At 66.4% G+C, this 54,433-nt stretch carries 57 protein-coding genes and 1 pseudogene (2 of these 58 cut by a window edge); 38 read left to right on the top strand and 20 right to left on the bottom strand.

What is annotated here, in order from left to right:
- Both MMF98_RS16800 and MMF98_RS16805 read left to right on the top strand, forming a co-directional pair.
- Positions 1-113, top strand: partial view of a gluconokinase gene (locus tag MMF98_RS16800; protein WP_341481313.1) — the 3' portion only. It extends 439 nt beyond the left edge of the window; 113 of the gene's 552 nt are visible here — the last part of the coding sequence; its start codon lies beyond the left edge, outside the window; it ends in the stop codon at positions 111-113.
- A gap of 54 nt (positions 114-167) precedes the next feature.
- Entirely contained in the window at positions 168-1,157 is a 990-nt protein-coding gene (locus tag MMF98_RS16805; protein ID WP_243307841.1) for an MBL fold metallo-hydrolase, read from the top strand.
- A 45-nt stretch (positions 1,158-1,202) separates the two neighbouring features.
- Here MMF98_RS16805 and MMF98_RS16810 read toward each other — a convergent pair whose 3' ends face one another.
- Positions 1,203-2,099 (bottom strand): DUF6279 family lipoprotein, encoded by an 897-nt coding sequence (locus MMF98_RS16810; protein WP_243307842.1) that lies wholly within the window; start codon positions 2,097-2,099, stop codon positions 1,203-1,205.
- On the opposite strand from MMF98_RS16810, the gene glmU reads away from it, so the two are divergent.
- Positions 2,098-3,504: a bifunctional UDP-N-acetylglucosamine diphosphorylase/glucosamine-1-phosphate N-acetyltransferase GlmU gene (glmU, locus tag MMF98_RS16815; protein ID WP_243307843.1), complete on the top strand. Its 1,407-nt coding sequence runs from the start codon at positions 2,098-2,100 to the stop codon at positions 3,502-3,504. The two genes, MMF98_RS16810 and glmU, sit on opposite strands and share 2 nt — an antisense overlap.
- Before the next feature lie 95 nt (positions 3,505-3,599).
- Complete coding sequence (locus tag MMF98_RS16820; protein ID WP_243307844.1) at positions 3,600-4,592, top strand: metallophosphoesterase family protein; 993 nt, start codon at positions 3,600-3,602, stop codon at positions 4,590-4,592.
- Here the strand turns inward: MMF98_RS16820 and MMF98_RS16825 are convergent, their stop codons facing one another.
- Both MMF98_RS16825 and MMF98_RS16830 read right to left on the bottom strand, forming a co-directional pair.
- Positions 4,593-5,522, bottom strand: a complete 930-nt coding sequence (locus tag MMF98_RS16825; RefSeq protein WP_243307845.1) for a DMT family transporter — start codon at positions 5,520-5,522, stop codon at positions 4,593-4,595.
- A 47-nt stretch (positions 5,523-5,569) separates the two neighbouring features.
- A complete protein-coding gene (locus MMF98_RS16830) occupies positions 5,570-6,067 on the bottom strand; it encodes an Lrp/AsnC family transcriptional regulator (protein WP_243308658.1) in 498 nt (165 codons plus the stop codon).
- Positions 6,068-6,200: 133 nt separating this feature from the next.
- Between MMF98_RS16830 and glmS the strand changes: the two genes are divergently transcribed.
- Entirely contained in the window at positions 6,201-8,075 is a 1,875-nt protein-coding gene (glmS, locus tag MMF98_RS16835) for a glutamine--fructose-6-phosphate transaminase (isomerizing) (RefSeq protein WP_243307846.1), read from the top strand.
- Between the two features lie 79 nt (positions 8,076-8,154).
- Here glmS and hmgA read toward each other — a convergent pair whose 3' ends face one another.
- From hmgA to MMF98_RS16855, 4 genes are read right to left on the bottom strand one after another with little or no spacing between them, the layout of a single operon-like run.
- A complete protein-coding gene (gene hmgA / locus MMF98_RS16840; protein WP_243307848.1) occupies positions 8,155-9,462 on the bottom strand; it encodes a homogentisate 1,2-dioxygenase in 1,308 nt (435 codons plus the stop codon).
- A gap of 24 nt (positions 9,463-9,486) precedes the next feature.
- Positions 9,487-9,813: an NIPSNAP family protein gene (locus tag MMF98_RS16845; protein ID WP_243307850.1), complete on the bottom strand. Its 327-nt coding sequence runs from the start codon at positions 9,811-9,813 to the stop codon at positions 9,487-9,489.
- Entirely contained in the window at positions 9,803-11,161 is a 1,359-nt protein-coding gene (gene fahA / locus MMF98_RS16850) for a fumarylacetoacetase (RefSeq protein ID WP_243307852.1), read from the bottom strand. Before fahA ends, MMF98_RS16845 begins: the two co-directional genes overlap by 11 nt.
- Entirely contained in the window at positions 11,158-11,919 is a 762-nt protein-coding gene (locus tag MMF98_RS16855) for an SDR family NAD(P)-dependent oxidoreductase (protein WP_243307854.1), read from the bottom strand. Before MMF98_RS16855 ends, fahA begins: the two co-directional genes overlap by 4 nt.
- Positions 11,920-12,032: 113 nt before the next feature.
- On the opposite strand from MMF98_RS16855, the gene MMF98_RS16860 reads away from it, so the two are divergent.
- Positions 12,033-12,806 (top strand): IclR family transcriptional regulator, encoded by a 774-nt coding sequence (locus MMF98_RS16860; protein ID WP_243307857.1) that lies wholly within the window; start codon positions 12,033-12,035, stop codon positions 12,804-12,806.
- Positions 12,807-12,954: 148 nt separating this feature from the next.
- On the opposite strand, the gene MMF98_RS16865 is transcribed toward MMF98_RS16860, so the two are convergent.
- Complete coding sequence (locus MMF98_RS16865) at positions 12,955-13,776, bottom strand: AraC family transcriptional regulator (RefSeq protein ID WP_243307860.1); 822 nt, start codon at positions 13,774-13,776, stop codon at positions 12,955-12,957.
- 35 nt (positions 13,777-13,811) lie between these two features.
- On the opposite strand from MMF98_RS16865, the gene MMF98_RS16870 reads away from it, so the two are divergent.
- The 13 genes from MMF98_RS16870 to MMF98_RS16930 are packed head-to-tail and all read left to right on the top strand — an operon-like array spanning position 13,812 to position 27,210.
- Entirely contained in the window at positions 13,812-14,993 is a 1,182-nt protein-coding gene (locus tag MMF98_RS16870) for an alpha/beta hydrolase family protein (RefSeq protein WP_243307862.1), read from the top strand.
- Positions 14,986-15,702 carry an enoyl-CoA hydratase/isomerase family protein gene (locus MMF98_RS16875; RefSeq protein WP_243307863.1) on the top strand — a complete coding sequence of 239 codons (717 nt, stop codon included), beginning with the start codon at positions 14,986-14,988 and terminating at the stop codon, positions 15,700-15,702. The genes MMF98_RS16870 and MMF98_RS16875 overlap by 8 nt, the downstream gene beginning before the upstream one ends.
- A gap of 30 nt (positions 15,703-15,732) precedes the next feature.
- Entirely contained in the window at positions 15,733-16,701 is a 969-nt protein-coding gene (locus MMF98_RS16880; protein WP_243307866.1) for a tripartite tricarboxylate transporter substrate binding protein, read from the top strand.
- The gene (locus tag MMF98_RS16885) at positions 16,698-17,489 is read left to right on the top strand and encodes an alpha/beta fold hydrolase (protein WP_243307867.1); all 792 of its coding nucleotides are present in this window, start codon (positions 16,698-16,700) and stop codon (positions 17,487-17,489) included. Before MMF98_RS16880 ends, MMF98_RS16885 begins: the two co-directional genes overlap by 4 nt.
- A complete protein-coding gene (locus tag MMF98_RS16890) occupies positions 17,486-18,295 on the top strand; it encodes an IclR family transcriptional regulator (protein WP_243307868.1) in 810 nt (269 codons plus the stop codon). The genes MMF98_RS16885 and MMF98_RS16890 overlap by 4 nt, the downstream gene beginning before the upstream one ends.
- A gap of 39 nt (positions 18,296-18,334) precedes the next feature.
- Positions 18,335-19,852: a class I adenylate-forming enzyme family protein gene (locus tag MMF98_RS16895; RefSeq protein WP_243307869.1), complete on the top strand. Its 1,518-nt coding sequence runs from the start codon at positions 18,335-18,337 to the stop codon at positions 19,850-19,852.
- A 2-nt stretch (positions 19,853-19,854) separates the two neighbouring features.
- Complete coding sequence (locus tag MMF98_RS16900) at positions 19,855-21,399, top strand: UbiD family decarboxylase (protein WP_243307870.1); 1,545 nt, start codon at positions 19,855-19,857, stop codon at positions 21,397-21,399.
- Positions 21,383-22,246, top strand: coding sequence for an enoyl-CoA hydratase/isomerase family protein (locus MMF98_RS16905; RefSeq protein WP_243307871.1), 864 nt, complete (start codon positions 21,383-21,385; stop codon positions 22,244-22,246). Before MMF98_RS16900 ends, MMF98_RS16905 begins: the two co-directional genes overlap by 17 nt.
- A gap of 24 nt (positions 22,247-22,270) precedes the next feature.
- Entirely contained in the window at positions 22,271-23,386 is a 1,116-nt protein-coding gene (locus MMF98_RS16910; RefSeq protein ID WP_243307872.1) for an ABC transporter substrate-binding protein, read from the top strand.
- Positions 23,383-24,249: a branched-chain amino acid ABC transporter permease gene (locus MMF98_RS16915; protein WP_243307873.1), complete on the top strand. Its 867-nt coding sequence runs from the start codon at positions 23,383-23,385 to the stop codon at positions 24,247-24,249. Before MMF98_RS16910 ends, MMF98_RS16915 begins: the two co-directional genes overlap by 4 nt.
- Positions 24,246-25,967: a branched-chain amino acid ABC transporter ATP-binding protein/permease gene (locus tag MMF98_RS16920; protein WP_243307874.1), complete on the top strand. Its 1,722-nt coding sequence runs from the start codon at positions 24,246-24,248 to the stop codon at positions 25,965-25,967. The genes MMF98_RS16915 and MMF98_RS16920 overlap by 4 nt, the downstream gene beginning before the upstream one ends.
- Complete coding sequence (locus MMF98_RS16925) at positions 25,964-26,626, top strand: ABC transporter ATP-binding protein (protein ID WP_243307875.1); 663 nt, start codon at positions 25,964-25,966, stop codon at positions 26,624-26,626. Before MMF98_RS16920 ends, MMF98_RS16925 begins: the two co-directional genes overlap by 4 nt.
- Complete coding sequence (locus tag MMF98_RS16930) at positions 26,623-27,210, top strand: UbiX family flavin prenyltransferase (protein WP_243307877.1); 588 nt, start codon at positions 26,623-26,625, stop codon at positions 27,208-27,210. The genes MMF98_RS16925 and MMF98_RS16930 overlap by 4 nt, the downstream gene beginning before the upstream one ends.
- A gap of 8 nt (positions 27,211-27,218) precedes the next feature.
- Here the strand turns inward: MMF98_RS16930 and MMF98_RS16935 are convergent, their stop codons facing one another.
- Positions 27,219-28,310, bottom strand: a complete 1,092-nt coding sequence (locus tag MMF98_RS16935) for a BTAD domain-containing putative transcriptional regulator (RefSeq protein ID WP_243307879.1) — start codon at positions 28,308-28,310, stop codon at positions 27,219-27,221.
- A gap of 147 nt (positions 28,311-28,457) precedes the next feature.
- Between MMF98_RS16935 and MMF98_RS16940 the strand changes: the two genes are divergently transcribed.
- From MMF98_RS16940 to MMF98_RS16950, 3 genes are all read left to right on the top strand, one after another.
- Complete coding sequence (locus MMF98_RS16940; protein WP_243307881.1) at positions 28,458-29,594, top strand: ABC transporter substrate-binding protein; 1,137 nt, start codon at positions 28,458-28,460, stop codon at positions 29,592-29,594.
- Positions 29,595-29,921: 327 nt separating this feature from the next.
- On the top strand, positions 29,922-31,565 hold the full coding sequence (locus tag MMF98_RS16945) for a carboxylesterase/lipase family protein (RefSeq protein WP_243307883.1): 1,644 nt from the start codon (positions 29,922-29,924) through the stop codon (positions 31,563-31,565).
- Between the two features lie 53 nt (positions 31,566-31,618).
- Positions 31,619-32,386, top strand: coding sequence for a helix-turn-helix domain-containing protein (locus MMF98_RS16950; RefSeq protein ID WP_243307885.1), 768 nt, complete (start codon positions 31,619-31,621; stop codon positions 32,384-32,386).
- A gap of 21 nt (positions 32,387-32,407) precedes the next feature.
- On the opposite strand, the gene MMF98_RS16955 is transcribed toward MMF98_RS16950, so the two are convergent.
- Entirely contained in the window at positions 32,408-32,773 is a 366-nt protein-coding gene (locus MMF98_RS16955; protein ID WP_243307887.1) for a Rossmann-fold NAD(P)-binding domain-containing protein, read from the bottom strand.
- Between the two features lie 231 nt (positions 32,774-33,004).
- Here MMF98_RS16955 and MMF98_RS16960 point away from each other — a divergent pair, with 231 nt between their 5' ends.
- Together MMF98_RS16960 and MMF98_RS16965 are read left to right on the top strand one after the other, a co-directional pair.
- Positions 33,005-33,631: a glutathione S-transferase family protein gene (locus MMF98_RS16960; protein ID WP_243307889.1), complete on the top strand. Its 627-nt coding sequence runs from the start codon at positions 33,005-33,007 to the stop codon at positions 33,629-33,631.
- Positions 33,628-34,262 (top strand): annotated as a pseudogene (locus MMF98_RS16965) (type 1 periplasmic-binding domain-containing protein). Before MMF98_RS16960 ends, MMF98_RS16965 begins: the two are co-directional and overlap by 4 nt.
- 52 nt (positions 34,263-34,314) lie before the next feature.
- Here MMF98_RS16965 and MMF98_RS16970 read toward each other — a convergent pair.
- The 6 genes from MMF98_RS16970 to MMF98_RS16995 are packed head-to-tail and all read right to left on the bottom strand — an operon-like array spanning position 34,315 to position 40,383.
- A complete protein-coding gene (locus MMF98_RS16970; protein ID WP_243307891.1) occupies positions 34,315-35,805 on the bottom strand; it encodes an MBL fold metallo-hydrolase in 1,491 nt (496 codons plus the stop codon).
- Between the two features lie 44 nt (positions 35,806-35,849).
- A complete protein-coding gene (locus MMF98_RS16975) occupies positions 35,850-36,761 on the bottom strand; it encodes an alpha/beta hydrolase (RefSeq protein ID WP_243307892.1) in 912 nt (303 codons plus the stop codon).
- A 29-nt stretch (positions 36,762-36,790) separates the two neighbouring features.
- Positions 36,791-38,026: an MFS transporter gene (locus MMF98_RS16980; RefSeq protein WP_243307893.1), complete on the bottom strand. Its 1,236-nt coding sequence runs from the start codon at positions 38,024-38,026 to the stop codon at positions 36,791-36,793.
- A 25-nt stretch (positions 38,027-38,051) separates the two neighbouring features.
- The gene (locus tag MMF98_RS16985) at positions 38,052-38,645 is read right to left on the bottom strand and encodes a nitroreductase family protein (protein ID WP_243307894.1); all 594 of its coding nucleotides are present in this window, start codon (positions 38,643-38,645) and stop codon (positions 38,052-38,054) included.
- On the bottom strand, positions 38,642-39,115 hold the full coding sequence (locus MMF98_RS16990) for a hypothetical protein (RefSeq protein WP_243307895.1): 474 nt from the start codon (positions 39,113-39,115) through the stop codon (positions 38,642-38,644). The genes MMF98_RS16985 and MMF98_RS16990 overlap by 4 nt, the downstream gene beginning before the upstream one ends.
- Complete coding sequence (locus MMF98_RS16995; RefSeq protein ID WP_243307896.1) at positions 39,112-40,383, bottom strand: alpha/beta fold hydrolase; 1,272 nt, start codon at positions 40,381-40,383, stop codon at positions 39,112-39,114. Before MMF98_RS16995 ends, MMF98_RS16990 begins: the two co-directional genes overlap by 4 nt.
- 226 nt (positions 40,384-40,609) lie before the next feature.
- Here MMF98_RS16995 and MMF98_RS17000 point away from each other — a divergent pair, with 226 nt between their 5' ends.
- The 4 genes from MMF98_RS17000 (at position 40,610) to MMF98_RS17015 (ending at position 43,681) form a co-directional block, all read left to right on the top strand.
- Positions 40,610-41,740, top strand: a complete 1,131-nt coding sequence (locus MMF98_RS17000) for a porin (protein ID WP_243307897.1) — start codon at positions 40,610-40,612, stop codon at positions 41,738-41,740.
- A gap of 217 nt (positions 41,741-41,957) precedes the next feature.
- Positions 41,958-42,614 (top strand): FMN-dependent NADH-azoreductase, encoded by a 657-nt coding sequence (locus MMF98_RS17005; protein ID WP_243307898.1) that lies wholly within the window; start codon positions 41,958-41,960, stop codon positions 42,612-42,614.
- A gap of 4 nt (positions 42,615-42,618) precedes the next feature.
- Positions 42,619-43,260, top strand: coding sequence for a nuclear transport factor 2 family protein (locus MMF98_RS17010; protein ID WP_243307899.1), 642 nt, complete (start codon positions 42,619-42,621; stop codon positions 43,258-43,260).
- Positions 43,241-43,681 (top strand): GlcG/HbpS family heme-binding protein, encoded by a 441-nt coding sequence (locus MMF98_RS17015; protein ID WP_243307900.1) that lies wholly within the window; start codon positions 43,241-43,243, stop codon positions 43,679-43,681. The genes MMF98_RS17010 and MMF98_RS17015 overlap by 20 nt, the downstream gene beginning before the upstream one ends.
- Here the strand turns inward: MMF98_RS17015 and MMF98_RS17020 are convergent.
- A complete protein-coding gene (locus MMF98_RS17020) occupies positions 43,678-44,433 on the bottom strand; it encodes a TetR/AcrR family transcriptional regulator (RefSeq protein WP_243307901.1) in 756 nt (251 codons plus the stop codon). The two genes, MMF98_RS17015 and MMF98_RS17020, sit on opposite strands and share 4 nt — an antisense overlap.
- Positions 44,434-44,462: 29 nt before the next feature.
- Here MMF98_RS17020 and MMF98_RS17025 point away from each other — a divergent pair, with 29 nt between their 5' ends.
- From MMF98_RS17025 to queC, 10 genes are all read left to right on the top strand, one after another.
- A complete protein-coding gene (locus tag MMF98_RS17025) occupies positions 44,463-45,077 on the top strand; it encodes a cupin domain-containing protein (protein WP_243307902.1) in 615 nt (204 codons plus the stop codon).
- An 11-nt stretch (positions 45,078-45,088) separates the two neighbouring features.
- Positions 45,089-46,105 carry a Bug family tripartite tricarboxylate transporter substrate binding protein gene (locus MMF98_RS17030; protein WP_243307903.1) on the top strand — a complete coding sequence of 339 codons (1,017 nt, stop codon included), beginning with the start codon at positions 45,089-45,091 and terminating at the stop codon, positions 46,103-46,105.
- A 31-nt stretch (positions 46,106-46,136) separates the two neighbouring features.
- Positions 46,137-46,592, top strand: a complete 456-nt coding sequence (locus MMF98_RS17035; protein ID WP_243307905.1) for a nuclear transport factor 2 family protein — start codon at positions 46,137-46,139, stop codon at positions 46,590-46,592.
- Entirely contained in the window at positions 46,589-47,002 is a 414-nt protein-coding gene (locus MMF98_RS17040; RefSeq protein WP_243307907.1) for a nuclear transport factor 2 family protein, read from the top strand. The genes MMF98_RS17035 and MMF98_RS17040 overlap by 4 nt, the downstream gene beginning before the upstream one ends.
- A 220-nt stretch (positions 47,003-47,222) precedes the next feature.
- Positions 47,223-47,414, top strand: coding sequence for a 2OG-Fe(II) oxygenase (locus MMF98_RS17045; protein WP_279343735.1), 192 nt, complete (start codon positions 47,223-47,225; stop codon positions 47,412-47,414).
- A 10-nt stretch (positions 47,415-47,424) separates the two neighbouring features.
- Positions 47,425-48,072 carry a DNA oxidative demethylase AlkB gene (gene alkB, locus MMF98_RS17050; protein WP_243307909.1) on the top strand — a complete coding sequence of 216 codons (648 nt, stop codon included), beginning with the start codon at positions 47,425-47,427 and terminating at the stop codon, positions 48,070-48,072.
- 246 nt (positions 48,073-48,318) lie between these two features.
- Positions 48,319-49,557: an ABC transporter permease gene (locus tag MMF98_RS23815; protein ID WP_423837649.1), complete on the top strand. Its 1,239-nt coding sequence runs from the start codon at positions 48,319-48,321 to the stop codon at positions 49,555-49,557.
- Positions 49,554-50,234: a hypothetical protein gene (locus MMF98_RS17065; RefSeq protein WP_243307910.1), complete on the top strand. Its 681-nt coding sequence runs from the start codon at positions 49,554-49,556 to the stop codon at positions 50,232-50,234. The genes MMF98_RS23815 and MMF98_RS17065 overlap by 4 nt, the downstream gene beginning before the upstream one ends.
- 23 nt (positions 50,235-50,257) lie before the next feature.
- Positions 50,258-50,797 (top strand): hypothetical protein, encoded by a 540-nt coding sequence (locus MMF98_RS17070; protein WP_243307911.1) that lies wholly within the window; start codon positions 50,258-50,260, stop codon positions 50,795-50,797.
- Positions 50,798-50,864: 67 nt separating this feature from the next.
- A complete protein-coding gene (gene queC, locus MMF98_RS17075) occupies positions 50,865-51,581 on the top strand; it encodes a 7-cyano-7-deazaguanine synthase QueC (RefSeq protein WP_243307912.1) in 717 nt (238 codons plus the stop codon).
- 25 nt (positions 51,582-51,606) lie between these two features.
- Here the strand turns inward: queC and MMF98_RS17080 are convergent, their stop codons facing one another.
- The 3 genes from MMF98_RS17080 to gspF form a co-directional block, all read right to left on the bottom strand.
- The gene (locus tag MMF98_RS17080) at positions 51,607-53,403 is read right to left on the bottom strand and encodes an ABC transporter ATP-binding protein/permease (RefSeq protein WP_243307913.1); all 1,797 of its coding nucleotides are present in this window, start codon (positions 53,401-53,403) and stop codon (positions 51,607-51,609) included.
- A 100-nt stretch (positions 53,404-53,503) separates the two neighbouring features.
- Positions 53,504-54,400 (bottom strand): 5'-nucleotidase, encoded by an 897-nt coding sequence (locus tag MMF98_RS17085; RefSeq protein ID WP_243307914.1) that lies wholly within the window; start codon positions 54,398-54,400, stop codon positions 53,504-53,506.
- 3 nt (positions 54,401-54,403) lie between these two features.
- Positions 54,404-54,433, bottom strand: partial view of a type II secretion system inner membrane protein GspF gene (gene gspF, locus MMF98_RS17090; RefSeq protein ID WP_243307915.1) — the 3' portion only. 1,209 nt of this gene lie beyond the right edge of the window; the window shows 30 of its 1,239 coding nt (coding positions 1,210-1,239); its start codon lies beyond the right edge, outside the window; its stop codon occupies positions 54,404-54,406.

Genomic DNA, 54,433 nt, shown 5'->3' on the forward strand with positions numbered 1-54,433 from the left:
GCGTGCTGACCCTGGAGGCCACGGCCACCCCCGACGAGCTGGCGCGGCAGGCGGTGGCCTGGCTGGTTCCGGGATGGTTTGAAATTCAACAATGCGTAATTGATTACGATTAGGTAAAATTTGACCGAGCCGGATTCGGCCATGCCCATTGATCCACAGGAGACCCCATGTCCAAAGCATTCGCAAGCCAGGCCGACCTGGCCGACAAGAAAATCACCTTCGAGCAGCTCAGCGCCCATTGCTGGGCCTATACCGCCGAGGGCGACCCGAACTCCGGCGTGATCATCGGCGACAAGTTCATCATGGTCAGCGACGCCACTGCCACGCCCGACATGGCGCGCGACCTGATCGCCAGGATCCGCACGGTCAGCGACAAGCCCATCAAGTATGTGCTGCTGACCCACTACCACGCGGTGCGCGTGCTCGGCGCCAGCGCCTACGCGGCCGAAGGCGCCACCGAGGTGATCGCGAGCCAGGGCACCTACGAACTGATCGTCGAGCGCGGCGCCGAAGACATGCAAAGCGAGATGGAGCGCTTCCCGCGCCTGTTCCGCGGCGCCGAAGGCGTGCCGGGCCTGACCTGGCCGACCCTGGTGATCGGCGGCGGCGACGCCACGCGGGGCGAAGTGCCCGGCAAGCTGGTGGTGGACCTGGGCGGCGTCAAGGTGCAGATCTGGCAGCCCGGCTATGGCCACACGCGCGGCGACACCATCGCCTGGGTGGAAGAGGAAAAGGTGCTGTTCTCGGGTGACCTGGTCGAGTACGAGGCCGGCGTCTACACCGGCGACGCCCAGCTCGAGGAATGGCCCGCCACGCTCGAAGCCCTGCGCGCGCTCAAGGCCGAGGCCATCGTGCCCGGCCGCGGCGAGGCGATGAAGGGGGCCGACAGCGTCAACAAGGCGCTGGACTACACCAAGCGCTGGGTCGAGACCCTGTTCACGGCCGCCAAGGAAGCCGCGGCGCAGAACCTGGACCTCAAGGGCGCGATGGCGCACACCCGCAAGAGCATGGACCCGGTGTTCGGCCATGTGTTCATCTACGAGCACTGCCTGCCGTTCGACGTGAGCCGCGCCTACGACGAGGCCAAGGGCATCAAGAACCCGCGCATCTGGACGGCCGAGCGCGACAAGGAAATGTGGGCGGCGCTGCAGGTCTGAAGCCCGCGCTAGCGGCAGGCCGCGCCCGCGGCGGGGCCCGCCTGCTTATTTCTGCGTAGCCAGCTCGCGAAGGTCGCGCTCGTAGGCCTGCAGCCGGCGCACCGCCGTCTCGCGCTGGGCCGGCGTGGTGCTGTTGTGCGCCACCGCGAAGCTGCGGCAGCCTTCCTGCATCAGGGTCTGCTGGTAGCTGCGGTAGGCCGGGTTGGGCGAGTTCATGGCGCGCTCCAGGTAGCCGCGCATGGCCAGCCGTGCCTCTTCCGGCGTGGGCTTGCCCGCCTGCAGCTTGCGCAGGGTCTGCAGCAGGTCCTGCTGGCGGCGCAGCCGCTCGGCGTAGCTGACCTGGCCGTCGAAGCTGGACAGCGCCACCTGCTGGCGGATGACGTCGCGTTGCGCGTCGTCGAGCCGGCCGTAGATCATCTCGCTGCGTTCCAGTACCTGCTTGTAGCGTTTCTCCTGCTGCTCCTTGGGCGTGCTCCTGACCCAGTCCTTGCGGTAGGCCGTGTCGGTCTTCTCGTACTTGCGCTCCACCTGCTTCAACTGGTCGGGCGTCAGGCTGAGCGCCAGCGCGACCACGGCAGGCTCGGCCTGGTCCGCCAGCGTGTTGGCCTTGCCCTGGATCTGGGCCAGCACGGCGCACACCTGCTCGGGCGTCACGTCGGCGGCGGCCATCTGCTCCACTTTCTGCAGCAGGTCGGCGTAGCGGGGCAGCTCGGTGCTGCGGTGCCACTGGTGCAGCCGGGCCAGGTCCTGGCGCGCCCGCAGGGTCTGCGCCTCGTTGAAATCCACATAGCCGTCCAGCCACCAGTAGGTCAAGTCCGGCGCGTTGTTGTAGACCAGCTTGATGGCGCTGCAGGCCTGCAGCAGGGCGGCCAGCGCCAGCAGGCCGATAATCCGGCCAACCGTTCCTGCAATACCCGGAGGAAGGCGTAAAGGAGTAGTCATGACAGCAGTAGATGTGGTCATCATGGCCGCAGGCAAGGGCACGCGGATGAAGAGCCGTTTGCCCAAAGTGTTGCACCGTTTGGCCGGACGTGCACTGGTACAACATGTGATTGACACGGCCGCCGGCCTGATGGCGCGCCGCGTGGTGGTGGTGACCGGCCATGGCGCCGAACAGGTGGAGCGCGCGCTGGCCCGGCCGGCGGGCGCTTCGGGGCCGGACCTGCGCTTCGTGCGCCAGGAGCCGCAGCTGGGCACCGGCCATGCGGTGCAGCAGGCGGCGCCGGCCCTGCCCGATGAGGGTGTGACGCTGGTGCTGAACGGCGACGTGCCGCTGGTGCTGCCGCAAACCATGCAGGCGCTGATCGAGTGCTGCGGCGGTGAGCGCATCACCCTGTTGACCGTGGACACCGGCGCCGATGCTGGCGCCTACGGCCGCATCGTGCGCAGTGGCGGCGCCGAGGCGCCGGTGCAGGCCATCGTCGAGGCCAAGGATGCCACGCCCGAGCAGCGCGGCCTGACCGAGTGGTACAGCGGGGTGATGGCTGCGCCCACGCCGCTGCTGAAGAAATACCTGGCGCAGCTGACCGATGACAACGCGCAGCGGGAGTTCTACCTGACCGATGTGGTCAAGCATGCGGTGGCCGGCGGCACGCCGGTGGTGGCGCTCAGGATTACCGACGAAACGGAGGTGGCGGGCGTCAACAGCCCGCTGCAACTGGCCGAACTGGAGCGGGCCTATCAGCTGCGCCAGGCGCGCCGCCTGATGGAGCAGGGCGTGCGCATCGCCGACCCCGCGCGCTTCGATCTGCGTGGCGAGCTGGACTGCGCGCAGGATGTGGAGATTGACATCAACTGCGTGTTCGAGGGCCGGGTGCAGCTCGGTGAAGGCGTCAGGATCGGCGCCAATTGCGTGGTCGCCAACGCCAGCATCGCGGCCGGCGCGGTGATCCACCCCTTCACTCACATCGATGGCGAGAAGGCCGGCGTGCAGGTGGGCGAGGGCGCGCTGGTCGGCCCGTTCGCGCGGCTGCGCCCGGGGGCGCAGCTCGGCCCGCAGGTGCACATCGGCAATTTCGTCGAGGTCAAGAACTCCACGCTGGCGGCCGGCGCCAAGGCCAACCACCTGGCCTACCTCGGCGACGCCACCGTGGGCGAGCGCGTGAACTACGGCGCGGGCAGCATCACGGCCAACTACGACGGCGCCAACAAGCACCGCACCGTGATCGAGAGCGACGTGCATGTCGGCAGCAACTGCGTGCTGGTGGCACCGGTCACCCTCGGCGCCGGCGGCACCGTGGGCGGCGGCTCCACCATCACCAAGGACACGCCGCCGGGCGCCTTGAGCGTGGCCCGCGGCAAGCAGGTCAGCATCGCGGGCTGGCAGCGGCCGGTGAAGCGCAAGTAGGGAAAATGGGGGGGCATCCCCCCGAATCATGGGAGGCGCGCGCCGGCGTGCGGGTGTAGTCTGCCCCTTCCTGCATCGTGCAGCTGGAGGAGCCCATGCGCATTGCCTTTACATCCTGTGCCAGCGCCAGGCTGGTGGCGCGCCAGCCGGTCTGGGACCATATCCGGGCGGCGGCGCCCGATGTGCTGCTGCTGATGGGCGACAACATCTACAACGATGTGCCCGACACCGGCATTGCCGCGCTCGAGGCGATGTCCGAGCTCGAATTCGCCGAACACCTGATGCAGCGCTACTGCGAGCAGCTGAGCGTGCCGTCGTTCGCGCGCCTGGTGGCCCAGCCGGACATCGGCATCCACGCGATCTGGGACGACCATGATTTCCTCTGGAACGACCCCAACGGCGGCAACCGCATCCACAGCCCGCGTCATGCGGACAAGATCCGCATCTCCACCAGTCTGATGCGCCTGTTCCGCCGCGCGCTGACGCTGCACGACGTGAACGCCTTTCCCACCTCATCCAGCCATCCGGACGTGTGGCAGGACTGGCTGGACCCCGGTTTCGCCGGGCTGGGCGCGACCTCCATGCCGCTGGAGATCAGCAGCCGCGCCTGGCTGCACCTGACGGACGGGCGCAGCTTTCGGGATACGTCCACCCTGCTGGGCGCCGCGCAGCGCCAGGCCCTGGCGGCGCGCTTCGCGCAGGCGCCGGGCGCCCTGCACGTGATCGTGAGCGGCTCCACCTACGGCTCGCCGGACGGCTGGAAGGGCGCGCCCGCCGATGCCGACTGGCTGTTCCAGCAGATGGGCGGGCGCCACTGGCTGATGCTCAGTGGCGACGTGCACGCCAATGCCTTCAACCTGCACCGCCGTCTCGGGCCTGACGGGCCCTGCCTGGTGGAAGCCACCGCCTCGGGCGCCGCGCTGCGCGCCTATCTGAACAAGATCGTGCCGGGCAAGGAGTTGTGCAACTACGGCCTGCTGAACCTGGAGGACGCGCAGGCCGAGATCGGGCTGTTCTCGTTTGCTCAGGAGCAGGATGAGTCGCCGCACCGCTTCGCGCGGCTGCCCGAGGGCAGCCTGGCGCTCTGATCAGGGCTTGGCGCCGGTGCGCGCCAGCAGCACGATGCCGGCCACCACCAGCAGCGCGCCCAGCACCTGCGGCGCCCGCAGCGCCTGGTCCAGCAGCAGCCAGCCCAGCGCCAGCACGGCGATCGGCTCGATGTTGAGCGCCGAGGCGTTGCGCGCCATCTCCAGGCGCGGCATCAGCACGAACAGCACCGAGAACGCGCAGCCGTACAGCAGCGTCAGCAGCAGCAGGCCCAGCCAGCCCAGGCCGTCCGCGGGCCAGTGCAGGGCGCCCGGCAGCAGGCCGGCCTGGCCGGCGACCAGGCCGCCGAGGGCCGTGGCCAGGCAGACCAGCGCCATCGTGCACAGGCTACGCAGCGGCCCGGGCACGGCCGGCAGCCGGTGCTCGGTGATCCACAGCGCGACGGCGAACACCAGCGAGCCACCCAGCGCAAGGGCCACGCCCAGCGCCAGCGAGGGGCCGCCGGCATCGGCCGCCAGGCCCAGCCGCGCCGGCGCATCGAGCGCCAGGGCCAGGCCCAGCAGGATCAGCCCCATCAGCGCCGCCGCGCGCCGGCTCGGCGGGCGCCCGCCGAGCGCCCAGGACAGCAGGGCGTAGAGCACCGGGAAGGTGTTGAAGGCCAGCAGCGCCAGCGCCACCGGGATGCGCGCCACCGCCGAATACAGCAGCAGGCTCTGCAGCGCGATCAACAGGCCCAGCGCCAGCAGCCAGCGCCGGCTGCCCACCGGCGGGCGCAGCGGCAGGCGCAGCCACAGCACCACGCCCAGCAGCGCCACGGCGGTCAGGCCCGAGCGCATCAGGATGGCGGTGACGAGGCCGGTGCCGTGGTCGAAGGCGAGCCGGGCGGCGATGTGGTTGCTGCCGAAGCACACGCCGATCAGCAGCAGCGTGCCCAGCGCGAACGGGCGCGGAAACAGGGGGGAAGCGGTCATGCGTGGAGCGTACCGGAAAACCGGAGTGCTATTGAATCGATAGCGGCTTATGACTGCTGGACGCGGACTATCGGCAGTTTGGGCTCGAATTTGCTGCGTTTGACGCTGAAAAAGGCCTTGACGTTGCGCACGTTGGCATCGGCGCTGAACAGGCGCTGCGCCAGGGCGAGGTAGCCGGGCATGTCGGCGGCGTGCACGAGCAGCACGAAGTCGGGGCCGGGCGAGACGCGGTAGCACTGCTGCACGGCGTCGTCGGCCGCCACCCGCGCCTCGAAGGCGTCGAGCAGCTCGGCGGTCTGCCGCTCGAGCGTGATCTCCACCACCGCCGTGAGGCCGTGGCCCAGCACGGACGCCAGCCGCTCGGGGTTCAGCAGGGCTACTTGGCGCTCGATCAGCCCGAGGTCGCGCAGCCGCTTGACGCGCCGCAGGCAGGTCGGCGGCGAGACATGGCAGAGCTCGGCCAGTGCCTGGTTGCTCAGCGAGGCATCGCGCTGGAGCTGGTCGAGCAGGCGCAGGTCGATGGCGTCGAGCGATATTTGTTCCAAATTCATTTAATTTTTGGAATTTTATTAATACAAAAATCCAATGAGAAATAATATTCCAGAAAATCAATAAAAAAGAAAGCCTATGGCGTGGGTGTGCCACTACAGTCCCACCCACATTCTCAGGAGCAACACCATGTGCGGCATTGTCGGCGCAGTTTCCACGCGCAATATCGTTCCCATCCTCGTGCAGGGCCTGCAGCGGCTCGAATACCGCGGCTACGACTCCTGCGGGGTGGCCGTGCACGCCGCCGGCACCGATGCCGCGCACCCTGGCGGCCTGCAGCGCGCGCGCAGCACGGCGCGCGTGGCCGAGCTGATGGCCCAGGTGCAGGCCGACCGGCTTGAAGGCGCCACCGGCATCGCCCACACCCGCTGGGCCACGCACGGCGCGCCGGCGGTGCACAACGCGCATCCGCATTTCAGCCACGGCACGGGTGCAGAGGCCGCTTCGCGCGCCGGGCGCATCGCCCTGGTGCACAACGGCATCATCGAGAACCATGACCAGCTGCGCGCCGCGCTGCAGGCCAAGGGCTATGTCTTCGCGAGCCAGACCGACACCGAGGTCATCGCCCACCTGGTCGACAGCCTGTACGACGGCGACCTGTTCAGCGCCGTCCAGGCCGCGGTGGCGCAGCTGCACGGCGCCTATGCCCTGGCCGTGATCTGCAAGGACGAGCCGCACCGCGTGGTGGGCGCGCGCGCGGGCTCGCCGCTGATCCTGGGCGTGGGCCAGGAAGGCGGCGAGAACTTCCTGGCCAGCGACGCGATGGCGCTGGCCGGCGTGACCGACCAGATCGTCTACCTCGAGGAGGGCGACCTGGTGGACGTGCAGCTCGGCAGGCACTGGGTCGTGGACGCCTCGGGCCGGCCCGTGACGCGGCCCGTGAAAACCGTGCTGGCCCACAGCGGCGCCGCCGAGCTCGGGCCCTACCGCCACTACATGCAGAAAGAGATCTTCGAGCAGCCGCGCGCCATCGCCGACACGCTCGAAGGCGTGGAAGGCATCGTGCCCGAGCTGTTCGGCGACGGGGCGTACCGCGTGTTCCAGGAGATCGACCAGGTGCTGATCCTGGCCTGCGGCACCAGCTACTACAGCGGTTGCACCGCCAAGTACTGGCTCGAGGGCATCGCCCGGATCCCGACCCAGGTGGAGGTGGCCAGCGAGTACCGCTACCGCCAGTCGGTGCCGAACCCGCGCACCCTGGTCGTCACCATCTCGCAGTCGGGCGAGACGGCCGACACCCTGGCTGCGCTGCGCCATGCGCAGGGCCTGGGCATGACGCAGACGCTGACCATCTGCAACGTGGCCACCAGCGCCATGGTGCGCGAATGCAAGCTCGCCTACATCACGCGTGCGGGGGTGGAGATCGGTGTGGCATCCACCAAGGCCTTCACCACCCAGCTCGCGGGCCTGTTCCTGCTCACGCTGGCGCTGGCCCAAGCCAAGGGCCACCTGAGCGAGGCGGACGAGGCGCAGCACCTCAAGGCCATGCGCCACCTGCCGGCCGCCCTGCAGGCCGTGCTGGCGCTGGAGCCGCAGATCATCAGCTGGGCCGAGGATTTCACGAAGATGGAGAACGCGCTGTTCCTCGGCCGCGGCCTGCACTACCCGATCGCGCTCGAGGGCGCGCTCAAGCTCAAGGAGATCAGCTACATCCACGCCGAGGCCTACCCGGCGGGCGAGCTCAAGCACGGCCCGCTGGCGCTGGTGACGAGCGCCATGCCGGTAGTGACCGTGGCGCCCAACGACGCCCTGCTCGAAAAGCTCAAGAGCAACCTGCAGGAAGTGCGCGCGCGTTCAGGCGTGCTCTACGTGCTGGCCGATGCCGACACGCACATCGAGAACGGCGAAGGCATTCACGTGATCCGCATGCCCGAGCACTACGGCGCGCTCTCGCCGCTGCTGCACGTGGTGCCGCTGCAACTGCTGGCCTACCACACCGCCTGCGCGCGCGGCACCGACGTGGACAAGCCGCGCAACCTGGCCAAGAGCGTGACGGTGGAGTGAGCCGGCCGGCTGGCCGGCGGCCCGTCTGGAGCGGCGTCGGCATCTCCGCGCGATGCGCCCCTCGAAGGGGCACCCGCGGTCACCCGCGGAAGTGGGCCTTGAAGCCTGACCAGACTTCGTCGTAGTCGGGCTGGAGGTTGGCGGCGCCCAGTGCCTGCGGGGTCGGCTGGAAGACGTGGCGGCTTTCGAACATGAAGGCCAGCGTGTCTTCCAGTTTGTGGGGGCTCAGCGGGGCCGCGCTGGCCTTTTCGAAGGTCGCCGCGTCGGGGCCGTGCGGCAGCATGGAGTTGTGCAGGCTGACGCCACCCGGAACGAAGCCCTCGGCCTTTGCGTCGTACACGCCTTTCACCAAGCCCATGAGCTCACTCATGATGTTGCGGTGGAACCACGGCGGCCTGAAGGTGTCCTCCGCAACAAGCCAGCGCGGCGGGAAGATCACGAAGTCGCAGTTGGCCACGCCGGGCGTGTCGGTGGTCGATGTGAGCACGGTATTGATCGACGGGTCCGGGTGGTCGAACGAGACCGTGCCGATTGCCATGAAGTTGGCCAAATCGTATTTGTACGGCGTGAGGTTGCCATGCCATGCCACCACGTCGAGCGGCGAACCGGTCTGCTCGCCTTCCCAGAACACGCCCAGGTACTTGTTCACCAGCGTCACACGGTCGTCGCGCTGCTCGTAGGCGGCCACCGGGGCCAGGAAGTCGCGCGCGTTGGCCAGGCCGTTGGAGCCGATGGGCCCCAGTTCCGGCAGGCTGAACGGAGCGCCGTAGTTTTCACAGACATAGCCGCGGGCCTGGCCGTCGGGTAGTTCCACCCGGATGCGGATGCCGCGCGGAATCACGGCGATCTCGCCCGGCGCCAGCTGCAGCCGGCCCAGCTCGGTGTGGATCAGAAGCTGCCCCGACTGGGGCACGATGAGCAGTTCGCCATCGGCGTTGGCGAAGTAGCGGTTCTGCATCGGCCGGTTTGCGCAATAGATGTGGGCCGCCACGCCGTTCTGTGCCTCGGCCTGGCCATTGCCTGCCACGGTGAACATGCCTTGCACGAAGTCGGCCTCGGCCGGCATCGGCCAGGGGTTCCAGCGCAGCCGGTTGGAGGGGGTCTGCGCCGCGGAGAACGGCCCGGTCAGCCAGGTGGGATGCTGAGCGCGCGAGAATTTCCCGTGCGCGGCCGAGGGCCGGATGCGGTACATCCAGGTGCGCAGGTTGTGCTTGCGCGGCGCAGTGAAGGCCGAGCCGGACAGCAGTTCGGTGTAAAGGCCCAGCGGCGCGCGCTGCGGCGAGTTGCGCGCCACGGGTAGGGCGCCGGCTTTCGCCTCGCTCGAGAAGATGTTGCCGAAGCCGTTCTGGTAGTGCAGGTCGGCCGAGGGGCCCGAAGTATGTGCCATGCCTTGTTTCTCCGTGGGCGTCTTTCACGCTTCTTGCCAGACGGGCTGGAAAAAGCCGGTAGGTGTCAGGATTTTGCTCTCCTGCCGTTGCAGCAGAGGCAGCATCCTGGCGACGTAGCTCTGCCATTGGGGCTCGTGCAGCAAGGCGGCGCGGCGCTGCGCGCGTTCATTCAGGTCCTGGTAGGCCCACAGGTGGACGATCTGGTTGAGCTCGCCGAATTCCGTCGTGTAGTAGCCCACCATGCGGCCGAGAATGCGCTTCTGTATCGCCAGTCCTTCTGCTTCGTAGAGCTTGAGGTATTCGCGCCATTTTCCCGGGTGCGCGGTGTAGGTGCGCATTTCAACGAGCATGGGTTGGCTCCGAAGCCGAGGCCCCATGGGCGGGAAGGATCGCTGCCCGGCACTCGCCGAAACCGATGGAAACGAACCCCTCGCGCTCGCAGCGGCCACTGAGTGTCACCTCATCCCCATCCTCCAGGAAACTGCGCTGCTCGCCGGTGGCCTCGAGGTGCAGCGGCCGGCTGCCGCCTGCTGTCAATTCGAGCAGGGCGCCCTGCGCGCCTTCGGCTTCGCCGGAGACCGTGCCGGAGCCGAGCAGGTCGCCGGTGTCGAGCGCACAGCCATTGCTGGTGTGATGGGCCACCATCTGGCCGAAGGTCCAGTACAGGCCGGCGGACGTGGAGCGGCTGAGCCGCATCGCAGGCAGGCCAAGCTGGGCCATGCGCCGCGTGCAGAGGCTTGCTTCCAGCATCACATGAACGCCGCCGCTCTCCTGGTCGGTGCTGGAAAACAGATACGGCAAAGGCTGCGGGTCAGCGGCTTCCCTGTGCGCCGCCGGCACCCGAAAGGGAATCAGCGCGTCTGCGGTGACCACCCAGGGAGACACGGTGGTGGCGAAGCTCTTGGAGAGAAAGGGGCCGAGGGGCTGGTACTCCCAGGACTGGATGTCGCGAGCCGACCAGTCATTCAGCAGCGAAAAGCCAAAGACATGGTCCCAGGCGCTTCCCACCGGGATGGCCTCGTCGCGCATCGACGGTGCGCCGATGTACAGACCGAGTTCGACCTCATAGTCGAGCCGAAGCGAGGGTCCGAACGTGGGCGCCGCTTCGCCGGGCCCCTTGGTCTGCCCCCTTGGCCGGCGAACCGGTTCGCCGCTGACGCGCACGCTGCTGGCACGGCCGTTGTACCCGATCGGCACGTACTTGTAGTTGGGCAGCAGCGGATTGTCGGGCCGCATCAGCCGGCCCACGTTGGTCGCGTGATGCACCGAGGCGTAGAAGTCGGTGTAGCCGCCGATGCGCACGGGCAGGTGCAGTTCGGCCTGCGACAAGGGAATGAGCGCCGCCGCCACGGCGTCGCGAGCCTCGCTGCCGGCTGCCAGCAACTGCGACAGCCGATGGCGCAGCGCCGAGGCCGCAGGCTGGCCGAGCCGCATCAGGTCATTGAGCGACGGTGCGCGGCAAGCGTCCGCGGCGGCCCGCGCGAGAGCGTCGCCCATCAGGTCGGCGCAGGCCCCGACGTCGAGGATCTGGTCGCCGATGCCGACACCGCACCTTGGAGGATGAAGGCTCCCCGTGGTGGATGAAAAGACAGCGAAGGGCAGGTTCTGAATGGGAAATTCGGCGCCGGGTGCGTTGGCCGACTTGACCCAGCTGCGCAAGGCCGGGGCATGGGTGGCATTGGGGACGGGTGCGCTCACAACGTGAATCCTCCATCGATGACGATGCGGGTGCCCGTCGCCGTGCGCAGATGCGTGATGCAGCCGACCACGGCCAGCGCCACATCCTCGGGCGTGACGGCGCGCCCGAGCGGTGTGGCCTCGCCTTTCTTGCGCACATCGTCCAGTGACCGCCCGGGCACGAAGCCGGTGCTCACCGACGCCGGCGAGACGCAAAGGAAGCGCACCTGCGGGCCGAAGGCGCGCGCCAGGGACAGCGTCATGGTGTCGATCGCGGCCTTGGCCGCGCAATAGGCGATGTTGCTGCCCGATCCAGTGAACGCCGCCACCGACGAGACCGACACCACGGTGGCGTCGTTCGATCGGCGCAGCAGGGGCATCAGGGCGCGCATGATGGAGTAGGTTCCTCCCGCGTTGGCCAACAGCACCTCATTGAACAGGCCGCTGTCCAGCCGCTCCAGGTCATCGTGGGGAATGCGTGTCGTGTAGCCGGCGCAATTCACCAGCACATCGACCTGTCCGTGGTCCTGCTCCAGGCTCTTTGCCAGCGCGGCGTGCGTGGCCGTGTCGTCCAGCGGGAGGCGCGCGATGCGGTGATGGGTTCCGGGCAGCGAAGCCCGCAAGGCTTCGGCCCGCTCCTCGCCCTGGTGGTAGCCGATGACGAGCTGCGCGCCTTCGGCCGCCAGTGCGGCGACCGTCGCGGCACCGATGCCGTTGCTGCCGCCGGTGACGACAGCCGTTTTTCCCCGCAGCGGCTGGCGGGTGTCCGGTGGATGCATTGCTCGTTTCCTTCACGTGGCGGCGCGAACCATCGCCACGCCGACGCGGATTATGTTCGCCGCCTCCGGTTTCATCAGTACAATTTCCGTTTAATGGACATTGCTTGGGCTCAATGGCAAACCAACCCGATACCGGCTCCCTGAAGCGCGGCGTGCTCCTGCTCAAGAGCCTGGCCACCGCGGGCACCCGCGGACTGGCGCTCACCGAAGTTTCGCAGCGGGCCGGCACGCCTCATCCTTCCACGCACCGCGTGCTGGGCCAGTTGATCGCCGAAGGGCTGGCCGAGTACGTGGAAGAGACGCGCCGCTACCGGCTGGGGCCGCTGGTGTTCGAGCTGGGCCTGGCAAGCGCCGTGCTGCACGATATCCGCGACCTCTGCCAGGAGCCGATGGCCGGCCTTTCCTTCGAAACCGAGGACACGGTGTATCTGGTCGTGCGCAGCGGCTTCGAGGCGGTCTGCATGCATCGCATCGAGGGCTCGTTCCCGATTCGCACGCTGGTGCTGCAGGTCGGCAGCCGGCGTCCGCTGGGGGTCGGCGCGGGCGGGCTGGCGATCCTGTCGGCGATCGAGCCGGAAGAGCGCGACCGAACCATCGCCCGAATCGCGTCGACATTGAAGGCCTACGGCAAGCTCAGCGCCAGGGCGCTGACCGAGGCCTGCGTCCTGGCGCACGACAGCGGCGTGGCTGTCGTGCGCGACATCGTCACGCTCGGCGTCACCGGCGTGGGCGTGCCGTTTCGCAACCCCGCGGGCCAGCCGATCGGCGCGCTGAGCGTGGCCGCCTTGAGTCAGCGCATGACGCCGCGCCGGGTGCAGCGGATCGCACACAACCTCAAGGCGGCCGCCGCTGAAGTGGAGCGCAAGCTGCGGGTCGGCGGCCGATAGTTTTGTGGCCAGCAGCGGAAATTTCAGGACGATCCGGTAAGCGACAAGCATTTTCGATTCGTGCGGTGGCGAGCCAAGTGCCTACATTGCGGGCATGGGCGACGCACAACGCAGCAGAACGGAAAAATTCCAGCCAGCGGAATCTGTTTCAGGCCACCAGGCAGCGCCTGAACTCGCTCGGCGGAATGGCGACGTGCTGCGCGAAAAACCGTGTGAAGTGGCTGGGGGCATAGAAGCCGAGCTGTGCAGCCACCTCCGCCAGGGGCATGTCGGAACCGGCGAGCATCTTGACTGCCAGGTGCAGGCGGACCCAGTCCAGGTAGTGCTGCGGCGTCACGCCCACGCTGTCCTTGAAGCGGGCAAAGAATTGCGAACGGGACAGACCCGCATGCGCGGCGACCGTCAGCAGATCCGGGTTGTTGGCCGCATGCTGCTGGATGTAGGCGATGGCCCGCCGCACGCGCGAATCGACCCGGCCGATGCGCAGGGCCGGCCCCTTCTGGGCATACGCGTAGCTCACGGCGGCCACCAGTTCGCGCACCAGTTCGACATGCGCCCGCTCGTCGTGCGCGGGGCCGATGCCGTGGATGCTTTTGACCAGCTTTTCCACCAGCGAACGCAGGGCCGGGGTTGTGCGCACCGAGTTGCACGGAAACATGCCGTCGCCGGCGGCCGGCCCGTAGACATTGGCTTCCAGCCAGGCCGGATCAATCAGCAGCGACAGCAGCAGCGTCGGGGCGCCGCTGTTCTCTTCCTTGGCATGGGTGGTCCAGGGGTTCAGCACGATCATGTGCTCGCTGTCCAGCGGCAACGGCTCGCGCTCCACGCGGAACACCGTGCCGGCGCCCTCGACCTGGAACAGGAAATTGAATTCGGCGTGCGCGTGGGCCACCACGGCGCGGGTGCCCAGGCTCACCGTGGCTCGTCCAAAGGGGCCGATCAGGACCGCAGCATGAGGTTTCGTCTCCATGTCATCACCTTAACTTGATTGCAGCAAGGGAATCGATGTTTTTATATTTTCCGGAAAATTATAGGTGGTCGCTCGCCGTTCTTCGCGCCATTGCCGCCGGAGGGCTGTTCGGCGAAATTGATTGGGCTTGCTCACGCCTGAAGGGCGCGGCGATGCAGGGGCCCTCGGGCGATCTCGAGGCCTGGCACGCGGCCTGGCGCGATCTGGGGCAGCAGTTGGAGGATTTCGCCCTCCAGGCGGCGGAAGGCGGCTCGCCGGTGAGCGCCAGCGATTCGCTCCTGCGCGCGTCGGTGTACTACCAGTGGGCAGAAGGCCTGCTCGACCCTGACGACGACCGTGCCGCCGCGATGTACGGCAAGCACCTGTCCTGCTTTGCGGGATTTGCGTCTTATCGAGCCCCGGTCATCGAAGTGGTTGAAATTCCATTCGGCACGCAAACCATCCCGGCCTATGTGGTGCCCGCGGTCGGCGTGCAGGGGCGGGCGCCCGCCGTGCTGCTGTCCGACGGACTCGATGCCAACAAGGAGGAGATGTTCTATGTCGCGCTCGCGCTGGCGCGCCGGGGCATCACGACTGTCGCCTTCGACGGCCCCGGGCAGGGGGCTGCGTTGCGGCTGCAAGGCATGACCGCGCGGCATGATTTCGAGGTGCCCGTGAGTGCCTGCATCGACTGGCTGCAGCAGCGCACCGATGTCGATCCCGGCCGCATCGGTCTGCTGGCGGCCAGCTGGGGCGGCTACTACGCGCCGCGCGCGGCGGCGTTCGAGAAACGCATCAAGGCCTGTGGCGTGATGGGCGCGGTGTTCGATACGCACGCCTGCATGGTGCGCCGGGTCGGCTACGTGCCCGGTCGGGGCGCGACACAGCTGGGCGGTAACGCGCCATTGGGAACAACGGGCAAGAACATCCTGCGCATCCTGGGCGCAGCGGATTGGGAGAGCGCCTTCGCCAAGCTTGAGGACTTCCGTCTGGAAACGGTGGCCTCCCGCATCGACTGCGACCTGATGATCGTGCACGGCGCCAACGACCGGCACGCCCCGCCGTCGGAGGCGCAGCGCCTCTACGACGCGGTGTCGTCGCGGCACAAGCGGCTGCGCGTCTTCACGGAAGCCGAAGGCGGCGCCGCTCATGTCAACCTGGATCGGCCCGAGCCGGCGCTGAGCATGATTTGTGACTGGATGGCGCAGCGCCTGAGCAAGGAGGTCCTCCATGGCTGAGAACATTCGCGTCTCGCGCGATGGCGCGGTTCTCACGATCGCCATCGACCGCACCGAGGCGGGCAATCGCCTCACCAACGAGATGGCCGGAGCGCTCGCCGATGCGCTCGACGCCGCCGGCGACAGCCGCGTCATTCTGCTGCGAGCGCAGGGTCCCGACTTCTGCCTGGGGCGCGACATCGAGCCTCCCGCGCCCGGAGCCGGCGTGCGCGCGCTGGATGTGTTGCGTGACGACGCAGGCCCGATCATCGCACTCTATGCGGCGCTGGCTCGCCGAAACCAGCCCATTGTGGGCCTGGTCCAGGGCAAGGCCTGGGGCATCGGGCTGGTGCTTGCGGCGATGTGCGACCTGACCTTCGTTACGCAGGGCAGCAGCTTCCGGCTGCGCGAGCTTGAGCGTGGCATTCCGCCCTGTATAGCGATGGCGCCGCTGCTGGACCGGTTGGCTGGCAAGGCGCTGGCGCACCTGGTCTACACGGCCGGTGAAATGGATGCGGCGTGGGCGCTCACCCATGGGGTGGCGGGTGAGATCGTCGCGGACGGTGCGCTCGAATCGCGCGCGCGCGAAGCCGCAGAAAAGATGGCCTCCTTCCCGCGCGAGGTGGTGGAGGCCGTGAAGCAGTTCATGGCCCATGCGCTGCACTCGGGCGAAAGCAGGGCGGCCCTGTATGGCGCGAGCCTGCTGGCCAACGTGTTGGGCTCGCGCTGACCCGGTGTTCGAATTCAAAGGAGACGCGATATGAGATTGATCATCAGACTGGCGATCGGCGCCGCCGTTTTTGTGCTGGCCTCGATGGCGCCGGCCTGGGCCGCCTATCCCGACAAGCCGATCCGGATCCTGGTGGGCTTTCCCGCGGGCAGCGCCGGCGACCTGCTGGCGCGCAGCGTCGGCCAGAAGCTCGGCGAGCGGCTGGGGCAGCCGGTGCTGGTCGAGAACCGCACCGGCGCGGGCAGCAGCATCGCGGCCGAGGCGGTTGCCAAGGCGCCGGCCGATGGCTACACGCTCCTGTTGAGCACGTCGGCCAACGTCATCAACCAGAGCGTCTCCAGCAATCTGAAGTTCGACTTCACGCGCGACCTGGCGCCTGTGATGCTGATCGGCGAAAACCCCGTCGTGCTGATCGGCGTCGCGTCCACGGCGCCACGCTCCATCGCGGCGCTGGTCGCCCGCGCGAAGGCATTGCCCGACCGGATGACCTACGCGTCCTCGGGCAACGGCACGTTCACGCACCTGTACGGCGAGCTGTTCAAGCTGACCACGGGCGTCAAGATCACGCATGTGCCGTATCGCGGCAGCGTTCCGGCGATGACGGATCTGCTGGCCGGTGTGGTGGACCTGTCGTTCACGCCGGTCACGCCCGTCATGGCCCACATCAAGTCCGGCCGTCTCAAGGCATTGGCCGTCATCGGCAAGAGCCGCATGGCCGCGCTGCCCGAGGTACCGACATTCGCTGAAGCGGGCATTCCGGGCTTCGACTCGGCGCTCTGGTTTGGCCTGAGCGCGCCAGCCGGCACGCCGCCGGCCGTCATCGACCAGCTCAATACCGAATTGCGGCTGGTGCTGAAGATGCCGGACGTGAAATCGCAACTAGATATGCAGGGCATCACCATCGTCGCCGACGGCCCGGCCAAGTTCCGCCAGTTGATCGCGCGCGAGCACGGGCAATGGACCCGGATCGTCAAGGCAGCGGACATCAAGGCCGAATGAAAAACAACACATCAATGAAGGAGCGAGAAAGCATGATTGCCTATGAGCGTTTTGGAAACGGACCGTCCTGCGTCTTCGTGCTGCACGGCTGGTTTGGCGACCACGGGATCTGGAAATCCACCTATCCGTTGCTGGATGGGGAGCGCTTCAGCTATGTGTTTGTCGACTACCGGGGCTATGGCGCCTCGCGCAACCTGCCCGGCCCGCATTCGATGGCGCAGATTTCGGCCGATGTGCGCGAGCTGGCGGCCCATCTCGGTTGGGCGCGCTACGCCGTGGTCGGCCACTCGATGGGTGGCATGGCGGCGCAGCGGGTTGCGATCGATGCGCCGCAAGCCGTCAGCGCCGTGGTCGGCGTAACGCCGGTGCCAGCCGGCGGGGTGCCGTTGCCGCCGGAGGTCTTGGCGATCTTCAAAGCCGCAGCCACGGACGACCGCGCAGCCGCCGGTGTCGTCGAAGGCTCGCTGGGCAACCGCCTGACGCCGGCGCTGACAGGAATGATCCTGAGGCATACGCATGGCACCGTTGCGCCCGAAGTCTTCTCCGCCTATCTGCATGCGTTCACCGCGACAGACTTTTCCGGCGAATGCGCGGCGTACCAAGGCCCGCTGCTGGTCCTGATCGGCCAGCACGACCAGGGCGTGAGCGACGAATTCGTGCGCGCCACGTTCCCCCGGCTCTACCCGCAAGCGGTGCTGCAGGTCCTGCCCAATGCCGGCCACTACCCGATGGTGGAGACGCCGGCACACCTGGTTGCAGTGATCGAGGCGTTCCTGACGCAACCATGACCCTGGACGAAGCCGCCGGGCCTGCGCTGTCGGGCGCGGGCTTGGTCCGGCGCGCCGCGGTGATCCTGCGCACGCTTGCCACCGTGGGCAACCAGGGCGCGCCGCTCACCAGCCTGGCCTATGCGGTCGGCCTGCCCAACGCGACGCTGCACCGCTTGCTCAGGCAATTGATCGAAGAGCGGCTGGCCATGCAGATCGAGGGCAGCCGGCGCTACGCGCTCGGGCCGCTGGCCTACGAGATCGGTCTGGCGGCAGCGCGGCAGTTCGACATGCGCAGCCTGTTCAGTCCGGTGCTGACCGAACTGGCCGCGCAGACCGGCGAGACGGTCTACCTCATTCTTCGCAGCGGCGACGAGGCCGTGTGCATCGACATCGTCGAGGGCCCGTCGCCCGTGCGCATCGCCCGGCTGCGGGTCGGCAGCCGGCGTCCCCTGGGGCTGGGCGCCGGCGGCCTGGCAATCTTGGCCGCGTTAACGGCCGACGAGGCGGATCGCGTGCTGCGCACCGTGGCCGCGACCATCGAGCGCGAGTGGGGCCTGTCCGAGGCGTTCCTGCGCAAGTCGCTGCAGGATGCCCAGCGCGACGGCTACGCGCTGATTCGCAACCGCATCTCAGCCGGTGTCACCGCTGTCGGCCGCAGCTTCAGCGACGGGCTGGGGAGGGTTTTTGGCGCCGTCAGTGTCGCGGCCGTGAATGAGCGCATGGGGCCGGCCGCGGTGGCGGGGTTTCACGCGCCGCTGGCGCGGGCCTGCGCCGCACTCGAAACCACCCTGCGCAGGCGAAGCTGGCCGCTGGTCGATTCGTGATTTGACAGATCTTTGATACCCCGATGCCAGACTGGCGGAATGGTGATCCTCGAACAAATGCTCACGCGTGCCGCCCGGCTCTACGGTCAAAGCGAAGCCGTGGTCGACGGGGCAGTGCGCCTGACCTATGCCGAACTGGTCGAGCGGGTGTACCGGCTGGCCGCGGGCATGACGCAACTGGGGCTCGTGGCCGGCGACCGCGTCGGCCTGCTCAGCCGCAACAGTTTTCGCTGCATCGAAGTCAATCTGGCGTGTTCGGCGCTGGGCCTGATCCTGGTGCCCATCAACTTCCGCCTGGCTGCACCGGAGATCGCCTTCATCGTCGAAGACACCGGCTTGCGCACGATGTTCGCCGAAGCGCATTACGCGATCCATGCCGAGCAGGTTGTCACCTGGCAGGATGGCCGTGCACTGGGCACCGGTGATGCATACGAATCGCTGATCGCCGGCAATGCGCCGGTCGAACCCCGCCCCCGCTCCTGCGGAGCAGCCGACGATATCGCGCAAATCTTCTACACCAGCGGCACCACCGGCCGGCCCAAGGGCGTGTGCCTGACCCATGGCAACCTGGTGGCCAGCGCGCTCGACGCGATCGTCTCGCTCGAGCTGCGCCAGCGCGACGGCTGGCTGCACGCCTCGCCGATGTTCCACCTGGTGGATGCCTTCGCGATCTGGGCCATGACCCTGGTCGGCGGCCGCCATATCGTCACGCATTTTTCGCCCGAGCTGTTTGGCCCGCTGGTCGCGGCCGAACGCGTCACCAAGACCAGTCTGCCACCCACGCTGCTGGACCGCATCGCGCGTGAGCGGTCGACAGCGGCGTCAGACCTGTCGTCGCTCGAGCTGATCAGCTATGGCGGCTCGCCGATGCCCGACGCGGTGTACCGCCGCTGCTGCGATGCGCTTGGCTGTGCGCTGCTGCAGGCCTACGGCTTGACCGAGGGCTCGGGTTTCGTCTGCCATGAGGCGGTGGGCGACAACCCGTCGCCGCAACAAGTTCTCAACACGGTCGGGCGGCCCACGCTGCATACCCAGATCACGCTGGTCGACGGCCAGGGGCAACCGGTGGCTGATGACGCGCCCGGTGAAATCTGGCTGCGCGGCCCGCGCGTACTGGCCTCGTACTGGCGCAACCCAGAGGCCACGGCCTCGGCGTTCCACGAAGGCTGGTATCGCACCGGCGACCTCGGGAAGCGTGACCGGCAAGGCCGCTTGCAGATTGTCGGGCGCAAGAAGGAAATGATCATCAGCGGTGGCGAAAACGTCTACCCGGCCGAAGTGCAGAACGTGCTGCTGGCCTACCCCGGCGTGACGGAGGCCGCGGTGTTCGGCCTGCCCAGCCAGGCCTGGGGCGAGGAAGTGCGTGCCGTGGTCTATGGCGAAGGCGAGGCCGGCGACCGCTTGCGGGAGGCCGACTTGCTGCAGCACTGCCGCGCGCGCATAGGCGCCTACAAGGTGCCCAAGCAGATTCACATCGCGCGAGAGCCCTTGCCCAAGAACGGGCCCGGCAAGATCGCCACCGCTCAGGTCCGCGCGCAATACCTTTTGAAGGAATGACCATGGCTATTGATTTCAACCGCTTTCGCCTGAGGAGTTTTCTCGACAAGCTGGTGGCGCAGGGCGAATGCGTGGTGCATGACGCGCCGATAGATCTGATCGACGTCGCTGGCCGGCTGGAAGCGGTTCCGCAGGCTGTATGGTTCAAATCAGCGGGCGGTGCCGAACTGGCGGGCAATGTGATGGGTTCGCGGCGGCGGCTGGCGTTGGCTTTCGGCGTCGACGAAGCCGACCTGCCCCACGTGCTGCGTGAACGGGGCGGCACCGAGATTCCGCCCACCGAAGTGAGTTCGGGCGAGGCGCCCGTGCATCAAGTGATCAAACTGGGTGACGAGGCCGACCTCTGCGCGCTGCCGGTGCACCTGCAGCATGAACTCGACGGCGCGCCCTACATCTCCGCCAGCATCGATTACGCCCGCGACCCGTCGACCGGCGGGACCAACTTGGGTTGCCGGCGCATGATGCTGCGCGGGCGGCAGGCCGCAGGCGTCGATCTGAACGCGCCCAGCGACCTGCGGGCGATCTACCAGGCGGCGCACAAGCGCGGCGAACGGGTGGAAGTGGCCTATGCGGTCGGCTCGCACCCGATCGACTTCCTGGCAGCGACCTTTTCTTCGCGTGCTTCAGACGAACTCGGGCTGAATGGTGCCTTGCGCGGCTCGTCTGTGCCGGTGGTCAGGTGCAAGACCATCGACGTGTGCGTGCCCGCCGACGCCGAGTATGTGCTGGAAGGCTACCTGGACGTCGCCGGGTTCTCCGAGGCGGAAGGCCCCTACGGCGAATACCTGGGCTACTACGGCCACGTGAAACGCAACCCGGTGTTCCACCTCACGGCCATCACTCACCGCGCCGACGCGGTGTTCCAGACGGTCACCATCGGCGGCCCGCAGCTGGGCAGGACCGATACCGCACAGCTGGTGGCTGCCAAAACCGAGTCGACGATCTGGATGTCGCTGTTGCAGGCGGTGCGAGAGCCGGTGGCGGTGTGCTGCACGGCCTCATGCGGCGGCATGTACAACGTCCGCGTTTCGCTGCGCCAGCGCTACCCGGGCGAGGCGCGCAACGCCATTGCAGCCGTTTTCGGCTCGGTGGCCGACATCAAGCATGTCTTTGTCGTCGACGAAGACATCGACGTGTTCGACGATGGCCAGATCGACTGGGCGATGGCAACGCGATTCCAGGCCGACAGGGACATCGTCATCGGCGAAGGTTTTCGTGCGGTGCCAATCGACCCCTCGCTCGAAGGCCGACGCGTGGGCGCCAAGGCCGGTTTCGACTGCACCAAGCCGCTGGGAGCTGCCGCCGCGGCCTCTTACACCGTCCCGACGCCGCCCAGGCTGCCGATGTCCGCGCACGCCGGCGTACTGGCCGCCCTGGCTGCGGGGCCCGCGACTTTCATTGAACTGATGGCCGCGGGGCGCTCACGCGATGGCCGCGACGTGGTGCGGGCGCTCGACCCGCTGTACGCCGCAGGCCGCATCGGGCGCGCCGACGACGGCCGCTACCAACTACTGACAGAAGGAACTCAGAATGCCATCAACCGCTAACACCTCCGTCGTGCTCGATGCAGACGGCCAACCCTCCGGTTTTCTCGAACTGGTGGATGAATTCCGCACCATCAAACAGGAAACAACCGAGGATGGCATCGCCGTCATCACGCTGGCGCGCCCGGACAAGCTCAATGCTTTCGACGAACGCATGATCCGCGAGCTGCGCACGGTGGTATGGAAAGCCAACTTCGACGACCGCATCCGGCTGCTGGTGATCACTGGCGAGGGCCGTGCGTTCTGTGCCGGCCGCGATATCGCCGGCCTGGACTATGAAAACAACCTCAAGACCGCGCAGTACCGGGCCTATGTGCGCGCCAACCACGAGCTGTTCGACGACATCGAGGCGATCGAAAAGCCGGTGATCGCAGCCATCAACGGCATTTGCGCCGGCGGTGGTGTCGAGATGGCGATCGCCTGCGACTTCCGCATGGCCTCGCGCAATGCCAGCTTCCTGCTACCGGAGAACCAGCTCGGTGTGATTCCTGCATCGGGTGCCTGCTCGCGCATGATCCAGATGATCGGCATCGGCCGGCTCAAGGAAATGATCATCGCCGTCGAGTCCATCGACGCGCACACCTCGCATGCCTGGGGCTTGGTCAACCGCGTGTTCGAGCCCGAAGCACTGATGCCGGAAACCATGGCGTTCGCGCGCAAGCTGCTGGGCAAGGCGCCGCAGGCCATGGGCATGGCCAAGCACATCATCAACATGTGCCAGAACGTCGACACCGAAACGGGGCGCTTGCTGGAACGCCTTGGTCAATCCGTGCTGATCCGAACCGAGGACAACAAGGAGGGAATGACCTCCTTCCTCGGAAAGCGCGCGCCCCACTTCCGCGGGGTTTGAGCCATGGCGTCCGCCTGCAAAATCATGGCCGCTGTCGTTGCGCTCGCGTCGGCTTCGGCTGGCGCGCAAACCAGCGTGCCGGAGTGGAAGATCGGCGTCATCGCACCCACCACCGGCCTCATCGCGACCATCGGCACGCGCCAGCTCGCTTCGCTGCAATGGTGGGAGCGCGAAGTCAACGCGCGCAACGGCATCAAGGGCCGCCGCGTGGTGATCAGGCATTGCAATGACGAGGCCAACCCCGAGAAAGCCGTCACCTGCGCGCGTGACCTGCTGGCGCAAGGCGTGGTGCTGCTGCTCAACGCCTCGGTGACCGGACCGATCCGCGCGACCATGCCATTGGTCAAGAACGGCCCGGTGATGCTGACGCCGTCGCCCAACATCCTGCCAGAGGCCTCCAGCTACGTGTTCCAGACCAGTCCGTCGGACGCCGACCTCGTGCTCGCGGTGGCTGAATACGCCAAAGCCAACGGCGTCAACCGGCTGGGCATGGTGGCCGCTACCGATGCCAGCGGGGAGGTCGGTGTCGCCAGCGCCGCGGCGGTTTTCCCGAGGCTGGGCATCCAGTACAGCCTGGCGCGCATCGACCTGCGCGCCACCGATGCGACCACCCAGCTTTCGCGTGTATCCGGCTCCGACGTGCCCCTGCTCTACTCGACCTACACCGGTGGCGGCGCGGTCACGGTGGTGAAGGGTTACGCCAACCTCGGCCTCGCGCAGCCGCTGGTGGTGAGCTACGCCAATATCTCCGATCCCTTTGTCGCGCTGATCAGGAGCGACCTGCCCAAGCGGCTGCTCGGCACGGCCCTGCGCGGCGTTGCGCCCGAGCTGCTCAGCGATGCCGGTGAGCGCGAGCGTACCGCCTACTTCACCAAAAGCTACGAGCAATGGCGTGGCGAGCGCGCCGACATGCTGAACCTGCTGGCGCTGGGCATGGCGGACGCGGCCGAATCCATCCTCACCCATGTCACGGATCCGGCCAACGCCGATGCGGTGAAAAAGTACCTGGAGACCACACCGATCAAGAGCTTTCAGACCATCCGTTTCTCGCCGCAAAGCCATGTCGGCATGAATGCCGGTGATGTGGCGATCGTCGAATATCGCGGCAACCGCTGGACCCGCGCGGACCCGATCCGATGAATCTCTTTACCCAGTCGATCATCAGCGGGCTGATGGCAGGCGCCGTGTACGCCTTGCTGGCGGTCGGCCTCATCATCACCTTCCGCACCTCGCGCATCCTCAACCTGGCCTATGGCGAGACTTATGCGATCACCGGCCTCACCGTTGCCCTGCTCATGAACGCCGGCGTGCCGCTATGGCTGGCCATCGCCGTGGCGCTGGCACTGGCGGTTGCATTCTCCGTGGCGCTGGACCGCTTCGTGCTGCAGCCGCGCAGCCACTGGCCCATACCGATGCTGATCCTCGTCACGCTGGGCGTGGCCTTTGTCAGCCGTGGCGTGCTGCTGGTGCTGGCCGGCATCGATCCGCTGTCTTTTCCTCGTCTGGTCGCCGGTAAGCCGCTGCGATGGTTCGGCGGCGCGCTGCCTCCGCAAGGGCTGCTGCTGATCATCGCCGGCATTGCCGCGGCCTACGCCGCCACAGTGTTCCTGGCGACCACTCGCCTGGGCAAGCAATTGCGCGCCTGTGCCGCCAACCCGGATGCCGCGCAGTTGCTGGGCGTGAACGTCGGCCGGGCGCGGGCGATTGCGTTCGGCATCGCCGGGCTGCTCGGTGGCCTGGCCGCGGTGCTGCTAGTGCCGCTCACCTCAGTGGATTTCCAGGCCGGGCTCGCGATGACGCTGCGTGGCTTCATTGCCGCGGCTCTCGCCGGCATGGTGCCTGCGCGCGGTGTTCCCGCCGGGTTGTGCCTGGGCCTGTTCGAATCGTTCGTCAGCACTTATGTCGATGCGTTGGCGCAGGACCCGATCGTCTTCTTGGTGCTGATCGTCATCGCGTTGTGGCAAAGCCGGCGGATTCGCCACGGCGGAGGAGTACGGGCATGAGCGGCCGGCTTTTCGTGCGAGTCCTCGTGACCGGTCTCGTTGCCGTGCTTTGCGCGGCCAGCCCCTATTTCGGCTTGCCGGCCTGGACGCCCTCGCTGGCCACGGTGGTAGCCTTGCTCAGCGTGTCGTTGATGGGCCTGAATCTGATCTTCGGTAACACAGGCATGCTGGCATTCGGCCAGGCGGCGTTCGTGGCGCTGCCCGGCTACCTGGCGGGCATGCTGTCTCTACACCTGCATGTGCCGACGCTGGCCGCCATTGCCTTGGCGTTGATCGCGACCGTCATCGTCGCCAACCTGGTAGGACGGATCTTTATCCGATTGCCCGGCATCTTTTTTGCCGTGGGCACGCTGGGTTTCGCCTTTGTGGTGGAAGGTCTGGCTCGTGCCTTTCCTTCGGTGACCGGCGGCGCCTCAGGCCTGGTGTTCAGCGAAGGGACGCAGCTGTCCGGCGATGCGTGGTATGCACTGGCGCTGGGCACTCTTGCGCTCGCCCTGGCCTCGTATCTTGGTCTGGTGCGGCATCGCTATGCTCGCACGCTGCGTGTCGTGCATCACGACGAGCTTGCCGCCGCGGTCGTCGGTATCGACGTTGCCCGGGTCAAGTCGCGTGCGTTTACGCTGGGCTGCGCCTACTCGGCGCTGGGCGGTGTGCTGTTGGCCTATTTTGTCGGCGTGGTGGTGCCCGAGAACTCGGGCGTGAACCGCTCGCTTGAGATGGTCGGCATGGTGATGCTGGGCGGCCCCGGGCGCGTGCTTGGGCCCCTGCTTGGTGCTGGGCTGGTGCAATGGATGTTCACCGTCGCAGGCTTTGCGAAGCAGTACGAAGTGCTGCTCTACGGTGTGGCTTTTCTTGGCACGGTGCTCTTCGCACGCGAAGGATTGGGTGGCCTGCTGCAGGCGGTGTGGCATCGCATCGGCTCGGCCGGCAAGCTGCCCCCGCAAGTGGTGGACCGCAGCAGCGAGCCTGCCATGCCCTTGACCGTCGGCGCGCCCGGCGGTGTTGCCTTGAGAGTCGAAGGCGTGGCCAAACGCTTTGGCGGCGTGCATGCCATCGACGACGTGAGTTTCGAAGTGCAGCACGGCGAGGTCTTCGCACTGGTCGGCCCCAATGGCGCTGGCAAGACGACGCTGTTCAACATCATCTCGGGCCTGGAGATGCCCAGTGCCGGCCGGGTCTTTGTCGAGGGCCAGGACGTCACCTCTGCCCCCGTACACGAGCGTGCCGCCGGCATCGGCCGCTCGTTCCAGGTGGCGCGGCTGGTGCCCGATCTGACCACTGCTGAGAACGTCATGGCGCGGCTGGACCACATCGCGCCGCACATGCCAGAGGCCGGCAAACGTGCCGCTGCGCTCGCGCTGCTGGGCCGGTTCGGTCTTGGCGAGCTCGCGAATTCTCGCGCCGCGCAACTGTCGGCGGGACAACGCAAGCTGGTCGATATCGCGCGCGCCGCACTGGGCTCGCCGTCGCTGCTGCTGCTGGACGAGCCGGCGGTCGGCCTGACCGAAGTCGAGCTGGACCAGTTGGCCGGGTTGCTGGACAAGCTGAAGCAGCAGCGCTGCGGTATCGTGCTGGTCGAGCACAACATCGGGTTCCTCAGCCGGGTGGCCGCCAGCGGCGTGGTGCTGCATGGTGGCATCGTGATCGCCCGCGGGCCGATCGGGGCCATGTTGCAGGACGAAGCCGTGCGCAATGCTTACCTTGGGGCGATCGAATGACACCGGTGCTGGAAACCAACGGCTTGGCTGGCGGCTATGGCGAACTGTCGGTGTTTCACGGCGTCACGCTCACGCTGGCGTCCAATGAAGTGCTGGGCATCCTTGGCCCCAACGGCGCCGGCAAAACCACGCTGCTGCGTACGCTCGCCGGGTTGCTGCCACAGCAGGGGGGAACCGTGAATCTGGAGGGGCGCAGTCTTGGCCGTGCGCAGGCGTGGCAGCGGGCCCGTGCTGGCCTGGTCATGGTGCCTGAAGGGCGGCAGATCATCCCCGGTCTCACCGTGCTGGAGAACCTGGAGCTGACGCGGGCCTCGGGCCGCTCCGGCTCTGACGCGGCGTCGTTCAACACCCGCGTCGAACAGGCATGGGAACTGTTCCCGCGATTGGCTGAACGCCGCCATCAGCCCGGGGATGCGCTGTCGGGCGGCGAGCAGCAGATGCTGGCGATCGCCCGCGCGCTGATGATGCAGCCGAAGGCACTGCTGCTCGACGAGCCGACCCAGGGGCTTGCGCCCATCGTGGTGCAGGAACTGCGCGGTGTACTGCAGAAGCTGGTGGGCCGTTTCGCGATCCTCCTGGTGGAGCAGAACCGCGCCTTCATGGCCGGTGTGGTCACGCGCAGTGCTGAGATGCGCGATGGCAGGCTCGTTGCGATATGACTAGACCACATCGGCTCATTGTCGGTCTCAGCGGCGCCTCGGGCGCCATCATGGGCGTGCGCGTGCTGCAGCTGCTGCGCGAAGCGGGTGTCGAAACGCACCTGGTCATCAGCCGTGGCGCGCAGATCACCCTGGCATACGAAACCGACTGGAAGGTGCCCGACGTGCAGGCGTTGGCGAGCGTACGCTACAGGCAGGACGACATTGCCGCGGCGATTTCCAGCGGCTCATTCCACACCGACGGCATGATCGTCGTGCCCTGCTCGATGCGCACCCTGGCCGAAGTGGCGACAGGCACTACCAGCTCGCTGCTCACACGTGCGGCCGACGTGGTGCTCAAGGAGCGGCGGCGGCTGGTGCTGATGGTGCGCGAAACACCACTGCATCTGGGGTATCTGCGAAACATGACGGCCGTAACGGAAATGGGCGCGATCGTCTACCCGCCGGTGCCGGCGTTCTATGGCAAGCCGCAAAACCTCGAAGACCTGGTTGACCATAGCCTGGGCCGTGCGCTCGACCTGTTCGGCATCACGCTGCCCGGTGTGAAACGCTGGGGCGTGGATGCCGGACCGGGGACGGCATGACGGCGATTTCAAGCCGGCATGTGGCTCGGCACGCTTTGCCCGAAAGCGCCCAGGCGCTTGCCATCAGGTGCGAACAACGGGGCCACGACTCGCCGCTGGCGGCAACGCTTCCCATCCTTGGACAGTAGCGCGATCTCGCCGGTCCAACTGCCAAATTCCAGCGCCGAATCGATGATGCGGGCGGCCAGGCCAGAGTCGCCGTGCAGCATGGCGGGCGTTCGCCCGACCATTTCTTCCTTGGAAAAGCCGAGCAGTTGCTCGGACTGGGTGTTCCAACCCACGATCCGGTTGTGCATGTCCGTCACCAGCACCGGGTGCGGGATCTGCTCAACGATGAAAACGTAGTCCTCAATGCGAAACACTGGCCCGGCCGGTGCAGCGGTTTCGCGCAGGATGGACTCGTAGGCCGATACCAACTGAGCCGAAGGCCGTACATCGAGTTCGCGGTCCAGGTCGGCCGCCAGCCGGTTGAAGTGCGTCACCACCATCTGCTTGAGGCCCTGGCGGGCATAGGTTTCCATGATGCGGCAGTGCGCGCGCTCGTCGAAAGGATCGACTTTCAGTAGTGAGCGGCTGATGCGCAGCATCTCGTCACCATCCAGCGCCCCGGGCCCAGCCGACAACAGCGCACCAATGCTCCGCTGGGCGGCCCGCCGCACACGCTCGCGCTCCGTCATCAACCAACTGTCGAATTCTTCCTGATCCAGCTCCATGCCTGGAAGGAAGTCGCCCTGGTACAGCCGGTCGGCTGCCAGCGAGGCTTCGCTCGACCGGTCCTCGGCCAGACGCAACACTTCACTGGCGTCCACGGTGATGGTGCCTTTGGTGATCCAGACCAGTTGGCCGCTGCTGCGCACCACCTGCGGCCCGAGGCAGCGCTTGAGGTCGTACAGCGCCTGGCTGAGGCTGTGGCGCGCCCTCGTCTCGTCGTCGGCGCCCCAGAAAGTCGTCGCCAGCACGTCGCGGCCACAGATGTTATTGGGTTGCATCGAGAGATAGGCGAGCAAGGCCGACTGCTTGCGGGTCGAGAGAGTCAGCGGCATTCCCTTGGAGTCGAAGACCGCGAAACGACCCAGCGTGACGAGGTGGTACAGGTTCATATCGGAAGCATTCCATCAACTTCTCCCGCAGCTTGCATCAGCGTTTACCCCTCGCGCAAGACAGGTTGCGCATCGTCGTTTCCATTCAATGGAAAATGCCGAGCGCGCTTTCGACGGTATGCCCAGAATCACTTCAGGAGACACAGCATGCGCACCTTGGTCACACTGACAGGTCTGGCCGCTTTTTTGGCCGCCATCGCGCCCCCCAGCGCGTTGGCTCAGGACTGGAAGATCGGTTTCATCACACCCACCACCGGCCCTGCCACCACGGTAGGCACCCGCCAGTTGGCGACGGTGCGCTGGTGGGAGCAGGAAGTCAACGCCGGCAAGGGCATCAAGGGGCGCAAGGTTCAGGTCGTTCATTGCAACGATGAGGGCAATCCGGCCAAGGCCGTGACCTGCGCGCGCGACCTGCTGGCGCAAGGCGTGGTGCTGTTGATCAACGGTTCGGTCAGCGGCGCGATCCGCGCTGTTGTGCCTTTGGTCAAGAACGGGCCGGTCATGTTGACGCCGGCGCCCGGCATCATGCCCGAGCCGTCGAGTTACGTATTCCAGACCAGCCCGGCCGACGCCGGACTGACGACTGCCGTCGCCGAGTACGCCAAGGCCAATCGCGTCGGCCAATTGGGCATCATCGCGGCGACCGACACCAGCGGCGAACTCGGCGCTGCCAGCGCTGCGGCGGTGTTTCCCGAGTACGGGGTGAAATACGCGCTGGCCCGCATCGACTTGCGTGCGACCGATGCCACCACACAGCTTGCCCGCGTTGCCGGTCCGGGAGCCGCGCTGATCTATTCCACCTACACGGGGGCCGGTGCAGCCACGGTGGTCAAGAGTTACGCCAACCTGGGCCTGACGCAGCCCTTGATCGTGAGCTACGCCAACATCTCCGACCCCTTCGTCGCGCTGATCAAGGACGACATGCCCAAGCGGCTGCTTGGCGTTGCGCTGAAGGGTGTCGTGCCTGAACTGCTCACCGACCCGGCCGAACGCCAGCGCTCCAGCTACTTCATCAAGAGCTATGAACAGGCCCGCGGCGGGGAGCGTGCCGACATGATCAACATGATCGCGCTGGGCATGGTCGATGTGGCCGAGTCGGTGCTGCGCAACGTGGCTGATCCGGCCAATGCCGACGAGGTCAAACGCTATCTCGAATCGACACCGGTCAAGAGCTTCCAGACCATCCGCTTCTCGCCGCACAGCCATATCGGCATGGGGCCCTCCGACGTGGTGGTGGTGGAACTGAAGGGCAGCCGCTGGGTCAAGGCCGATCCGCTCAAGTAAGTGTCCAGGGGCCACACGCTCCGCGTATTGCCGTATTCCCGGAATACGGCTTCGACAGGGCCCAGCCCTAGGCTAACAACGGCCTTCCACGCACGTCCAGCGACAAGTCGATCAGCCTCGTGCCGAGCGCGGGCTTGCTGCTGGCCGCGCCAGGCGGGGTGGATGTTGCTGAGCCGGCCCCCACAGGTGGTGTCAAAGACCACCTCTTGCCATACGTTGAAAGTATGGCAAGAGGGCCGCATTGGGTATTGGCCCTTCTGCATCGCAATCTCTAGCATCCGCTTGCAACGGGAACGTTCCGTACTGAACAAGACAGGAGACAAGCGCATGAATCGATCGATCGTTTGGAAATCGTTGGGACTGGCGGCGATGGCACTCGCCTTGACAGCTTGCGGAGGCAGCAGCAGCGCAGACCCCACATTCGCGCAAACGCAGCAAGGCCCCGTGAAGGGTACGGCCGCAAACGGCGTCGTGCAGTTCCTGGGTGTGCCGTATGCCGCGCCGCCGACGGGCGCGCTGCGCTGGAAGCCGCCGGCGCCGGCATTGGCCCGTGCCGCAGTTCTGGACGCCAAGGCACCGGGAGCGCAGTGCCTGCAAGCCGGACCTCCTTCGGCGTTCGCTGCCACCGGCAGCGAGGACTGCCTGTACCTGAACATCTACCGTCCGGAAGCTGCGCCTGCCGCGCCCCTGCCCGTCATCGTCGGCATCCATGGCGGTGGATTCGTGCTGGGCTCCAGCGCCTTCATGAACGGCACGTCGTTGGCAAAGAACAATAACGTCATTCTCGTGTCGATCAACTACCGGTTGAGCGCCCTCGGTTTCCTGGCGCACCCCGCGCTGACCGCCGAAGACACCGCCACGCGCGCTTCGGGCAACTACGGCCTGATGGACCAGAACGCCGCGCTCGCCTGGGTCAAACAGAATATTGCGGCGTTCGGCGGTGACCCGTCCAACGTCACGCTCACGGGCGGCTCGGCCGGCGGCTTGTCGGTGTTCACGCACATGGTCTCGCCGATGTCCGCGGGCCTGTTCGCCAAGGCGGCACCGCAAAGCGGAGGCTTCAGCAGGTTGCAGGCAACTCTGGCGCAATCGGAGGCGGCGGGCACGGCTTTCACAGCACCGTGGAACTGCAACAGCGCCGGGACCAACGCGCAGGTCGCGGCCTGCCTGCGCAGCCTGCCGGCCGCCACCACGCTCATTGGCGCGCTGCCGCCGCCCCAGTCGGGCACGGGGAATCTGTCCTCGTGGCTGCCGATCATCGACGGGAAATTCCTCACGACTTCGACATCGATCGCATTCGCCAGCGGTAACTTCCAGAAAGTGCCGCTGATGACGGGCGTGGTCGACGACGAGGGCACGTTCTTCGTGAGCGCGGCGTTTGGCCAGGCACCGATCACTGCGGCCACGTATGAACCGGTCGGCATAGCAGGCTTCCTTGGACTGGCCAACCCCGCTGCGGTATCGGCGCGCTATCCGCTGGCCTCGTACCCATCGCCCAACCAGGCGTTGGCGCGTGTCTATGGCGACTTCCGTGTGACCTGTGGCATCCTGCAGGACACCGACAGCATCGCGAGCGCGCTGCCCGCTGGCGCCAAGGCCTACGTCTACCAGTTCTCGGAGAAGACTCCTTATATGGATGCCACGTCGCTCGCGAGCCGTCTGCCGCCCAATACCAACATCACCTACGGCGCCTTCCATGGCGCGGACGTGCCCTACTGGTTCGATCAGATGACCGCCAACCCCACAACGGCACAGCTGCAGCTGGCACAAACGATGTCGAAATCCTTCGCCAATTTTGCCCGGACCGGCAATCCGAACGTGGATGGCACACTGCCCTTGTGGCAGCCGTACTCGGCAAGCCAGCGCGGCGTGCTGAACCTGACCCATGCGGCCTCGACAGCGAATGTCGATGCCTACGGGGCGCACCAGTGCAGCTACTGGTACGGCCAGCCTCCATCGACGCGGCTGTGAAAGCGCGGCCGCCAAGCCTGACGAGCTTCAGGGCTGGCGGCTCGGCTTCAGAGATGCGCGCTTCGATGTGGCTGAATGCGGATCGCGTGCTGTATGTCGGGTTGCTCGGGACGCCGTCGCTGCGAACTTTTGGCAGCTACACGCTGTACGTTTCGCTCGGCGCTGCGCATCGCATCAGCTTCAGCGGGGAGCCTTGGCAGGCCGGCTGGCTGTCCATCGTGCCTCCCGGGGTGCCGCATCGAATCGCCGGCAGCGAGAGGATGATTGCCACGCTCCTGATTGAGCCGGAGACGGTGAGTCATGAGAATCTGCCAGCCTTTCTGCGCAATCGAAGGGGCACGCTGGAAGAACCCCGGCTGCTGGTAGCAATGCACAGAGAACTCGATGCCATTCGTAACGGCAGGCCGGGGCCGTATGAACGGACAACCGAGTTTGACATGGCGTTCTTTGGTGCGGAACTGGTGTCACAAGCGCTCGATCCGCGCATTCGCGCCGTGTTGAATCGAATGAAGAGCCTCCCCCAATGCCCGTACTCGGCGAGGGAATGTGCCGACTCGATCTGCGTGTCCGCGTCACGCTTCCTGCATCTCTTCAAGGAAGACATCGGGGTGCCGTTCCGCAACTTCCGCGCTTGGAAGCGGGCCCGAAGCCTGCTCCACCATGTAAAGGAGGAAGAGAGCCTTACCAACATTGCCCTGGATGCGGGCTATCCCGATTCCACGCACTTCAGTCACACGATACGAACCGTTTATGGCCTCACTCCGCGGTCGATATTGGTTGGCTGCCGCCAGTTGAAGCTTCACCATGCGCCGGCCCTGTAGCGCCTTTGCAATCCGTGCAGTTCAGGGTTCTACAAAGAAATGGATCAACGGCCCGCAGCCTGGTGCCACCAGGTACTGGTTGAAATCCGTGACGCCTGCATCGCGCAGGACCTGCTCGTCCAGCAGCAGCCGGCCGGTGAAGTCGCGGCTGGGTCGGGTGAGAATGTGCCACGCGGCGTCGGCCATGATCTTGGGCACACGGGCTTGTCCCGCCACTTCTGGCGCCGCGATCCTGAGCGCGCTGGTTGCGATGACGGTGCGAGGCCACAGCGAATGGCAGGCAATGCCTTGTTCACGCAGCTCCTCGGCCAAACCAAGGCCAATCATGCTCATCGCGTACTTCGAGGTCGTGTACGCCGTGTGGTGTGCGAACCATTTCGGGTTCATGTCCAGCAGAGGCGACAACGTCAGGATGTTCGGATTGGCGGCTTTTCCTTGCCGATCCCACGGCTTGCACCGGTGATGAAAAGTGTTTTGGATTTGAGTGATGGCATGGTCTCATGCCTGGCCGCAGGCCGCGAGCGGAACTTGCGCTGACTGGCTGTCGCTGCTGGCCGGCAAAAGGTCAGCGCCTTGACGCAAGAACCAGTACGGGGCCCGCGAGACGATCGAGAGCAGATGCTCACGCTCTATCACTGCGAAAACGCCCGTTCTTTTCGCGTCCTCTGGATGCTGGAAGAGCTTGGCCTGTCCTATGACTTGAAGATACTGCCGTTTCCGCCCCGTGTGCTTTGCCCGCAGTACCTGGAAGTCAACCCCCTGGGCACTGTTCCGCTGCTGGTCGAGGATGGCATGCGCATGAGCGAGTCGGCGGCGATCTGCCAATACCTGGCCAGCCGCTACGCGCCCAACTCGTTGGGCGTGGAGAGCCATGAAGCCGACTACGGCGCCTATCTGAACGGACTTCATTTTGGCGAGGCCTCGTTGACCTTTCCGCAAACGCTGATCCTGAGGTACGAAATGCTCGAGCCTGAGGAGCGCCGGCTCCCTCAGGCCTCACGGGACTATGCCCTGTTTTTCCTCGGCCGCCTGCGGGAACTTGCGCGGCTGCTGGGAAGCCGGGATTTCATTTGCGCGAATCGATTCACCGCCGCCGACGTTTCGATCGGGTATGCGCTCATGCTGGCCGGGATTGTGGGGCAAGACGGGCGCTTCACGCCCGCCATACAGGAATACTGGGGCCGGCTGCGCGAGCGCGCGGCGTTCAAACGTGCCGTTGCGATACAAGACAAGAAGACAACATGAAACGGATGTCCGCAGTGGCAATCACCATTCTTCCGGTCAACGCCGCCGCCCCCATGGCCCAGCAGCAGGGTGTGAGCAAGAACGAGATCCTGATGGCACGATCCAGGACATGTCGGGTCCGCTGGCCGGCTACGGCAAGCAGGCGCGCAACGGCATGCTGCTGCGCATTGCCGAGCTCAACGAGCAGGGCAGCATCCACGGCCGCGATGCCGGTGCAGTTCGACAAGAACATCGTCAACCTGTTCCCGATCACGGCCGCGCGCGAAATGTACGAACCGCTGAACCGGCTCAAGTACTCGTTCGCTGCCACCTACTACGACCAGGTGCGCATCACGCTGCCCAAGATGATCAAGGACAAGCGCGGCACAACCGACTTCTCCTCGCAGGTGGCCAAGATGAAGGCCGTGGGCTGCGACCTGGTGGTGCTGGGCATCAGCATCCGTGAGACCATCGGCACCATCGCCGAGGCGCGCAAGATCGGCCCAATCCGACCATCGACAGTTTCATCAAGGCGATGGACAGCTCGACCTTCGAGCCCGATATGTTCGGCAGTCCCCGGAGCAGCTGCACATCCACCAGGCGATTGGGCAATGAGCAGTCGCGCCTGTCGCAGATTCAGGACGGCAAGTGAAAGGTAGTGCAGGACGATGGGAAGTGATTCCGGCCCCCGGGCGACCGTCGCGTTACTGGGGCCGTCGGCCCAGCGTACCGAGAAACTCGGCCATCGATGAAATGCGCCCGTGCAGCGGCAGGATCCGGTCCACCTTCAGGCCCAGGCGATCGATGGCGTCGGCCAGGTTCTGGTTGTTGGCGTTGACCAGGCCGGGTGCGGGGTTGGTGTAGAGGCCTGGCGTATAGGAATCGGCCTCGACCAGCAGCCGCTCGGCGGGCAGGTAGACGATCAACAGGCCGCTCGAATGCACGCTGTCCTGTATCTCGTGCACTTCGACACTGCGCTGCCCGTCACTGAAAACCTGCCTGCCGTTCACGCCGACGAGGGTGGCCGTCTTGCCTGATTGCGTCAGACTGTCCGGCTGGATGCGGTTGGAGTTGCTGAAGATGCGCTCATAGTAGGGCTTGGCCAGCGCGCTGGTCACCAGCGTGGCGCCCTCGGCCGCCGCAGCACGCAGGCCACCGGCGTGGTCGAAGTGGTGATGCGTGTTGACGACATAGCGCACAGGTTTGCCTGGCGCGAGCCGATGCGCCTCGGCCAGCACGGCCAGTGCGCGGCCGTCGTTGACAGGGCTCTCCACCAGCATCAGATGGTCGCTCATCTCGATCAGCACGCTGTTGTGTGAGCCTTCGGTGAGGAACCAGACACCGTTCGCAACCTGCTCGGCGTGCACGCGTTCCCTGAATTGACGCACATTCTCCGGCACTGTCAGTTGCATCAGGGGATTGAGTTCAACCGAATGAACCGACACATCGAGTGCATCGAAGCCGCCCTGGGTCTGGCGGATGCGCATGGGAAACTTGACGCCGCCACCGACATCGCTCCAGTACAGGTACCGTGTGACGACCTCGGTGTCGCCCAAGACCGGATGCGGCATGCGTGCGTCGACCCGCGCCACCAGGCCCTGTGCGTCGATCCACGCCATGGCTTCCAGGCGGCCCGGTATGGTGAAGCTGAGGGTGGCGAATGCCTGCCCGTTGTCCTGGGCACTACCAGCGCGCGCGCCCCAGCGCTGCGCCGCGTGCAGCACGCCGTGCGGCGAGGTCCACAAATCGAGCAAGCGACCTTCCAGCGCGGCGGGAGAGGGCATTGCAGAATTGTTGGGCCCGGCGTTCCACGCGTAGTCACCCACAGCAAAACTCGTCGCACGCGACTCGCCCTGTCCCATCAGCGGCAGCATGCCGCCGCCGGTAGGCTCGGCGCGGGTGCGTATGTAGTCCTCGGCGATGGCACCCTTGCCGTAGTCCATGCGGCGCGCCAGACGCGAATAGTTCATCATCGGCCAGGCCTGCCCCGGCGCGAACGCCTGGCCGACCGAGCCACCGCTGCCGGTGGCGACGAACGCCAGCGACTCCACCTTGGATGCGCCCGTAGCCAAGTCTGACTGGCGCAGGAGACCGGCCGCATCCTGCGCGGCGGGCACGGACGACGGGGGGCTCGCGCAGGACTGCAGTAGAGCGCCCAGGGGCACGGTGAGCAACAAGCGGCGGCGGATGGTCATGGGCGGAGGCTCCTTTGTTTACTGGATTGCAGCTCGTGCAGCTTTTACGGCTGGGCCTTGAGTTCGTCGCGGATGAACTTCAGCAATGCCTCGCTCACCACGCGGTCATCGGTGTGCAGCGAGTAGGGTTGGGCCATGTGGTTGTGGTCAGCGAACACGGCTGAAGCCGGGCAACGCGACGCCTTGCACAGCGCATCGACCAAGGCGGTGGACTGCTCGGCAAATGCTGGCGGATCGAACTCGGCCGATCCAACGAACAGCGGCACGCTGGAGGCCAGCAAGCCCGGCAGCGACGACTGCTCCGTGTACTGCGACGCATCGGAGCCGTGGTACGCGGGAACCACGAGCGGAGGCGCCACCTGGTAGGCGCCCGACAGCACCATCGCTCCGGCCAGTCCTGATCCTGGGACTCGCTGAAAGCGCGGCTTGGCCAGGTAGTCGGCGATGTGGGCCGCGCCGGCCGAGTGGCCAAGGATGAAGACCCGCTTCGCATCGCCACCATGCGTCGCGATGTTGTCGTGCACCCACTTCACAGCCAGGCCCACGTCCTCCCCGCCGGCAGGCCAAGTGTTCTGTGGCGCGATGCGGTAGGTCATGGTGACGCCGACCATGCCATTGCGCACGGCCCAGAGCATCACGTTGTCGTAGAAAGGGCTGCCTGGGTTGCGGCGCGCACCGGCGACAAAGCCGCCGCCGTGGACAAAGATGAGGACGGGGCGCGGCGCCGCCGCGGCTTCGGTGGGCTGAAAAACGTCCAGCAGGTTGCGCTCGGCGGGGCCGTAGCGCGCATCGCGCTCAATTTTTACGTTCGCAAACGGCTCGCGCTCCCGCACCCGCGGCGCAAAGATCGCGGCCGTGGCCGGCCCGTCGACGACCCGGCCCATGGCTCTGATTTTTTCGGCGGCGTCGGGCGGCATCTGCACCGTCGCGCAGGATGCCGCCATCAGCGCGGCCATCACGGTCATCAAGACCAAACGGTTTCTAGTCATGAGCGTCCCTCTTCAGTGCTGTATTTCGTGTGGGGCTGGGGCGCCCCGAGTTCGCGTACGCCCAGTGCCACCAGCGCGAGCGCAGCCGCACATGCGGCCAGCGCGATTGCCAGGATGACCTCAATGCCCAGGCGGTGAGCCATGGCACCAGCCACGGCGGGCGCCATGGCGCCCCCCAGCACCTCGCCAACGCCCACCACGATGCCGGTGGCCGTGGTGGCCAGGTGGCGCGGCACGGCTCCGCTGGTCAGCGGGCCCACGGTGATGCCGACCACGCCGGCGTTCATGAACATCGCCACCAGCAGGATGGCGAACAGCCTGCCTGGCTCGGCGCCCATGCCCGGCAGCAGGCCCAGCGCGATCAGCTCGATCACCAGCGCCACCACCATCACGGGCTTGCGGCCGAAGCGGTCCGACAGCGCGGGCAGGATGAGCAGGCCCGCGCTGCCGCCGCCCATTCCGGCCAGGACCAGGCTCATCTGGTCCAGGCTCAGGTGCAGGTGGTCGGTCAGGTAGTTGGGCATGAAAGCGCCCAGCGTGATCATGCAAGTCAGGTAGCAGACCATGGCGGCGGTGTTGACGATGACGTCGCGGTAGTGCAATACCTCCGGCCAGCGCCCCGACTGCGGCGGGGCAGACTGCTGCGCCACGGCTGGCGTTGCATCGTCATGCAGCACTTTGGCCATCACCACGGCCAGCACCAGGCCGGGCAGCGCTGCGACCGCGAACACCCAATGCCATGAAGGAACGACTTTCAGGAGGGCCACCGCCAGCACCGGTCCCAGGCCCAGACCGACCAGCGGCATCGCCATCTGCTGAATGCCGGTCATCAGGCCCACCCGGGCCGGCTTGGCGGCCATCACGGTGGCCACGATGCTGGGCGGCACGTAAGCCCCCTCGGCTAGGCCCATCAATGCGCGAATCGTCAGCAGGCTGATAAGGCCGGAAGCCAATCCGGTGGTGGCGACGAGCAGCGAGAACAATGTGAGCGCAACCACCAGTACCTTCTTGCGGCCGATGCGATCCGCCAGGCGCCCGGCATACACCGAGGCTAGACCCCAGGTCAGCGCCAGCACACCGGAGATCAGCCCCAGATCCTGGTAGTTCAGCCCCAGGTCTTTCTGCATCACTGGAAACAACGGGTTGATGAGAAAGCGGTCCAGGCCTACCAGGCCGAGCCCGAGGGCCAGCAGGCCGACGGCCTTGAATTCGTAGCGGCGATTCCAGGTCATGGCAGGTATGAGGGGTGTGCGTTGCTCAATCCTGGAAGCGAGCCTTCACCGCGAACTCCGCAACTGGTTTGCGGCCGCTTGGCGTTTCCCGTGCCTGCAGGCGCTCCGGCAGGCTGGCGCGGTCGCCGAGCTTGCCAATGGCCATGGCCGCCTCCACACGCTGAGTTGAGGGCACGCCCAGCTGGGTCTTGATGCGATCCATGTGGATGCCGTTCAAGGTGTGCGTGTACAGGCCCTCGCGCCGGGCCTGCAGCGCGAGCAAGGCGCAGGCCGCACCGGTGTCGAAGGCGTGGCTGTGCGAGGGCGACAACGCCTCGGCCATCGGCAGCTTGATGTGCGTCTCCGACGCGACGAAGATCAGTGCCGAGGCATTCTTTGCCCACATGGCGTTGAATGGCATCAGCAGGTCGACGAACTCTGTCCAGCGCGGCTCCTGGCGTAGCGCGAAGGCAAACCGCCAGGGTTGCCAGTTGAAAGCCGATGGCGCCCAGCGCGCCGCTTCGAACAGCGGATGCAGGCTGGCTTCGGTGAGTTCGAAGGCGGGGTCGAAGGCGCGCGGTGACCAGCGATCCAGAAACAGGCCGTCGACGGGGACGTCGGCGATGCGTTCGTTGCTCATTGTTTTCCTTTCGCGGCTTGGGCCCGCTCTTGCAGCACACCGGCCTTCATGGCACGGTTGACTTCCAGGTATTGCGCCGCGCAGTCGGGCGGCAGCAGTTCGCACAGGGCCTCGTTCTCGATCCACAGCTCCACCAACGGGAACTCTGCGCGCTGCGTGCGCCGGCACAGCCAGCCCTGGCGTGCGGCGATTTCGAGGATCTGCTCCGTGCTCGCCGGTACGCTCAGCGCGAAATGAGTGGCTGTGCGCCCGCTGTCGCGCGTGGCATGGACGAAGCCGGGTGCGCCGGGATCAAGCGTGGTACCCAGTGGGTGGATCTCGATCTCGGTGCCGACGTCGTCGAGCTGGAACACCATGAAGCTGCCCTGATTGGGGCGGAAGGGAATAACCAGGCCGCCGCCAAAGATGTCGGCAAACACGGTGGCCACGTTGCGCGGATTGCGCGCGGCGATGGAGAGGTGGTGGATCATGAAGGAAAGCGCTTTTGCAGCCAGGTAACGACGATCCGCAGCGCCGCTTCGCGCCCGCCCTGATCGGGCGCCGAGGGCAGCGGCAGGCCGAAGTGATCACCGTCCACGTGCGCAATTTCCTTGTCGGCGGCAGGCGATTGCGCGTAGATGGTTTCGGCATTGAGGGGGTGAATCGCGCTGTCGCCGGTGTAATCCATCACCAGCGTGGGCACGTCGACCCTGGGCAGGTTGTCCAGCACCGAGGCGCGCGAGGCATGGCCGGACCACAGGCTCAGCCAGGCGCGTGGCGTGAGATTCTTGGCAAAGCCGGCCTCGGTATAGTTGGACAGGTCCGGGCGCACCGACATGATGGAGCCGTAGGTGCGCTTGGATGGGTCGATCGACAGGTCGGTCACCGCCGGGTTCGCATCGGTGCGGTAGACGTTCATGAAGCGGCCCAGCAGCGCGCGGCGCAGCACGAAGGCCCGGCGCTCAGCCGGCAGTTTCTCGAAATCGGGCTGGCGCGCGATCTCCTGGAAGTAGCGCTGCTCCTCGATATAGCCGCGGGCGATGGCATCGATGCGGGCTACGCGCGCGCTCTGCGCCTCCCGATACCGCGCGAGGAACTCGCGGCTGTAGCTGCTTAACGCCGGTGGTTCCTTGAAGCCGTTCCTGGGGTTGTACATGTCGAGTTCGGGGTCCAGGGACAGCGGATCGCTTTCATCGGTGACCGATGGGTCGATCTCGCTCAGCATGGTCTTGCCCGCGCCCAGGTGAGACGCAATGAACATGATGCCGTCGGCCGGCGGCATGTTGAATCCATTGAGGTCGAACGGGTCTCCGGCGGCGGTGTCCGCGAGGCGCTGGCCGATCGGTGTCACGGCCTGCGATTGGTAGAAGCTGAAGATGGAGCCGCCACCGCTGTAGCCGAGCAGCACCACCTTCTCGAAGCCGCGGCTGCGCATGCTGACCATCATCGCCGCGACATCGGCCAGCAGCAGTTCATGGCTGGCGGCCACGTCGTTGCCCGGCCAGCGGCTCTCTTGCGCGAACACCGCGTAGCCGCCCTCCACCAGTGCAGGGATCGCGTAGTGGCGCGTCATGTCGCCGCGGGGGTGCAGGATGCATACCAGCGTCCTTTCGCTGCGCCTGCGGTAGAGCACGCCCTTGGACTTTCCGCCGTCCTGGGCCACCACGCTCACGATCTCGGGCACCACGCCTTCGGGTGGGGTTTCAAAACTCAACAGATCTCTTCCGGCGCCGTAGCGGCCGATTCTGGGCAGGCTCATTGCGTTGTTTCCTCGATTTGCATTGATCGCAATGTATGGCAGCAGAACGGGTTCTTTGCCTGTTGCGAGGGCGTGGACAGCAGATATCAAAGTTTCATCAAAAGGAACCGGACGAATAGGTCTTCATCTATGGAGCCGGGCGGCCGACCATGGCTGGCGGCCGCGGAGGTATGGAGGCGGCTGCTTGTTGCAACACACCGTTTGCCTCGACAACCTGGAGACACAGATGAAGAAACTGATTTCGAAACCCAATACCCTCGCCTTGCTTCTGCTGGGCTTGGCCAGTTCCGCGCACGCGCAGAGTTCGGTGACGCTGTTCGGCCTGCTTGACGCCAATATTGGTCGCTACAAGGGGGCGGCGGCCGGTGTGACACCGGCCGATACCACGATAACGCGCCAGGATGCCAGCGGCCTGTCCACCAGCTATTTCGGCGTGCGTGGTACGGAGGACCTGGGCGGCGGTCTCTCCGCCAACTTCGAACTGCAGAGCTTCATCCGAAACGACACCGGGCAACCCGGCCGCAGCGACGCGATCTGCGCCGGTCCGCCGGCACCCGCGCCCGCGTGCTCGGCGGTCAATGTGGGGGCCGACCCGTTCTGGTCCAAGGCCGCGTTCGTCGGCCTGGGCAGCAATACCCTGGGTCGGGTGCGCCTGGGGCAGATCACCACCGCGATCTTCATCAGCTCGACGTCCTCCAACGCGTTCGGCGACTCGACGTCGTTTTCACCGATCAACCTGCTGATGTTCATCGGCTCGCCTCTGGCCGGTGGCACGGGCTGGAGCAACAGCATTGCCTACGACTCGCCCAGTCTTGGCGGCTTCAACTTCAACCTCCAAAAGTCACTCTCTGAAGGCTCCGGCGGTGGCAACGTCGGCGGGCGCGTGGCGTATGCGGGAGGGCCGTTCACTGCATCCTTGGCCTACTCCGATGTCAAGAAGGATCCCATCACGTTTTCCGACGGAACGACCAGCAACAATACCAAGAACACGCTGGCTGGCGTCTCCTATGATTTCCAGACGGTGAAGCTGTTCGGCCATCTCGGCCAGATCAAGAGCGACGGCAGCGCCACCGCAACGACCGCCGACGACAACATCACCCACAAGGTATGGGATATCAGCGCGCTGGTTCCCGTCGGTGCCGGCAGGGTCATGGTCGGCTACGGCTCCCGCAAGGGCGACGAGAGGTTTGCGTCGAAGCGCAGCCTGGCTTCGGTCGGCTACGCCTACAGCCTGTCCAAGCGGACCGACCTCTATGTCTTGCTGCGCAATGACCGCAATCGCGCGGCTGGCACCGTGGCGCCCGCCGTCGAGGCCAGGGGCACGAGTTACGCGCTGGGTGTTCGCCATTTCTTCTGAGCGAAGCACGACGCGATTCGAACCGCCACGCGAAGGCATTAGCGTGGCCGGTTGCAGCCACTGGATGACGGGCCGCGCTCAGGGCGGCGGTCGTCCAGGGCCGCGACCGCCTCACTTTTCATACGTTTGATGTATGGATTTCGCCATGCATCCGGTATTGGCTCCTTTCATGCGCCATGGCTAGCATGGGACGGAGAATTCACCACCTCTTTCTTTGATGAATATCCTGCATATTGACTCCAGTCCGATGTTCGAAACATCGAATTCCAGAAAACTGTCGGCAATGGTCGTCGCGTTATTGCAGGAGCGATATCCGGGTTGCAATATCCTTCACAAGGATCTCGCGCGTGATCCGCCGCCGCACCTGACTCAGGATGTCTACCTCGCGTACCGCCGGCCAGAGGCTGAGCTGACCCCGCAGCAGCGGAGGGAGCGAGCTGTCACTGACGCCCACATCGAGCAGTTTCTTGCTTCAGATATCGTGGTCATCGGGGCGCCGCTCTACAACCTCTCCCTTCCAACTCAACTCAAGGCATGGATCGACCGGATCTCGCAACCGGGCCGCACGTTCCGGTACGCAGAGCGAGGGATCGTGGGCCTTGTGTCCAATGTCCGCGTGATTGTTGCCTCCAGCCGCGGCGGCCTGTATTCGCTGAGCGAAGAGGGGCGCGCGAGGGACTTCCAGGAGAGATACCTGCTTGCCGCGTTGAAGACGCTGGGCATCGCGCACATCGATATCGTGCGGGTTGAAGGCGTCAACATGAGCGCTGACAGGCGAGCCGAGGCCTATGCGAAGGCGCAAGCCGCGGCGGACGACATCGTTTCGTCGATTCTTGCCTCCCGGCCGCAGTGGCAGCGGGCAGCCCTGGTCTGACGCCATGGTGAGCTGTCTCACGCTGCTCAACAGCACGCACGTTCTTGCGGGGCACGTTGAAGGCCTCAATCACACGCTGTGCGGCCTGGCCATCGCCGAGGCCGATACGCAGCCGGGGCTGATCGCGTCGGTGCCTGGTGCCGCTACCTGCCAGCGATGTCAGAGCATGCTGCACGTCGGGGCAATGTCGCACGTGGCGCAAGAGCGACCCCTCGATACCAGGACACTCGTCAAACGGCTGATCGATCGGCTGAACGCAAACGACTCGACGCATCTGGAAAAGATGCTGGACGGCCCGCTGCTCGGCGCGCTTTCTTCGCAGCGTCTGGGGCGCCTGCACGAGCTTTTCCCGGGATGGCACGCGACGGTCGATGAGCTGATCGCGGAAGAGGGCAGCGCTGTCCTTCGCTACCAGGTGAGCTGCTCTGATGCCTTCGGCTTGCTCGGCTGCATCGGGCCTTCGGTCAAGACCGGGCAGGCTGTCGTTCTGCGTCTTGCGAACCACAGGATCACCGACGCCTGCCCCATTGTCGACGACTTCGCATTCTGGTCAGGCCTGGCCAAGACCAGCGATGCCGCGTGCGCGCATTGCACATCCAATTTCAATTCCGCGAAAGGAAGCAGTCGTGACAACCATTACTCTTGACCAAGCCACCCAGGTGGTGGACGCGGGCCTGCGCCATGCCCGCGAGCTGGGCCTGAATCCCTTGACTTTCGCTGTTCTCGATGCTGGCGGACACATGGTCGTGCTCAAGCGCGAAGATACCTCGGGCATCCTGCGGCCCGACATCGCCTACGGCAAGGCATGGGGCGCGTTGGGGATGGGGCATGGCAGCCGGTCGCTCGCGCAACGGGCAGAGAAGGCGCCGGCATTCTTCACCGCGCTGGCCAGCGTTTCGCAAGGGCGCATGATTCCAGTTCCCGGCGGCGTGCTGATCCGCAATGCGGCGGGTGCCGTGCTGGGCGCCGTGGGTGTCAGCGGGGATATGCCGGACAACGATGAAGCCTGCGCGGTTTATGGCATCGAGTCCGCTCGGCTTGTGGCCGACCCCGGCCTGGCGCACTAGGCAGGCGGCCGAGGCAGCGGCAACGCGGCGATGCGCTGCGCTTCCTTCGCGGGCATTCCGAGTCCCTGCAGCACCATGGCGGCGATCAGTTCCGGAAAGTTCACGGGAGTCGGCTCGGAGATCGCTGCACGGATGGCCAAGGTAATGGTGCCCATGCTCAAGGCCAGCGCCGCCTGCAGAGACCGCCAATGAAACCGGCCGAGCTTCTTCCCGTTTTCCAGGTCTTCCAGGACACCGCGCCGCATTTCATCGCTCACGGCGCCGCCCGACAAGGGGATCATCCTGACAAGCAAGCCGCCTTGGTGCGGATGGCTCACGCTCATTTCGATGAATTTTCGGATGGCAATGGCTACCCTTTGCGCCGGGTCGCCAGCCAGGGCGAACAGCGGGAGAATTTCCTGGTCCACGCTGTCAGCCACATGGGCTGCCGCCGCGATCAGCAACTCGTCGCGGCTCTTGAAGTAGTTGTAGAACGTTCCCCGAGCGACTTCAGCCGCTTCGATGAAGTCGTCGATCGTCGGGGCATCAAAGCCCTTTTCCGAGATGACCTGAAGGGCGACCTGGATGAGTGCGGCGCGTGTTTTCTCACGCTTGATCTCGCCGATTCTTGCCCTGCCTTGAAGAGGTTTCCTGGGTGCCATGGCGCCGATTGTTGCAGACCATCTGGAGGTCGGGATTTCCATTGAATGAAATTGGTAATGTACTGTATTGTCATTTTGACGATATAGTTCATAAATCACTGCGGCGGTCATTCACGTCAACTTCACGTTGGAACAGAAACATGGATTGGAAAGCGGAATCAGCCAGGCTTCGCGCCGAGCGTGGCGGCCTGGAGAACTATGAGCCTCTTCAGCCGTTCGTCTCCAGTCGCTCGCTGGACCGGGCGCTCTGGTACGAAGGCCAGCTCATCGTCATGTACGCGCAGGGCAAGGAGGTCGACAACACCTGCTGCATCTGGGAGGGCAACATCCCCGAGCACGTCGGCCCGCCGCCGCACATTCACCTGTATGAGCATGAGATCTTCTTCATCATCGAAGGCCATCTCACGGCGTGGGTGGAAGGCGTCCCCTACGACGTGCCCAAGGACTCGATGATCTTCATGCCCTGCGGCCGGATGCATTGGTTCGTTTCTGCGGCGCCCGTCACGCGCATGTTCTCGTTGACCGTGACGGCAAGCAAGGAATTTCCCGCCATCAACAACAACGTCGGGCTGTTCAAGTTCATGGGCCGGCCCGCCGGGGCACTCGCATTGCCTCAGCTCGAAGCGGTGGAGAAGCTTCCCGACCCGGCGGAAATCCGCCGGGTCAGCCGCGAGTCGGGCTCGGACATCCCCGACCTAGAAAGGATTGGCTGGCGTCGCGGTTTCGGCGACGGCAGCAAGCACGACAACTCATGAGGAGACACGGTATGCACCACACACGCAGACAACTGCTATGCATCGGCGCGGGATGGGCGGCGGCGCCAACCCTCGGCATGGCGCAGGACACGATCAGCGCCTATCCGAGCTCGCCGGTGCGCCTGGTCGCGCCCTTTCCGGCCGGGTCGGTATTCGACGCGGTAGGGCGAAAGCTGGCTGATTCACTGTCCGCACGAATGAAGGGCAGCGTGGTCATCGACAACAAGACCGGAGCGGGTGGAGCGATCGGTGCGAGCGAAGTGCTGCGCGCCCCGCCCAACGGCTACACGCTGCTGCTCACCGTGGCGGACCCGCTGGTTACCACGCCGGCGACGATGAGGGTGAGCTACAACCCACGCACCGACTTCACGCCGATCATGAAGCTGGTGCGTAGCTACCCGGTACTGCTCATTCACAGCAGCTACAAGAGCACGAACCTCCGGGAGTTTGTCGAGGAGGCCCGGGCAGCGAGCGCGCCGCTCACGTATGGCTCGTTCGGCACGGGTTCTTTTCCGCAACTGGTCATGGAAAGCGTGGCCAGCAAGGCGGGCGTGAAGCTGACCAACGTGCCCTATCGCGGCACGCCTCCGGCCATGAACGACATGCTGGCAAACCAGATCACCTTGGCGTTCACCTCGGTCGGCCAGGCGGGGCCGCTCATTGCACAGGGCAAGGCCCGCGCGCTGGCCATCATGGGGCCCAGCCGTTCGCCGGTATTGCCGCAGATCGCCACGTTCGCGGAATCCGGTTTTGACAATTTCTTTACCCGCCGGGACAGCTGGCTGGGCTTGCTTGGCCCCGCCAAGATGCCGGCTGACCTGGTGGAGAAGATACGCGGCCACGCACGAGCAGTCCTGCAGGACCCCGAAATGCTCAAGTGGCTGGCAACACTGGACATGTCGGTCGATTCCGGCACCTCCGCCGCGCAGTTCCGTGCCGACATGGATACCGAAGTTCTCGCCGTCACCAAGTTCATCCGCGACGAACTCAAGGTCCAGCCGCAGGAACTCAACGAACTGCAACGCTGAGCAAGACATCAACACCCCGGAACCACCTACCGTGAGCAAGAACCCCCTTCTCCAGAACGACCCCGTAATCCGCGTCAGCATCACAGAGCTGATCGACGACTTCTTCGGCCGCGTTGACCGTGGCGAGTCTGTGGCCGACTTGCTGGCCGAGCAAGCCATATTCAAGACGCCGCAGCGCTACGCCGAAGGCCGGCAGGGCGTCGCCAACCTGCTGCTCGAGCTCGCCCAGATGCGGCGCGAAAAGGGACGCGAGGCCCGGCACTTCGGCAGCAACATCAAGATCGACAGCCTGGGAGACAACCAGTACCGCGTCAGATCGCTTGTGGTCGTTATCGCCCTGGACTCGGGCGCCGCTCGGAAGGGCGTCCTCAACATGGGCGACCACGACGACATCGTCGCCTTCGACGAGAGCGGCCGCTGCCACTTCGTCAAGCGGACGATGACACCCGTATTGCAACTCGAACTGAACGCGCCCGCGGCTCAATGAGTGGCATAGACGTTTTCGCTATCCAGCGGCTGATCAGCGATTTCGCCTGGGCGGCGGACCGGTGCCTCGCGGCGGAGCTCTCGGAGCTATTTCTCCCCGATGGGACACTGACGGTCAACGAGCTGAAGCTCCATGGCCGCGCTGAGATCGAGCAGGACTGTCGGCATCGCTTCGCAAGCCCCCAGAGGAAGACGCGGCACGCACTGTCGAACTTGCGTATCGATGCGCTGGGCGACGGTGCGTATGCAGGGACAGCGGTGCAGCTGACCTTCGAGTCATCCGGCTCCGATCAGCCCGTCCGACTGCGGGTGAGTGACGTGCTGGACCGGTTCGAACAAGACCCGCAGGGGCGCTGGCGGTTCAGGAGCAGGACGATTGAGCGCCAGATGGCCCTTTTGATTCCCGCCTGAAGCTGTCCCCGGGCCGATCAGCCTCTTTCGCGGCCACGCGCCGTTGCGCCGGCGAGATGCGAGCTTTGTGAAGTTTCGTCGGCCTGGCCCAAGAGATTGCCTTGCAGCCGCGGCGCGAACGGCCGCATCCAAGCGCAAGACCCGGAGTGCATGAACCGCCGGCGATGGCTACAGTCACACCATGGTTGAACAACACATCGCCGGAAGGCCGGTGTGCATCATGGTCCGGAACCATGAAGCACGTGTGGCCGCCACCCTGGCCGATTCTTTCCGGGCCACCGTGATCGCGGTGCATCACCAGCCGGTGCAGGGCGCGCGGGGCGTCTACCGGGCCAACCTGCGGCATGGCGTCAGCCGCGTCCGCTTGGGTCGCCGGCACATGGCGGGCATCATCTTCCACGATGCCGCATGAGAGGCCGCACATGACGATGGATCTGTTCGAGCCCGATGGCAGCGCGCAGCGGGAGTCGCTGGGGCCGGGCGCCTTCGTGCTGCGCCGAGGCGCCTTGCCGGACGAGGCTGCGCTGCTGTCAGCCGTGCACGAGTTGCTGGCCCGCGCCCCGCTGAGGCACATGGTCACGCCGGGCGGGCGGCCGATGTCGGTTGCCACGAGCAACTGCGGCGCCCTGGGCTGGGTGAGCGATCTGGCAGGGTACCGCTACGTGGACCGCGATCCCCGAAGCGGCCTGGCCTGGCCGAGCCTGCCGGCCTCGTGGCTGCGGCTGGCCGGGCGGGCTGCCGCCGAGGCGGGTTTCGAGGGCTTCATCCCCGATGCCTGTCTGATCAACCGCTATGAGCCGGGGGCCCGGCTGTCTCTGCACCAGGACCGGGACGAGCGGGACCACACTGCACCCATCGTGTCGGTGTCGCTCGGGCTGCCGGCTGTTTTCCTGTTTGGCGGCCTGGCCAGAACGGACCGGGCCACGCGCGTGCCGCTGGCGCATGGCGACATCGTGGTGTGGGGCGGGCCGGCCCGGCTGCGCTACCACGGCGTGCTGCCGCTGCAGCCCGGCCACCATCCCTTGCTGGGGAACTACCGCATCAACCTGACACTGCGCCGGGCAGGGTAGGGGCGCCGTTCCTGTTGCAATTGCTTGCGTCTGGGCGGGGCGCCCCGCGAGCCGCCTCATCGTTATCATGCCGTCATGATTCTCCGGATTGTTTCGTGGCACGAGGCGCTGGTGCAGATGGGGCGGGCGGCTCTTGTGTGGCTGGCGGGCTGGTGGCGCATCGTGCATTTCGGCGCGCTGATCATCGTGCTGGCGCTCTCGCCTTCGAGCTACAGCCGGGGCAACCGGCAGGCGCTGGCGCGCCACATGTACCTGGACACGGCGCCCATCCTGCTCTGGTTCACCGTGCTGTGCGCGCTGATCAGCCTGGTGCTGACACGCATCGTGGTGGTCACAGCGCTGAGCTACGGCCTGTCGCAGTACGCGCTCGAGATGGTGATCCGCGTGCTGGTGCTGGAGCTGATTCCCCTGACCGCGGCGCTGTTCGTGGCCCTGCGCTGCACCATTCCCAATGGCGCCGAGCTGTCGGCCATGCGCCGCCGCGGCGAACTCGAGGCGCTGCGCCGCCAGGGCCTGGACCCGGTGCGCCGCGAACTGCTGCCGCGCGTGGTGGCGGGCATCTTTTCCACGGTGATGTTGGCCGCGCTGCTGCTGCTGTTCATGCTGCTGCTGGTGTGCGGCTCCACGCTCTACCTGCTGTACGCGCGCGGCGCGTTCGAGCCCACCCAGGAGCTGGTGCTGGTGGCCGATGACTCCGAGGGCGTGGTGGTCGGCATGGACCTGACGTTCTCGGGATTCCCGATCGGCCGCGTGCGCCGCATCGAGTTGTCCGAAGAGGGCAATGCCCGCATCCTCATCGACGTGCCGAAGAAGGACGCGCACTGGCTGCGCCAGTCCAGCATCTTCACGCTGGTGCGGGGCCTGGTGGGCGGCACGAACATCCGCGCCTTCACCGGCATGCTCACGGATCCGCCGCTGCCCGACGGAGCGGTGCGCCCGGTGCTGCGCGGCGACACCACGGCGGAGATTCCCCAACTGGTGGCGGCGGCGAAGGAATTGATTCAGAACCTCAATGCCCTGACGGCCAAGGACAGCCCGCTCGACGCCAGCCTCGGCAATGTGCAGGCCGTGACCGAGAAGCTCAAGGGCCCGCAAGGCGCGCTCGGCGTGCTGCTGGGCAACGAGGCGGACACCCGCAAGCTGATGACCACGCTGGACCGCACCAATGCGCTGCTGGCCCGCGTGGACGGGCTGGCCGCGAGGGCCGACACCCAGGTGTTCGGGCCGGGCGGCGTGATGCCGGAGACCCGGGCCACCATCGTGCAGCTCAACACCTTGCTTGGCGAGGCCCGCACCAGCCTGAAGAAGGTGGATGCCGTGCTGCAGGATGCGCAGGCCGTGAGCGCCAATGCGCGCGACGCAAGCGCCGACCTCGGCGCGCTGCGTGCCGAGGTGGAGGTCAACCTGCGCAAGGTCGAGGGCCTGGTCAACGAAGTCAACCGCAAATGGCCCTTCGCGCGCGACACGGAGTTGAAGCTGCCATGACGAGCCTGACCTTCCTGGCTCCCAGGATGAGGCGCGCGTTGCCGGCGGCGCTGGCCCTGCTGCTCGGGGCCTGTGCGGGCCATCCGCCGGCGCCCGACTGGCAGATGAACGCCAAGGGCTCGATGGAGCGCTTCGTCGTGGCGTACTTCGAGGGCGACATGCGTGTGGAAGGCGCCGAGTTCGCCAAGGCCCGCGCTGAAACCGCCCGCACGGGCCGGGTGGAACTGGTCGCCCGCGTGGAGCTATTGCGCTGCGCCAGCCGCGTGGCCAGTCTCGTGGTGGAGCCTTGCGCCGGTTTCGAGACGCTGCGCCAGGACGCGCCAGCGGCCGAGCGCGCCTATGCCGACTATCTGGCCGCGCAACTGCGGCCGCAAGACATCGGCCTGCTGCCCGAAGCCCAGCGCGGCGCCGCGTCGGCCGCGGCCAATGCGGCCACGCTGCAGGCCATTGCCGATCCGCTGTCCCGGTTGGTGGCGGCTGGCGTGCTGTTCCAGGCCGGCCGCGCCAGCCCGGCGATGATCGCCGTGGCGGCGGACACCGCTTCGGCCCAGGGCTGGCAACGGCCCCTGCTGGCGTGGCTGATGGTGCAGGCGAGGCTGGCCGAGCAGGCGGGCGACACGGCAGAAGCCGCGCGCCTGCACCGGCGCATCGACCTGGTGCAGGGCCGGCCGGGCTGAACGCCCGATTCGCCACGACCCGTATGCGTGCCGCGCCGCTGCTGTTCCTGCTGCGCCGTCTTGCCTGCGGCCTCGCGGTGCTGGGCGCTGCGCTGCCCGCCTGGGCCCAGGCCTTGTGGGGCGCCGCCGCCTATGGCATGACCGAGGCCGAATTGCAGGCGGCGCTGCCCGCCGTGCAGCGCCTGCGCAAGCCCGAGCGCCTGGCAGGCGGCACGCGCGGCTTGTGGGTGCTGCCCGAAACCCCGCTGGCCGGCGCGTCGTTCGAGACGGTGTTCTATTTCAACAAGAACCGGCAGTTGCAGCAGGTGGAGCAACGCCTCGCCGCCCCACAGCCGCAGTGCGGGACGAAGCCGGTGTTCGAGGAACTGGTGGCTTCGCTGCGGCAGCTGCATGGGCCGGAACTGGCGGCCGGCGACAGGCCCGACGGCGGACCGGCCTCCAGCGTGGCCTCCTGGGTGGCCGGCGATCTGGACATCATCGCGAGCCACACCGAGGCGGCCAGCCGCTGCGCCATCCGGGTGATCTACAAGCCGCGCCTGCTCAAGGACGCGAGCGAGCTGTAGCACCGGCCGGCGCGGCCGCTGGCCGGGCGCGGCACAATCGGGACGGGATACGCACCCCGTTCACGCCATGCACACCACCGCTCTCGTTCTTTTTTCCGGAGGCCAGGACTCCACCACCTGCCTGGCCCAGGCGCTTTCGAAATATGAGCGCGTGGAAACGGTGGCCTTCGACTACCGCCAGCGCCACAGCGTGGAACTGCAGGCGCGGCTGGCCGTGCTGGCGCAGATCCGGCAGCAGTTTCCCCAGTGGGCGCCGCGGCTGGGCGAGGACCATCTGCTGGATCTGGCCGTGCTGGGCCAGGTCAGCGAGACCTCCCTTACGCGCGACATGGCGTTCAGGATGGAGGAGGGCGGGCTGCCCAATACCTTCGTGCCGGGGCGCAACCTGCTGTTCCTCACGCTGGCCGCGGCGCTGGCCTACCGCCGCGGGCTGGAGGTGATCGTCACCGGCGTGTGCGAGACCGATTTCTCGGGCTACCCCGACTGCCGCGACGACACCATGAAGGCCATGCAGCTGGCGCTGTCGCTGGGCATGGACCGCCGCTTCCTGATCGAGACCCCGCTGATGTGGATCGACAAGGCCGCCACCTGGCGCATGGCCCATGATCTCGGCGGCCCGGCGCTGGTGGCACTGATCGTCGAGCACACCCACACCTGCTACCTGGGCGACCGCGAGCATCGCCAGGCCTGGGGCTATGGCTGCGGCCGGTGCCCGGCCTGCGAGCTGCGCGCGCGGGGCTGGGAGCGTTACGTCGCCGCCGCGCCGACGCCCCCATTGCCATGAGGCCGGCGGCGCCGGGCTCCCCGGCTCAGGCCGGGCCTTCTCTGAGCTGGTAGAGCGCGGCTGCGCCTTCGGGGGATTTCTCCAGGACCCAGCGCCGGTTGTGGAAGCTCGCCACGCCGGGGCGGTGTGCGATGGAGACCATGGCGCCGCCGGCGTGCTGCACCTGGGCTCGCAGTTTCTCGTAGACCGCCTGCTCGGTGGCGGCGTCGAGCGCGCTGGTGGCTTCGTCGGCAAACAGCCAGGACGGCTGCTTGAGCAGCACGCGCGCGATGGCCAGCCGCTGCTGCTCGCCGCCCGAGAGTTTCTGGCCCCAGGCATCCTCGTCATCGAGCCGCCGCGCCAGCTGCGGCAGCTGCGCGTCAGCCAGCGCATGCTGCAGCGCTTCGTCGCTGTAGCGGGCGGCGGGCTCGGGGTAGGCCAGCGCGTCGCGCAGCCGCCCGTCCGGGAAATAGGGGCGCTGCGGGATGAACATGGCATGGCCGGCGAAGCCTTCGGGCCGCTGCACGGAGCCCTGTGCAAACGGCCAGATGCCCGCGAAGGCGCGGAACAGCGTGGACTTGCCGCTGCCCGACGGCCCCTGGATCAGCACCGCATCGCCGGGCGCGGCGCTCAACGCCACGCCCGACAGCAGGCGCTCGCCCGTCGGCAGCCCGAGCGTCAGGTCCCGTGTCTGCAGCGACTGGCCGGGTGCTATCGAATCAATAGCATCCAACGACCGATTCTCCTGGACTGCCGCCGCAATACTCTCTTCAAAATGGGTCAAACGGTCGGTCGTGGCGCGCCAGCTGGCGAGCGAGCTGTAGTTGTCCACGAACCAGCCCAGCGAGTCCTGCACGCGGCCGAAGGCCGAGGCGATCTGCATCAGTTCGCCGAGCTGGATGGCGCCGCTGAAGAAGCGCGGCGCCGCCACGATGAAGGGAAACACGACGGCGGCCTGGCCGAAGAAGTTGGTGAACCACACCAGATTCTTCTGCGCCTTGAGCAGCCGCAGGTAGTTGCCCAGCACGGCGGAGAAGCGCGTGTCGAGCTGCTGGCGCTCGACGGTCTCGCCGCGGTCCAGCGCGATGGCCTCGCTGTATTCGCGCACCCGCACCATGTGGTGGCGGAAATCGGCCTCGAAGCGCTGCTGCCGGTAGTTCAGGGCGATCTGCGGGCGGCCGATGTAGTGGGTGGCGATGCTGCCGGCCACGCAGTACAACACGGCCATCCAGACCATGAAGCCCGCGATCTCGTAGGTGCTGCCGTTGAAGTGGAAGCTGAAGCCGCCGCTCAGGCTCCACAGGATGCCGACGAAGCTCGCCAGCGTGACCACGGCATTGAGCAGGCCCATGCTCAGCCCGATCGTGTAGCTGGTGAACAGGTTCAGGTCTTCCTGGATGCGCTGGTCGGGGTTGTCGGGCGAGGTGCCGTCCTTGCCCGAGAAGCGCGCCAGTTCGAGCTTGTAGAACGCATGGTGCGAGAGCCAGCGCTGCAGGTAGTGCTCGGTCATCCAGGCGCGCCAGCGCATCTCGAGCAGTTGCGTCAGGTAGAAGCGGTAGACCGCGATGATGATGTAGGCGAAGGCCAGGTAGCTGAAGCGCCCGAGCTGCTGCCAGAACACCGGCTGGTCCTTGTTCTGCAGGGCGTCGTAGAACACGCGGTTCCAGTCGTTGAGCTGCACCAGCATGTAGACCGCGGCGAGGTTGAGCACGATGATCGCGGCCAGCAGGCCGCGCGCCTTCCACTTCTGGTCGGACTGGAAGTAGGGCAGCACCAGCGCCCAGATGCGGCGCGCGGTCTGCGTGAAAGCGGCCAGCCGGCCAGGAGAAGCGGAAGAAGCCATACGGAAGAATCCTTGCAAGCGGTGGGGCCCGTCACGGGTGGCCCCATCGTAGCGGAGGCTGGCTTAAGCGGGGCTGAAATCCCGCGGGGGCCGGGCCCGTTCAGCCGGGGTTGCTGATGCCGCTGGCGACATGGCCGGCCGGCACATGCTCGGCGGCGGAGTCCACGTGGCCGGGCTGGTCGTCGAAGAAGAAGTCGGGCTCGAACTCGCGCAGGAAGGCGCCCTTGGCCAGGCCGCCGAGGAACATGGCCTCGTCGACCTGGATGTTCCAGTCCATCAGGGTGCGGATTGCGCGCTCGTGGGCCGGCGCACTGCGCGCGGTGACCAGGGCGGTGCGGATGCGCATGCCCGCGGCGCCGTCCTGCTGCAGCTGGTGCAGCGCCTGCAGCAGCGGCTTGAAGGGGCCGGGCGGCAGCGGCTTGGCGGCGCGCCGCTTCTCGTGGCTCTGAAAGGCCTCCAGGCCGGCGCGCTGGTAGACCTGCTCGGCCTGGTCGGAAAAGAGCACGGCGTCGCCGTCAAAGGCGATGCGCACTTCGTCGGGGTAGCTGCCACTGGCGCGCGCGGCGCCGGTGTGCACCGTGGCCGCGGCAAAGCCCTCGTTGAGCGCGGCGCGCACGTCGGCCGGGTTGGCCGAGAGGAACAGGTTGGCCTGCAGCGGCCGCAGGTACTTGTAGGGCTCGCGCCCCTTGGTGAACACGCCGCGTTCGAGCTTGAGCTTGCTGGCCTGGGCCGAGCGGAACACGCGCAGGCCCGACACCGGGTCGTTGCGCGAGAGGATCACCACCTCCACGCGCTTGGCGTCGCCGTTGAAGGCCAGCAGCTTCTTCACGAGCGAATGCGCCACGCCGGGCTTGGCCGGCTGCTCCAGGCGCTCGAGCTGCAGCTTCATGTAGGCGTGGTCGTCGCTCTGCTCGAAGACGCGGTTCTCCTCCTCGAAGTCGAACAGCGCGCGCGAGGAGATCGCGACAACGAGCTGGTTGGCGAGCGTGGCAGCCATGGCCTACCGGACGAACTGGTTGAGCTGGATGAT

Origin of the sequence: Variovorax terrae (genome assembly GCF_022809125.1) — a bacterium.
In the GTDB taxonomy this organism is placed as follows: Bacteria; Pseudomonadota; Gammaproteobacteria; order Burkholderiales; family Burkholderiaceae_C; genus Variovorax_A; species Variovorax_A terrae.

Bases quoted from the DNA above. Each gene is read 5' to 3' on its own strand.
- MMF98_RS16805 (WP_243307841.1), top strand. From the start codon at position 168: ATGTCCAAAGCATTCGCAAGCCAGGCCGACCTGGCCGACAAGAAAATC.
- glmU (WP_243307843.1), top strand. From the start codon at position 2,098: ATGACAGCAGTAGATGTGGTCATCATGGCCGCAGGCAAGGGCACGCGG.
- MMF98_RS16810 (WP_243307842.1), bottom strand. From the start codon at position 2,099: ATGACTACTCCTTTACGCCTTCCTCCGGGTATTGCAGGAACGGTTGGC.
- MMF98_RS16820 (WP_243307844.1), top strand. From the start codon at position 3,600: ATGCGCATTGCCTTTACATCCTGTGCCAGCGCCAGGCTGGTGGCGCGC.
- MMF98_RS16825 (WP_243307845.1), bottom strand. From the start codon at position 5,522: ATGACCGCTTCCCCCCTGTTTCCGCGCCCGTTCGCGCTGGGCACGCTG.
- glmS (WP_243307846.1), top strand. From the start codon at position 6,201: ATGTGCGGCATTGTCGGCGCAGTTTCCACGCGCAATATCGTTCCCATC.
- hmgA (WP_243307848.1), bottom strand. From the start codon at position 9,462: ATGGCACATACTTCGGGCCCCTCGGCCGACCTGCACTACCAGAACGGC.
- MMF98_RS16845 (WP_243307850.1), bottom strand. From the start codon at position 9,813: ATGCTCGTTGAAATGCGCACCTACACCGCGCACCCGGGAAAATGGCGC.
- MMF98_RS16855 (WP_243307854.1), bottom strand. From the start codon at position 11,919: ATGCATCCACCGGACACCCGCCAGCCGCTGCGGGGAAAAACGGCTGTC.
- MMF98_RS16860 (WP_243307857.1), top strand. From the start codon at position 12,033: ATGGCAAACCAACCCGATACCGGCTCCCTGAAGCGCGGCGTGCTCCTG.
- MMF98_RS16865 (WP_243307860.1), bottom strand. From the start codon at position 13,776: ATGGAGACGAAACCTCATGCTGCGGTCCTGATCGGCCCCTTTGGACGA.
- MMF98_RS16870 (WP_243307862.1), top strand. From the start codon at position 13,812: ATGTTTTTATATTTTCCGGAAAATTATAGGTGGTCGCTCGCCGTTCTT.
- MMF98_RS16875 (WP_243307863.1), top strand. From the start codon at position 14,986: ATGGCTGAGAACATTCGCGTCTCGCGCGATGGCGCGGTTCTCACGATC.
- MMF98_RS16880 (WP_243307866.1), top strand. From the start codon at position 15,733: ATGAGATTGATCATCAGACTGGCGATCGGCGCCGCCGTTTTTGTGCTG.
- MMF98_RS16885 (WP_243307867.1), top strand. From the start codon at position 16,698: ATGAAAAACAACACATCAATGAAGGAGCGAGAAAGCATGATTGCCTAT.
- MMF98_RS16890 (WP_243307868.1), top strand. From the start codon at position 17,486: ATGACCCTGGACGAAGCCGCCGGGCCTGCGCTGTCGGGCGCGGGCTTG.
- MMF98_RS16895 (WP_243307869.1), top strand. From the start codon at position 18,335: ATGGTGATCCTCGAACAAATGCTCACGCGTGCCGCCCGGCTCTACGGT.
- MMF98_RS16900 (WP_243307870.1), top strand. From the start codon at position 19,855: ATGGCTATTGATTTCAACCGCTTTCGCCTGAGGAGTTTTCTCGACAAG.
- MMF98_RS16905 (WP_243307871.1), top strand. From the start codon at position 21,383: ATGCCATCAACCGCTAACACCTCCGTCGTGCTCGATGCAGACGGCCAA.
- MMF98_RS16910 (WP_243307872.1), top strand. From the start codon at position 22,271: ATGGCCGCTGTCGTTGCGCTCGCGTCGGCTTCGGCTGGCGCGCAAACC.
- MMF98_RS16915 (WP_243307873.1), top strand. From the start codon at position 23,383: ATGAATCTCTTTACCCAGTCGATCATCAGCGGGCTGATGGCAGGCGCC.
- MMF98_RS16920 (WP_243307874.1), top strand. From the start codon at position 24,246: ATGAGCGGCCGGCTTTTCGTGCGAGTCCTCGTGACCGGTCTCGTTGCC.
- MMF98_RS16925 (WP_243307875.1), top strand. From the start codon at position 25,964: ATGACACCGGTGCTGGAAACCAACGGCTTGGCTGGCGGCTATGGCGAA.
- MMF98_RS16930 (WP_243307877.1), top strand. From the start codon at position 26,623: ATGACTAGACCACATCGGCTCATTGTCGGTCTCAGCGGCGCCTCGGGC.
- MMF98_RS16935 (WP_243307879.1), bottom strand. From the start codon at position 28,310: ATGAACCTGTACCACCTCGTCACGCTGGGTCGTTTCGCGGTCTTCGAC.
- MMF98_RS16940 (WP_243307881.1), top strand. From the start codon at position 28,458: ATGCGCACCTTGGTCACACTGACAGGTCTGGCCGCTTTTTTGGCCGCC.
- MMF98_RS16945 (WP_243307883.1), top strand. From the start codon at position 29,922: ATGAATCGATCGATCGTTTGGAAATCGTTGGGACTGGCGGCGATGGCA.
- MMF98_RS16950 (WP_243307885.1), top strand. From the start codon at position 31,619: ATGCGCGCTTCGATGTGGCTGAATGCGGATCGCGTGCTGTATGTCGGG.
- MMF98_RS16955 (WP_243307887.1), bottom strand. From the start codon at position 32,773: ATGAACCCGAAATGGTTCGCACACCACACGGCGTACACGACCTCGAAG.
- MMF98_RS16960 (WP_243307889.1), top strand. From the start codon at position 33,005: ATGCTCACGCTCTATCACTGCGAAAACGCCCGTTCTTTTCGCGTCCTC.
- MMF98_RS16970 (WP_243307891.1), bottom strand. From the start codon at position 35,805: ATGACCATCCGCCGCCGCTTGTTGCTCACCGTGCCCCTGGGCGCTCTA.
- MMF98_RS16975 (WP_243307892.1), bottom strand. From the start codon at position 36,761: ATGGCCGCGCTGATGGCGGCATCCTGCGCGACGGTGCAGATGCCGCCC.
- MMF98_RS16980 (WP_243307893.1), bottom strand. From the start codon at position 38,026: ATGACCTGGAATCGCCGCTACGAATTCAAGGCCGTCGGCCTGCTGGCC.
- MMF98_RS16985 (WP_243307894.1), bottom strand. From the start codon at position 38,645: ATGAGCAACGAACGCATCGCCGACGTCCCCGTCGACGGCCTGTTTCTG.
- MMF98_RS16990 (WP_243307895.1), bottom strand. From the start codon at position 39,115: ATGATCCACCACCTCTCCATCGCCGCGCGCAATCCGCGCAACGTGGCC.
- MMF98_RS16995 (WP_243307896.1), bottom strand. From the start codon at position 40,383: ATGAGCCTGCCCAGAATCGGCCGCTACGGCGCCGGAAGAGATCTGTTG.
- MMF98_RS17000 (WP_243307897.1), top strand. From the start codon at position 40,610: ATGAAGAAACTGATTTCGAAACCCAATACCCTCGCCTTGCTTCTGCTG.
- MMF98_RS17005 (WP_243307898.1), top strand. From the start codon at position 41,958: ATGAATATCCTGCATATTGACTCCAGTCCGATGTTCGAAACATCGAAT.
- MMF98_RS17010 (WP_243307899.1), top strand. From the start codon at position 42,619: ATGGTGAGCTGTCTCACGCTGCTCAACAGCACGCACGTTCTTGCGGGG.
- MMF98_RS17020 (WP_243307901.1), bottom strand. From the start codon at position 44,433: ATGACCGCCGCAGTGATTTATGAACTATATCGTCAAAATGACAATACA.
- MMF98_RS17025 (WP_243307902.1), top strand. From the start codon at position 44,463: ATGGATTGGAAAGCGGAATCAGCCAGGCTTCGCGCCGAGCGTGGCGGC.
- MMF98_RS17030 (WP_243307903.1), top strand. From the start codon at position 45,089: ATGCACCACACACGCAGACAACTGCTATGCATCGGCGCGGGATGGGCG.
- MMF98_RS17040 (WP_243307907.1), top strand. From the start codon at position 46,589: ATGAGTGGCATAGACGTTTTCGCTATCCAGCGGCTGATCAGCGATTTC.
- MMF98_RS17045 (WP_279343735.1), top strand. From the start codon at position 47,223: ATGGTCCGGAACCATGAAGCACGTGTGGCCGCCACCCTGGCCGATTCT.
- alkB (WP_243307909.1), top strand. From the start codon at position 47,425: ATGACGATGGATCTGTTCGAGCCCGATGGCAGCGCGCAGCGGGAGTCG.
- MMF98_RS23815 (WP_423837649.1), top strand. From the start codon at position 48,319: ATGTACCTGGACACGGCGCCCATCCTGCTCTGGTTCACCGTGCTGTGC.
- MMF98_RS17065 (WP_243307910.1), top strand. From the start codon at position 49,554: ATGACGAGCCTGACCTTCCTGGCTCCCAGGATGAGGCGCGCGTTGCCG.
- MMF98_RS17070 (WP_243307911.1), top strand. From the start codon at position 50,258: ATGCGTGCCGCGCCGCTGCTGTTCCTGCTGCGCCGTCTTGCCTGCGGC.
- queC (WP_243307912.1), top strand. From the start codon at position 50,865: ATGCACACCACCGCTCTCGTTCTTTTTTCCGGAGGCCAGGACTCCACC.
- MMF98_RS17080 (WP_243307913.1), bottom strand. From the start codon at position 53,403: ATGGCTTCTTCCGCTTCTCCTGGCCGGCTGGCCGCTTTCACGCAGACC.
- MMF98_RS17085 (WP_243307914.1), bottom strand. From the start codon at position 54,400: ATGGCTGCCACGCTCGCCAACCAGCTCGTTGTCGCGATCTCCTCGCGC.